The sequence below is a fragment of the Buchnera aphidicola (Brevicoryne brassicae) genome (genome assembly GCF_005082825.1).
GTDB classification, from domain to species: Bacteria; Pseudomonadota; Gammaproteobacteria; order Enterobacterales; family Enterobacteriaceae; genus Buchnera; species Buchnera aphidicola_AK.
Genome location: NZ_CP034882.1, coordinates 339603 through 384263 on the forward strand (window position 1 = coordinate 339603; position 44661 = coordinate 384263).

At 24.8% G+C, this 44661-nt stretch carries 43 protein-coding genes and 2 tRNA genes (1 of these 45 cut by a window edge); 27 read left to right on the forward strand and 18 right to left on the reverse strand.

Going from position 1 to position 44661, the window contains the following annotated elements; genetic code table 11:
• From D9V66_RS01545 to D9V66_RS01565, 5 genes are all read left to right on the forward strand, one after another.
• Positions 1 to 560, forward strand: the final stretch of a protein-coding gene (locus D9V66_RS01545) for a 2-oxoglutarate dehydrogenase E1 component (protein WP_158365695.1). 2161 nt of this gene lie to the left of the window's left edge; the window shows 560 of its 2721 coding nt (coding positions 2162-2721); its start codon lies off the left edge, out of view; it ends in the stop codon at positions 558 to 560.
• Positions 561 to 576: 16 nt separating this feature from the next.
• On the forward strand, positions 577 to 1815 hold the full coding sequence (gene sucB, locus D9V66_RS01550) for a dihydrolipoyllysine-residue succinyltransferase (protein WP_158365696.1): 1239 nt from the start codon (positions 577 to 579) through the stop codon (positions 1813 to 1815).
• Between the two features lie 232 nt (positions 1816 to 2047).
• Complete coding sequence (gene gpmA, locus D9V66_RS01555) at positions 2048 to 2743, forward strand: 2,3-diphosphoglycerate-dependent phosphoglycerate mutase (protein WP_158365697.1); 696 nt, start codon at positions 2048 to 2050, stop codon at positions 2741 to 2743.
• Between the two features lie 207 nt (positions 2744 to 2950).
• Entirely contained in the window at positions 2951 to 3913 is a 963-nt protein-coding gene (pfkA, locus tag D9V66_RS01560) for a 6-phosphofructokinase (RefSeq protein WP_158365698.1), read from the forward strand.
• Positions 3914 to 3998: 85 nt separating this feature from the next.
• Positions 3999 to 4805, forward strand: a complete 807-nt coding sequence (locus tag D9V66_RS01565) for an MIP/aquaporin family protein (protein ID WP_158365699.1) — start codon at positions 3999 to 4001, stop codon at positions 4803 to 4805.
• 11 nt (positions 4806 to 4816) lie between these two features.
• Here the strand turns inward: D9V66_RS01565 and tpiA are convergent, their stop codons facing one another.
• From tpiA to serS, 7 genes are all read right to left on the reverse strand, one after another.
• Entirely contained in the window at positions 4817 to 5578 is a 762-nt protein-coding gene (tpiA, locus tag D9V66_RS01570; RefSeq protein ID WP_158365700.1) for a triose-phosphate isomerase, read from the reverse strand.
• 95 nt (positions 5579 to 5673) lie between these two features.
• Entirely contained in the window at positions 5674 to 5958 is a 285-nt protein-coding gene (ihfB, locus tag D9V66_RS01575) for an integration host factor subunit beta (protein WP_158365701.1), read from the reverse strand.
• A 72-nt stretch (positions 5959 to 6030) separates the two neighbouring features.
• On the reverse strand, positions 6031 to 7707 hold the full coding sequence (rpsA, locus tag D9V66_RS01580; protein WP_158365702.1) for a 30S ribosomal protein S1: 1677 nt from the start codon (positions 7705 to 7707) through the stop codon (positions 6031 to 6033).
• Positions 7708 to 7828: 121 nt separating this feature from the next.
• Entirely contained in the window at positions 7829 to 8479 is a 651-nt protein-coding gene (cmk, locus tag D9V66_RS01585) for a (d)CMP kinase (protein ID WP_158365703.1), read from the reverse strand.
• 45 nt (positions 8480 to 8524) lie between these two features.
• Positions 8525 to 9811, reverse strand: coding sequence for a 3-phosphoshikimate 1-carboxyvinyltransferase (gene aroA / locus D9V66_RS01590; protein WP_158365704.1), 1287 nt, complete (start codon positions 9809 to 9811; stop codon positions 8525 to 8527).
• A 71-nt stretch (positions 9812 to 9882) separates the two neighbouring features.
• Positions 9883 to 10968: a 3-phosphoserine/phosphohydroxythreonine transaminase gene (serC, locus tag D9V66_RS01595; protein WP_158365705.1), complete on the reverse strand. Its 1086-nt coding sequence runs from the start codon at positions 10966 to 10968 to the stop codon at positions 9883 to 9885.
• Between the two features lie 39 nt (positions 10969 to 11007).
• A complete protein-coding gene (gene serS / locus D9V66_RS01600; RefSeq protein ID WP_158365706.1) occupies positions 11008 to 12291 on the reverse strand; it encodes a serine--tRNA ligase in 1284 nt (427 codons plus the stop codon).
• 286 nt (positions 12292 to 12577) lie between these two features.
• Here serS and trxB point away from each other — a divergent pair, with 286 nt between their 5' ends.
• The 3 genes from trxB to aspS all read left to right on the forward strand — a co-directional run bounded on the left by trxB (position 12578) and on the right by aspS (position 15872).
• Entirely contained in the window at positions 12578 to 13537 is a 960-nt protein-coding gene (trxB, locus tag D9V66_RS01605; RefSeq protein WP_158365707.1) for a thioredoxin-disulfide reductase, read from the forward strand.
• Between the two features lie 133 nt (positions 13538 to 13670).
• A complete protein-coding gene (gene infA / locus D9V66_RS01610) occupies positions 13671 to 13889 on the forward strand; it encodes a translation initiation factor IF-1 (RefSeq protein ID WP_158365708.1) in 219 nt (72 codons plus the stop codon).
• A 219-nt stretch (positions 13890 to 14108) separates the two neighbouring features.
• Complete coding sequence (aspS, locus tag D9V66_RS01615; RefSeq protein WP_158365709.1) at positions 14109 to 15872, forward strand: aspartate--tRNA ligase; 1764 nt, start codon at positions 14109 to 14111, stop codon at positions 15870 to 15872.
• Between the two features lie 28 nt (positions 15873 to 15900).
• Here aspS and znuB read toward each other — a convergent pair whose 3' ends face one another.
• Together znuB and znuC are read right to left on the reverse strand one after the other, a co-directional pair.
• Positions 15901 to 16698, reverse strand: coding sequence for a zinc ABC transporter permease subunit ZnuB (gene znuB / locus D9V66_RS01620; RefSeq protein ID WP_158365710.1), 798 nt, complete (start codon positions 16696 to 16698; stop codon positions 15901 to 15903).
• Positions 16699 to 16729: 31 nt separating this feature from the next.
• Entirely contained in the window at positions 16730 to 17452 is a 723-nt protein-coding gene (znuC, locus tag D9V66_RS01625) for a zinc ABC transporter ATP-binding protein ZnuC (protein WP_158365711.1), read from the reverse strand.
• 880 nt (positions 17453 to 18332) lie between these two features.
• On the opposite strand from znuC, the gene mepM reads away from it, so the two are divergent.
• The gene (mepM, locus tag D9V66_RS01630) at positions 18333 to 19577 is read left to right on the forward strand and encodes a murein DD-endopeptidase MepM (protein ID WP_187308373.1); all 1245 of its coding nucleotides are present in this window, start codon (positions 18333 to 18335) and stop codon (positions 19575 to 19577) included.
• 51 nt (positions 19578 to 19628) lie between these two features.
• On the opposite strand, the gene pyk is transcribed toward mepM, so the two are convergent.
• The gene (gene pyk / locus D9V66_RS01635) at positions 19629 to 21071 is read right to left on the reverse strand and encodes a pyruvate kinase (protein ID WP_158365713.1); all 1443 of its coding nucleotides are present in this window, start codon (positions 21069 to 21071) and stop codon (positions 19629 to 19631) included.
• Between the two features lie 282 nt (positions 21072 to 21353).
• On the opposite strand from pyk, the gene zwf reads away from it, so the two are divergent.
• The 5 genes from zwf (at position 21354) to tsaB (ending at position 26791) form a co-directional block, all read left to right on the forward strand.
• Positions 21354 to 22829, forward strand: coding sequence for a glucose-6-phosphate dehydrogenase (gene zwf / locus D9V66_RS01640; RefSeq protein WP_158365714.1), 1476 nt, complete (start codon positions 21354 to 21356; stop codon positions 22827 to 22829).
• A gap of 155 nt (positions 22830 to 22984) precedes the next feature.
• Complete coding sequence (htpX, locus tag D9V66_RS01645; protein ID WP_158365715.1) at positions 22985 to 23866, forward strand: protease HtpX; 882 nt, start codon at positions 22985 to 22987, stop codon at positions 23864 to 23866.
• Between the two features lie 339 nt (positions 23867 to 24205).
• Positions 24206 to 24415, forward strand: coding sequence for a cold shock-like protein CspC (cspC, locus tag D9V66_RS01650; RefSeq protein WP_158338442.1), 210 nt, complete (start codon positions 24206 to 24208; stop codon positions 24413 to 24415).
• A gap of 412 nt (positions 24416 to 24827) precedes the next feature.
• Positions 24828 to 26405 (forward strand): TerC family protein, encoded by a 1578-nt coding sequence (locus D9V66_RS01655; protein WP_158365716.1) that lies wholly within the window; start codon positions 24828 to 24830, stop codon positions 26403 to 26405.
• Positions 26406 to 26452: 47 nt separating this feature from the next.
• The gene (tsaB, locus tag D9V66_RS03235; protein ID WP_261979312.1) at positions 26453 to 26791 is read left to right on the forward strand and encodes a tRNA (adenosine(37)-N6)-threonylcarbamoyltransferase complex dimerization subunit type 1 TsaB; all 339 of its coding nucleotides are present in this window, start codon (positions 26453 to 26455) and stop codon (positions 26789 to 26791) included.
• Between the two features lie 481 nt (positions 26792 to 27272).
• Here tsaB and minE read toward each other — a convergent pair whose 3' ends face one another.
• From minE to minC, 3 genes are read right to left on the reverse strand one after another with little or no spacing between them, the layout of a single operon-like run.
• Positions 27273 to 27524 (reverse strand): cell division topological specificity factor MinE, encoded by a 252-nt coding sequence (gene minE, locus D9V66_RS01665; RefSeq protein WP_158365717.1) that lies wholly within the window; start codon positions 27522 to 27524, stop codon positions 27273 to 27275.
• Positions 27525 to 27526: 2 nt separating this feature from the next.
• Positions 27527 to 28339, reverse strand: a complete 813-nt coding sequence (gene minD, locus D9V66_RS01670) for a septum site-determining protein MinD (RefSeq protein ID WP_158365718.1) — start codon at positions 28337 to 28339, stop codon at positions 27527 to 27529.
• Positions 28340 to 28365: 26 nt separating this feature from the next.
• A complete protein-coding gene (minC, locus tag D9V66_RS01675; RefSeq protein ID WP_158365719.1) occupies positions 28366 to 29088 on the reverse strand; it encodes a septum site-determining protein MinC in 723 nt (240 codons plus the stop codon).
• Positions 29089 to 29268: 180 nt separating this feature from the next.
• Here minC and rsmC point away from each other — a divergent pair, with 180 nt between their 5' ends.
• A complete protein-coding gene (gene rsmC / locus D9V66_RS01680) occupies positions 29269 to 30288 on the forward strand; it encodes a 16S rRNA (guanine(1207)-N(2))-methyltransferase RsmC (RefSeq protein WP_158365720.1) in 1020 nt (339 codons plus the stop codon).
• Between the two features lie 8 nt (positions 30289 to 30296).
• Here rsmC and D9V66_RS01685 read toward each other — a convergent pair.
• Positions 30297 to 30384: transfer RNA gene (locus D9V66_RS01685), tRNA-Leu, on the reverse strand.
• 226 nt (positions 30385 to 30610) lie between these two features.
• Here D9V66_RS01685 and D9V66_RS01690 point away from each other — a divergent pair.
• Positions 30611 to 30695: transfer RNA gene (locus D9V66_RS01690), tRNA-Ser, on the forward strand.
• A 100-nt stretch (positions 30696 to 30795) separates the two neighbouring features.
• On the opposite strand, the gene D9V66_RS01695 is transcribed toward D9V66_RS01690, so the two are convergent.
• Both D9V66_RS01695 and murJ read right to left on the reverse strand, forming a co-directional pair.
• Entirely contained in the window at positions 30796 to 31851 is a 1056-nt protein-coding gene (locus tag D9V66_RS01695; protein ID WP_158365721.1) for an OmpA family protein, read from the reverse strand.
• Between the two features lie 233 nt (positions 31852 to 32084).
• Positions 32085 to 33626, reverse strand: a complete 1542-nt coding sequence (gene murJ / locus D9V66_RS01700; RefSeq protein ID WP_158365722.1) for a murein biosynthesis integral membrane protein MurJ — start codon at positions 33624 to 33626, stop codon at positions 32085 to 32087.
• Positions 33627 to 33688: 62 nt separating this feature from the next.
• On the opposite strand from murJ, the gene pyrC reads away from it, so the two are divergent.
• Positions 33689 to 34738 (forward strand): dihydroorotase, encoded by a 1050-nt coding sequence (gene pyrC / locus D9V66_RS01705; protein WP_158365723.1) that lies wholly within the window; start codon positions 33689 to 33691, stop codon positions 34736 to 34738.
• 34 nt (positions 34739 to 34772) lie between these two features.
• Here pyrC and flgN read toward each other — a convergent pair whose 3' ends face one another.
• Together flgN and flgA are read right to left on the reverse strand one after the other, a co-directional pair.
• Positions 34773 to 35180 carry a flagellar export chaperone FlgN gene (flgN, locus tag D9V66_RS01710; protein WP_158365724.1) on the reverse strand — a complete coding sequence of 136 codons (408 nt, stop codon included), beginning with the start codon at positions 35178 to 35180 and terminating at the stop codon, positions 34773 to 34775.
• 138 nt (positions 35181 to 35318) lie between these two features.
• Positions 35319 to 35972 carry a flagellar basal body P-ring formation chaperone FlgA gene (gene flgA, locus D9V66_RS01715; RefSeq protein ID WP_158365725.1) on the reverse strand — a complete coding sequence of 218 codons (654 nt, stop codon included), beginning with the start codon at positions 35970 to 35972 and terminating at the stop codon, positions 35319 to 35321.
• A 162-nt stretch (positions 35973 to 36134) separates the two neighbouring features.
• Here flgA and flgB point away from each other — a divergent pair, with 162 nt between their 5' ends.
• The 10 genes from flgB to D9V66_RS01765 all read left to right on the forward strand — a co-directional run bounded on the left by flgB (position 36135) and on the right by D9V66_RS01765 (position 44618).
• Positions 36135 to 36542, forward strand: coding sequence for a flagellar basal body rod protein FlgB (gene flgB / locus D9V66_RS01720; RefSeq protein WP_158365726.1), 408 nt, complete (start codon positions 36135 to 36137; stop codon positions 36540 to 36542).
• 8 nt (positions 36543 to 36550) lie between these two features.
• A complete protein-coding gene (gene flgC / locus D9V66_RS01725) occupies positions 36551 to 36961 on the forward strand; it encodes a flagellar basal body rod protein FlgC (protein WP_158365727.1) in 411 nt (136 codons plus the stop codon).
• A gap of 10 nt (positions 36962 to 36971) precedes the next feature.
• A complete protein-coding gene (locus tag D9V66_RS01730; protein WP_158365728.1) occupies positions 36972 to 37655 on the forward strand; it encodes a flagellar hook assembly protein FlgD in 684 nt (227 codons plus the stop codon).
• 39 nt (positions 37656 to 37694) lie between these two features.
• Positions 37695 to 38918, forward strand: a complete 1224-nt coding sequence (locus tag D9V66_RS01735) for a flagellar hook protein FlgE (RefSeq protein WP_158365729.1) — start codon at positions 37695 to 37697, stop codon at positions 38916 to 38918.
• A 25-nt stretch (positions 38919 to 38943) separates the two neighbouring features.
• Positions 38944 to 39702, forward strand: coding sequence for a flagellar basal-body rod protein FlgF (gene flgF, locus D9V66_RS01740; RefSeq protein WP_158365730.1), 759 nt, complete (start codon positions 38944 to 38946; stop codon positions 39700 to 39702).
• A gap of 18 nt (positions 39703 to 39720) precedes the next feature.
• The gene (gene flgG / locus D9V66_RS01745) at positions 39721 to 40503 is read left to right on the forward strand and encodes a flagellar basal-body rod protein FlgG (RefSeq protein WP_158365731.1); all 783 of its coding nucleotides are present in this window, start codon (positions 39721 to 39723) and stop codon (positions 40501 to 40503) included.
• Between the two features lie 86 nt (positions 40504 to 40589).
• Positions 40590 to 41306, forward strand: a complete 717-nt coding sequence (locus D9V66_RS01750; RefSeq protein WP_158365732.1) for a flagellar basal body L-ring protein FlgH — start codon at positions 40590 to 40592, stop codon at positions 41304 to 41306.
• A gap of 217 nt (positions 41307 to 41523) precedes the next feature.
• Positions 41524 to 42639: a flagellar basal body P-ring protein FlgI gene (locus D9V66_RS01755; protein ID WP_158365733.1), complete on the forward strand. Its 1116-nt coding sequence runs from the start codon at positions 41524 to 41526 to the stop codon at positions 42637 to 42639.
• Positions 42639 to 42935 (forward strand): rod-binding protein, encoded by a 297-nt coding sequence (locus D9V66_RS01760; RefSeq protein ID WP_158365734.1) that lies wholly within the window; start codon positions 42639 to 42641, stop codon positions 42933 to 42935. The genes D9V66_RS01755 and D9V66_RS01760 overlap by 1 nt, the downstream gene beginning before the upstream one ends.
• Positions 42936 to 42998: 63 nt before the next feature.
• A complete protein-coding gene (locus D9V66_RS01765; protein ID WP_158365735.1) occupies positions 42999 to 44618 on the forward strand; it encodes a FlgK family flagellar hook-associated protein in 1620 nt (539 codons plus the stop codon).
• Positions 44619 to 44661 lie beyond the last annotated feature (43 nt).

The window sequence follows — 44661 nt, forward strand, 5'->3', positions numbered from 1 at the left end:
GAATATGTTTACCTACTATATCTTCTCAAATTTTTCATCTTTTAAGAGAACAAATATTTAATAATATTTATAAACCATTAATTATATTCACACCAAAATCGCTTTTAAGAAATCCACTAGCTAGCTGCTCTTTAGAGTGTTTAGTTAATGGAAATTTTCAAAAAATTATAAATGAAATAGACAATACTATTAAGAAATCTATACGTCTTGTTTTTTGTTCTGGTAAAATTTATTATGATCTATTAAAAAAACGTCGTGAAGATAATATAACAAATATTGTTTTAATTCGCATTGAACAATTATATCCATTCCCTAAAGATGAAATATTAAAGATACTAAAAAATTATTTTTATATAAAAGATTTCATCTGGTGTCAAGAAGAACCTTATAATCAAGGTTCATGGTTATATGTAAAAAATTATTTAAAAAAATTACTACCATTAGATTCTTCATTAAAATATATTGGTCGTTTATCTTCATCTTCACCTGCGGTTGGTCATATTTCTATTCATAAAAAACAACAAGAAAAAATACTTTATGATGCATTAAATATTAATTAAAATAATAGGATAAAGAATGAAAAAAATAAATATTCTTGTTCCAGATTTACCAGAATCAATTAATGATGCAACAGTTATAAAATGGCATAAAAAAATAGGAGACACAGTTACTTCTGATGATAACATAGTCGATATTGAAACAGATAAGGTTATGCTGGAAATATCATCACCATGTAATGGAATATTAAATTCAATTTTAGAAAAGGAAGGAAATATAGTAAAACCTCAACAAATTCTTGGTCAAATAAAAAACATTAGTGTTATTAAGGATAAAATATCCAATCATTTTTTTCCAGAAAAAAGTAATTTTTTATTAGAAAAAAAAGAAAACTTAACATTAAAAAATGAAAAAACAAAAGTAACTTTTGAAAAAATAAATAAATATGTAACACCGTCTATAAGACGATTAATCAAAATCAATCAAAAAAATGATTTTTCTGATAAATTTATCAAAAAAGATAATAAAATTAATAGTTTAAATAATATAGAAGAAATTAAAGAAACGTTAAATACAAATATTTCTAATCAAAATACTTTTAATAAAGAAGAAAATAAAAAATTTGAAAAAAGAATAAAAATGAGTCGGTTACGACAAAAAATTTCTGAAAGATTATTATATAGTAAAAACAATACAGCAATGTTGACAACTTTTAATGAAGTGAATATGCAACCAATAATACTTTTACGTAAAAAGTATAGTGAAATTTTTGAAAAAGAACATGGTATTCGTATTGGTTATATGTCTTTTTTTGTAAAAGCAGTAGTTCAAGCATTAAAAAAATTTCCAGAAATAAATGCTTCAATAGATGGAAATGATATAATTTATTATAAAAATTTTGATATCAGTATAGCTATTTCTACACCGAGGGGTTTAATAACACCAGTATTAAGAAATGCAGAAATTATGACAATACCAGAAATAGAAAAACAAATAAAAGAATTTTCTATAAAAGGATCTCAAAATAAAATTGATATAAAAGAATTAATCGGGGGTAATTTTACAATTACTAATGGAGGTGTTTTTGGTTCTTTAATGTCTACACCTATTATAAATCCTCCTCAAACAGCTATATTGGGAATGCATGCTATACAAGATCGAGTAATGGTTATTAATGGAGAAATTAAAATTCTTCCAATGATGTATTTAGCTTTATCTTATGATCATCGCTTAATAGATGGTAAAGAATCAGTAAGTTTTTTAGTAACTATAAAAAATACATTGGAAGATTTTAATCGTATTTTAATTGATATTTAGATTGTTATAGTTTTGCACTCTAAAAGTACAGTGGCATAATTATATAAACTGTACTTTTATTACAAATAACATAGTTTTTTTATATAATTTTTCTTAAAAGAAATGATATAATTCGGAATATTTTAACTTTAATTAGATTAATATTATACTATAATCATAGTAATGTTTTTTTTAAAAAAATCAATGTTAAATTTTAAAAATCTGTTTCCAATAGAATAATTTCAGAGAAAAAATGACAATGAATAAAATAGTTTTAATCAGACATGGTCAAAGTGAGTGGAATGAATTAAATAAATTCACTGGATGGCATGATGCAAAATTAAGTCAAAAAGGAAAAAATGAAGCCAAAAAAGCTGCTATGTTATTAAAAAAACATAAATTTTTTTTTAATTTTGCATACACCTCTATGTTAAAAAGAGCAATATATACTTTAAGATATATTTTAGATGAATTAAATCAACCTTGGTTGTCAGTAAAAAAATCTTGGCGTTTGAACGAAAGACATTATGGAGCTTTAGAAGGATTAAATAAAGATGAAGTTATCGAGAAATATGGAGAGAAAAAAGTTATTTTATGGAGAAGAAGTTTTAATATAACTCCTCCTATGATTAACATACAAGATCAACGTTTTCCAGGAAATGATATACGTTATTCCAATTTAAATATAAATGAAATACCATTAGGAGAAAGTTTAGAAATAACTGCAAAAAGAGTAATTCCTTATTGGAAAGAAATTATTTATCCTGAGTTAAAAAAAAATAAAAAAATACTTATTGTAGCTCATGGTAATTCTTTACGAGCTTTAATACAATATTTAAAAAAAATAGATAATAAAGAAATTTTAAATTTAGATATTCCAACTGCAACACCTATTATTTTTGATTTCAACGAAAAACATGTTCCTATTAAATGGTATTATTTAAAATAATATCTATCGAAAATATATATTTTAAAACCCTAAAAAACTTCCGTGCTAATCTTATAATAAATATATTTAAAATTAGATTTACACCATAGAATATAAATATATTTTTTCAATATATTCATATCTAAAAAAACATTTATTTAAAATAATACTATTAAATTAATAAAATATATAAATAATTTTTTATATAAGTTGAAAAAAGAGGTTTTGATGGTTAAAAAAATTGGAGTCTTAACCAGTGGTGGAGATGCTCCAGGCATGAATGCTGCGATCAGAGGAGTTGTAAGAACAGCACTTAGTGAAAAATTAGAAGTTTTTGGAATTTATGATGGGTATTTAGGTTTATATCAAAATCGTATGATAAATTTAGATAGATATAGTGTATCTGATATGATTAACAGAGGTGGAACATTTCTAGGATCAGCTAGATTTTCTAATTTCTGTAAAAAAGAAATACGTTCTGTTGCAGTCAATAATCTTAAAAAAAGAAATATAGATGCTCTTGTTGTAATTGGTGGTGATGGATCTTATATAGGAGCTATGAAATTAACAGAAATGGATATTCCATGCATTAGTATTCCAGGAACTATAGATAATGATGTTGCAGGTACCGATTATACAATAGGATATTTTACGGCTTTACAAACAGTTGTAGAGGCTATAGATCGATTAAGAGACACTTCATCGTCTCATCAGCGTATTTCCATTGTAGAAGTTATGGGTCGATACTGTGGTGATTTAACATTAGCAGCAGCTATTGCTGGAGGCTGTGAATTTATTGTACTACCAGAAATTCATTATACGCAAGAAGAGTTAGTCATTGAAATAGAAGCTGGTATTGCAAAGGGTAAAAAACATGCCATTGTTGCAATAACAGAATATATTTGCGATGTAGAGAAATTAGCTCGATATATTGAAAAAAAAACCAATCGAGAAACTAGAGCAACTATTCTTGGACATATTCAAAGAGGTGGTGCGCCAGTTGTATATGATCGTATTTTGGCATCAAGAATGGGAGCATATGCAGTAGAATTATTAATAAAAGGTTATTCTGGAAAATGTGTTGGAGTGAAAAATGAAAAAATGGTGTTTAATGATATCACAGATGCATTAAAGAATATGAAACGTATCTTTAAAAAAGATTGGTTAATTACTGCTAAAAAGTTATACTAATGTAAAATTAGTGCCGGTACTTCCGGCGCTCCAATTTTTTAATCTTATCTGTTTTTTTAGTTACGATTACACAGGTCTTTTAAAAATGAATTTTTATAGGAAAAAAAATATCATAAAACAATGTTTTGTTGAGTTTTTTGGAACAGGTTTAATAATTTTTTTTGGGACAGGTTGTCTAGCAGCTTCAAAATTAACAAATGTTAATTTTAATCAATTCGAAATAAGTTGTATTTGGGGTTTAGGAGTATCTATATCAATTTATTTTAGTTCTGCAATATCTGGTGCTCACTTAAATCCAGCTATTACTATTTTTTTTTGGTTATCTTCTAAGTTTAATAAAAAAAAGGTACTTCCATATATTATATCTCAAATTCTAGGTGCTTTTTTTTTTACAATGCTAATATACTATCTTTATTATAATTCATTGGTTTCATTTGAGATAAATAATAATATTATAAGAGGTACACAAGAAAGTATTAATTTAGCTTCTATTTTTTGTACTTATCCAAACTATAATAATAGTTTTATTCGGAATTGTATGATAGAAATATTTACAACGGCTCTTTTTGTAATGATTTTATTACAATTTAATAATAAAAAAAATAATTCTTTTTTACATCGTAGTTCTATAGCTCCTATTTTAATAGGAATATTAGTTTTTATGATCAATATATCTATAAGTCCCTTAAATAATATCAGTCTAAATCCAGCTCGAGATTTAGGTCCTAAAATATTTTTAAGTCTTACTGGATGGGGTATTTTGTCTTTTACTGGCGGTAATAACAATTTCTTATATTTTTTAATTCCTACAATAGGTCCTATTTTGGGTGCAAATTTAGGTGGATGGGCACATAAGATATTAATTGATACTTCTTCTTTTAAAATGAAATAAAATGTTTTTCTTTAATCAATAGAACAAGAAATTTTTATGATTTTTAAAAATTCTTTAGCATGCAAAGAGGCACTTCCAATTAGCAAACCATCTATATCTTCTTGTTGAATAAATTCTTTTGTATTTAAAGAACTAACGGAACCACCATATTGAATTATAACATTTTTACTCACCGAGTCATTTTTTTGAATATAATTTCTTATAAATTTATGTATAATTTGTACATATTCTGGATCAGCAGATACACCTGTTCCAATAGCCCAAATAGGTTCATATGCAATTACTGCATTTCTAAATGCTTTTTCTCCTAAAATTTGAAATATACAATTTAATTGTTTTTCAATAACTTTTTGTGTTTTACCATTCTTTTTTTCTTTTTCTGTTTCCCCTATGCATAAAATCGGTATTAAATTTGAATTTTTAATTAAATGAAATTTTTTTGCTACAAAATTATCTGTTTCATTATGTAATATACGTCTTTCAGAATGTCCAATAATAACATATTTTACACCTATATCTTTTAACATTAAAACAGAAACTTCACCAGTAAATGCTCCTTTTAAATTAACATCTACGTTTTGTGCTCCAAGAAAAATATTTATCTTTTTTATAGACTGGTAGGTTCGTTCTAAATATATATTAGGAGGAGCAATAACAATTATGTTTTTATTTAAATTACTCAATAAATTATTCTTTAAAAACTTTAAATAATTAGAAATCATTTCTATATTTCCATTTAATTTCCAATTTGCTACAATTAATTTTTTTTTCATTCTTCAACCTTAATTATTTCTAACTATAGAAACTAAGCTTTTTTTATAAAAAGTTATATTCAGACTTAGTTTCTATCATAAAGTATTAAAATATATTATTTATATATGTTAGCTCTATTACGTAATAGTTTACCTGGTTTAAAATAAGGTATATATTTTTCATTTAATTTCACTATTTCCCCAGTTTTAGGATTTCGACCTAAGCGAGAACGACGATAATGTAAAGAAAAAGTTCCAAAACCTCTAACTTCAATTCTTCGTCCCTTTGCCAGTGATATTATCATGTGTTCTAATATTTCTTTTATAGCACACTTTATAGTCTTATTTGAAATATGAGTTTTTTTTTCAGAAATTCTTTCAAATAATTCTGACTTAGTCATAAATCCTCGATATTTATAAATCTAAAAATTCTTAATTTATTATAAAAATATTATTTTTTATAATACAAATAGTTATTCTGTATTTTTAGCCGCTTTAAAAGCTTCTTTCATTACATTAGAAAATATTTCATCATTTATTTTTTTATTAGACAAATCTGTTGAATCTTTTTTTTCATTTTCATCTAAGATATGAACTACAAGATAAATTATTCTATTTTTACGATCAAAACTAGATAATTTAACTAAAATTTCATCATTAATTTTAAATTTATTCGTTAGTCCTTCGTATTCTAAACGAGATATATCAGAAAATTTTATGATACCTTCTATGTTTTCTGATAATTTTATTGTCATATTTTTTTTATCAAAAGATTTTACTATTCCATTAATAATGGTACCTTTTTTATAGTTTGAAACATATACGTTTAAAGGATCTTCTTCTAATTGTTTAATTCCTAAAGATATACGTTCTCTTTCGGCATCTACCTGAAGAACTACAGCAGAAATTTCATCACCTTTTTTATATTTTTTAACTGCTTCTTCACCAGAACTGCTCCAAGAAATATCAGATAAATGCACTAATCCATCAATACCACCATTTAAACCAATAAAAACACCAAAATCTGTAATAGATTTTATTTTACCGGCAACATGAATTCCTTTTTTATGAGTTTCAGAAAACTCTTTCCATGGATTTATTTTACATTGTTTTAAACCAAGAGAAATACGTCTACGATCTTCATCAATATCTAGTACCATGACCTCAACTTTATCGTTTACAGAAACGACTTTAGATGGATGAATGTTTTTATTAGTCCAATCCATTTCAGACACATGAACTAAACCTTCTACTCCTTCTTGAATTTCTACAAAACAACCATAATCCGTTAAGTTTGTTACACGTCCACTCAACTTAGTTCCTTCTGGATAACGTTTAGAAATTTCTATCCATGGATCTTTACCTAATTGTTTTAATCCCAGTGAAACTCGAGTTCTTTCTCTATCAAATTTTAAAATTTTTACACTAATTTCGTCACCTATATTAACGATTTCACTTGGATGTTTTACTCTTTTCCATGCCATGTCAGTAATATGTAAAAGACCATCTACGCCACCTAAATCTACAAATGCTCCATAATCTGTTAAATTTTTTACAATACCCTTGATATGTATTCCTTCTTGTAAATTTTCTAAAAGCTGATCTCTTTCAGCACTATTTTCTGATTCAATCACTGCTCTACGTGAAACAACAACATTATTACGTTTTTGGTCTAATTTTATTACTTTAAATTCTAATTCTTTTCCTTCAAGATGAATTGTTTCTCGAACAGGACGAACATCTACTAAAGAACCTGGTAAAAATGCACGTATATCGTTTAATTCAACAGTAAAACCACCCTTTACCTTGCCATTGATAATTCCAGTAACTGTTTCTGATTTTTCATGAGCTTGTTCTAATATTAACCATGCTTCATGACGTTTTGCTTTTTCACGAGATAAAAGTGTTTCGCCAAATCCGTCTTCAATAGCATCTAAAGCAACATCAATTTGATCACCTACATTAATATCTAGTAAACCTTGAGAATTTTTAAATTGTTCAATAGGAATTGCAGATTCAGATTTTAATCCAGCATCTACCAAGACTATATCTTTTTCTATCGAAATTATAGTTCCACGAAGAATTGAACCTGGACGAGTTTTAATTTCTTTTAGTGATTCTTCAAATAATTGAGCAAAAGATTCATTCATAATTGATAATTGTTAGGAATTTTTATTTAATGTCCATTTTAACATCATGTTAAAATGAGCTTGTTTTATATATCTTATAATAATCCTTATTAAAGAGTGTAATATTTTAATTAATGTTTTATTATTTTTTTATACTTTTAGTAATATATTTCATAAAATTTGTAATAACTTCTGATAAACTCAAATAAGTAGAATTTAATATTATAGCATTTTTTGGTATGCATAAAGGAGAAATTAAACGATTTTGATCTCGTTCATCACGATTTTTCATTTTAATAAACAATTTTTTAAAATCAATATAACAACGATTTTTTTTTAATTCTAATATTCTTCTATATACACGTACTTCTAAATTAGCATCTAAAAAAAATTTAAGTTTTGCATCAGGAAATACTACTGTACCCATATCACGTCCTTCTGCTATTAAGCCTGGAAATGAACGAAATGACCTCTGTTTTTTTAGTAAAATTTTTCTAACTATGGGGAAAGATGCTAATTGAGAAGAAATTTCACTAATTTTTTCAAAATTTATTAACTTATCATTATATTGTAAATTTTTATTTAATAAAATATCTAAATCTTTAATAAAAGGAATTATATTTTTTTCAAAAATAGAAATTTTTTTATTTAAAATTAAAAAAGCTAGAAATCGATAAATTTTACCAGATTCTAAAACTGACCATTTTAATTTTTTTGCTATTATTTTAGATATAGTACTTTTACCAACACCACTAGGACCATCAATAGTAATTACGGGAATTGTATTTTTCATTATTATATATTTTTTAAAAATATTTATTATAATTTTTTAAGAAAATTAATAATATTTACTTATAGATAAAAAATCTTGAAAATAAGAAGGAAAAGTTTTAGAAGTGCAACCGGGATTGATTATATTTACACCGGTTCCAGATAAACATATCAACGAAAAACACATAGCCATACGATGATCATTATAAGTATTAACATTAGAATATTTAAAACTAATAGGTGGAGTAATAGATAGAAAATCTTTACCTTCTTTAACTATAGCCCCAACTTTTTTTAATTCGATAGTCATTGCAGATAAACGGTCAGTTTCTTTGACTCTCCAATTATATATATTTCTAATAACTGTAGTCCCTTTAGAAAAAAGAGCCACTATCGCAATAGTCATTGCTGCATCAGGAATATGATTCATATCTAGATCTATACCATTTAATTGGTTACGAGTACAACTAATGAAATCGTTACCCCAATTAATAATTGCACCCATTTTTTGAAGAACATTTGCGAAATTTATATCACCTTGCATACTTTTTTTACCAACACCTACAACCTTAACAGAACCACCTTTAATTGCGGAAGCCGCTAAAAAATATGAAGCTGATGAAGCATCTCCTTCAATAAAATAATTTCCTGGTGTTTTATATTGTTGCTGACCTTTTATGTAAAAAATACTGTAAGAATCATGTTTAATGTTGACTGAAAAAGATTTCATTAAGTTAAGTGTAATATCTATATAAGGTTTAGAAACCAAATCACCCTCTATAAAAATAGTAGTATCTTTTAAAGCAAGTGGAGTACTAATTAATAGAGATGTTAAAAATTGACTAGAAATATTTCCTTTTAAAACAAGATTTCCTCCGACAAAACCACCTTTTGTTTCTATTGGAGGATATCCGTTATTTTTTTTATATTCTATAATAGCACCACCTTGTTTTAAAGCATCAACAAGATGTTTTATAGGTCTTTCATGCATTCTTTCCTCTCCACTTAATACAACATTATTTTCATTTAAAGATAATGCAGAAAGAAGTGGACGCATAGCAGTGCCTGCGTTTCCTAAAAACAATTTCATTGGTTTTGATAATTGAAAAGATCGACCAATGCCTTCAATACAACATTTTTTCTTGTCACTAGACAAATTATAATTAATTCCTAACATTTTTAATGCATTTAGCATATATTCAGTATCATGACTATTTAGTAAATTATTTAGATACGTAGTTCCTTTAGACATTGAAGCAATTAGTAAAACTCTATTAGAAATACTTTTTGAACCTGGCAAATAAACAGTTCCATTTACATAAGATATTGGTTTTAAACGAAAAGAATCTTGCATAATGAATATACGCTCTATTAAATTAAAATGAAAATACGAAATATTGTGTTTATGATTAAACCAAAAGTAATTCATCCATATCGATTTTCGAAATATGACATAAATTTTACTAAAGATATAATACCTTCTAATGGCATTGCATTATAAATAGATGCACGAATACCACCTACTATACGATGTCCTCTTAATGCAGTTAAACCTAACGCAGAGGCTTCACTTAAAAAAGTTTCATTTAACTTCGGTTTTAATAAGTGAAAAACAACATTCATTTGTGATCTGTTTTTGTCATCTATATTATTAATATAAAAATTACTAGTATTAATTTTTTTATATAACAAATCTGATTTTTTTTGATTTATTTTTTCAATTTCTTTTAAACCACCTTGTTTTTTTAACCATTTAAAAACTAATCCTGATAAATACCAAGAAAATGTAGGTGGGGTATTAAACATTGAGTTATATTCTGATATTTTTTTATAATCTAAAATAGAAGGTAATTCTTTAGAAGAATATCCTATTAATCTTTCTCTGAGAATAACTATTGTTATACCTGCAGGTCCAATATTTTTTTGAGCACCCGCATAAATAAGATCATAATTTTCAATATTAATTGAACGGGATAAAATATAAGATGAAAAATCTCCAATTATAATTTTATTATTAAAAATTGGTTCTTCATAAATAGACAATCCATCTATTGTTTCATTAGGGCAATAATGAATATATGCCGAATTATCATTAATATTCCATTGAGACATAGGTAAAAGAGAAATTTTTTCATCTACTTTTTTTGTAATATTTATAGAATGAGGAATACAATATTTTCTAGCTTCAATAAGTGCAGAATTTGACCAATAACCACTATTTATATAATCTGCTGTTTTTATATTTCCTAATAAATTCATAGGAACAGCAGAAAATTGTCCTCTAGCACCACCTTGACAAAATAGTACTTTATAAGAATCAGGTATATTTAATAAATCTCTTAAGTCTTTTTCAGCTTCTGAAGCAACTTGCATAAATTCATCGCTACGATGACTAATTTCCATAACAGAAGAACCAGAATTTTTCCAATTCTGAAGTTCTTTTTTAGCTTGAAAAAGAACTTCTTTTGGTATCATAGATGGACCGGCACTAAAATTATAAACTGTATTCATGCTTTCACCAATGATGTTTTTGAGTTTTTTTGTTAATAGTTAGTTTATGAATTCTAATCCTTTCATGTATTTTTTTTGAAGAATTTTAGGGATTTCTATACGACCATCAGATAGCTGATAATTTTCTATTATAGCAGCTAAAGTTCTACCTATTGCTAAACCAGAACCATTTAATGTATGTACAAAAAAATTTTTTTTCTCATGTTTTTTTCGATAACGAGCTTTAATACGACGTGCTTGAAAATCAGTCATATTAGAACAAGAAGAAATTTCTACATATTTTTTTTTAGAAGGAAACCAAACTTCTAAATCATAAGTCTTAGCTGAAGAAAAACTCATATCTCCCGTGCATAAAAGAATTTTTCTATATGGTAAATCTAAAAGTTGTAAAACTTGTTCAGCATGATTAGTCAGTTTTTCTAACATTTCCAAAGATTTTTCTGGTTGAACAATTTGAACTAATTCTACTTTGTCAAATTGATGTAATCTAATTAGTCCTTTTACATCACGTCCGTAGGAAGATGATTCTGATCGGAAACAAGGAGTATGTGCAACTAACATAATAGGTAAATCTGTTTCATCAATTATTTGATTAGAAACTAAATTAGTTAATGGAACTTCTGCTGTAGGAATTAATATGTAACTATTTTTATCAATAAAGTTTATATGAAATAAATCATCACTAAATTTAGGTAATTGACCTGTTCCGTACAAAGCGTCCGGATGAACTAAATAAGGTACATAAGTTTCTATGTAACCATGTTTTAAAGTATGTAAATCTAACATAAATTGACTTAATGCACGATGTAAAAGTGCAATATTACCTTTCATTACAACAAATCTGGATCCTGATATTTTTGCTGAAGATTCCCAGTCTAGTTCATTAAATTTTTTTCCTATTTCTATATGATCTTTAACTGTAAAATTATATTTTCTTTTTTGACCCCAATATTTTATTTTTTTATTGTCCATTGATGTTTTTCCTTCTGGAACATCATCAAGAGGAATATTAGGTATATGAATAGAAAAATTATGAATTTTTTCTTTTAAAGAATTAAGCTTATTTTTAAATATTTTTAAAATTTCGCTTAATTTTATAATTTTATTCTTTAAATTTTCATTTTTTTTATTAGTATTTTTTTGATCTCTAAACATATTTGATAAAATATTATGTTCATTTTGTAATTGTTCAGTTTTAATTTGTAATTCTTTACGTTTATCTTCCATAGAAGATATTGCACAAATATCTAATTTATAGTTTTTTTTTAGTAATTTTTTTGCTACTAATTTTAATTCATTTCGTAGTAAATAAGGATTCAACATAATATATCTTGTTTCTTTTAATATATAAATGAATATTATTGTACAATAAAACGTATAAGATTTTTTGATTTAGTGATAAATATTATTTTTAATTTTTTTAAAAAATTTACTATTGAAAAAACTATGTAAATATTAAAATAATTTATGCATTCTTAAAAATATAGTATAAAAAACCATTTTAAAGCAATAATAACTCATTTTATTATTAGAACATAACATTCTATAATTATTTTTTCAAAAAACAACTAAGATAATTTAAAACAATATTTTTTTAAGGATATGAGATATGGGAAAAATTAAACATGCTAAGGTAATAATATTAGGTTCTGGTCCAGCAGGTTATACAGCAGGTATATACGCTTCAAGAGCAAATCTAAAGCCTATTTTAATTACAGGAATAAATAAAGGTGGTCAATTAATGAACACCAATGAAATTGAAAATTGGCCTGGTGATATTAATACAATTACTGGTGCGGAGTTAATGAATCGTATGTATCAACATGCTATTAAATTTCAAACGGAAATTATTTCTGATCATATACATTCAGTGAATTTTGAAAAAAAACCATTTTACTTAATAGGAGATAATAATCAATATAGTGCAGATTCAATTATTATTGCAACAGGAGCAAATCCTCGTTATTTAGGATTGGAAGCAGAAAAATTTTTTAAAGGGAGAGGTGTTTCAACATGTGCAGTATGTGATGGTTTTTTTTATAAAGGAAAAGAAGTTGCAGTTGTAGGTGGAGGTAATACGGCTATAGAAGAAACATTATACTTATCAAACTTTGTTGAAAAAGTACATTTAATTCATCGTAGAGATAATTTTAGTGCTGAAAAAATTTTACTTAATCGATTAAAAGAAAAAATAAATAATAAGAAAGTAATACTTTATTTAAATTCTACTATAAAAAATATTTTAGGAAATACTTTTGGAGTCAATAGGTTGTTGATTACACAGAAAAATTTAAAGAAAGAAGAAAAAGAACTGAATATAACAATTTCTGGTCTATTTGTTGCAATTGGATATGTTCCTAACACTAATATATTTATTGATAAATTACAAATGGAAAATGGCTATATTAAAGTATTATGTGGATCACATGGAAATTATACTCAAACAAGTATTCCTGGTATTTTTGCTGCAGGAGATGTAATTGATCATGTATATAAACAAGCAATTACATCATCTGCTAGTGGTTGTATGGCTGCATTAGATAGTGAACGTTATCTTAATAGCTCTTAATATTTATGAAATATAATCAATTAAATATAATTACAAAATTAAAACATACTAGTCAAAATGACTAGTATCTGATATTATTAAATAATAAATATTTTATATGTTGTTTTAAAAAACACTATATAACGAGAACAAAATGACCAAAGAAGAAAATATTGAAATGCAAGGAATAGTAATAGACACCTTGCCAAATACTATGTTTCGTGTCGAATTAGAAAACAAACATATTATTACTGCACATATTTCAGGAAAGATGAGAAAAAACTATATTAGAATACTAACAGGAGATAAAGTTACTGTAGAACTAACACCTTATGATTTAACTAAGGGAAGAATTATTTTTAGGAGTCGCTAATTACAGTTTTCCTAGTCCGTTATATTTTATATTATAAATTCTATAAAATTAACAATTAATTTAACACTTTTTACAATAAAAAATCAATTTTTTCTTAAAAAATACAATTCATCCTCTAAAATTTTTCTTATGAAAATTACATCTATTAAAAAATCAACTATCAAAAATAAATTTTTTTTGTTTTTTTATCAATAAAACAAAAAATTTTAAAGAGAATTTATGCGTACTAAATATTGTGGAAAAATTAGAATAATTCATTTAAATGAACTAGTGACATTGTGTGGTTGGGTACATAAAGTACGAAACTTTGGTCAATTTATTTTTATTGATATGAGAGATTATACTGGTCTTGTTCAAATTGTTTTTGAATTACAAAATAATATAATTTTTAAAAAAGCTATGACTTTAAGAAATGAATTTTGCATTCAAACCTCTGGAATAGTACGAAAAAGAGAAGAAAAAAATAAAAACTTTAAAATAGATACTGGAGAAATAGAAATATTAGCAAATGATTTAACTATTTTAAATCCTTCAAAATCACTACCACTAGATTATATAAATCATAATAACAATGATGATTCAAGATTAAAATATAGATATTTAGATTTACGTCGATTCGATATTTTAGAAAATCTTCAAATAAGAAATAAAATAAATTATTTAATAAGAACATTTATGACAAAAAAAAATTTTCTAGATATTGAAACTCCAATCCTTACAAAATCTACACCAGAAGGCGCTAGAGATTATTTAGTTCCAAGCCGCAATCATCATGGAAAGTTTTATGCATTGCCTCAATCTCCTCAATTATTTAAACAATTATTAATGATTTCTGGTATTGATAAATATTATCAGATAGTAAAATGTTTTCGCGATGAAGACTTACGTGCAGATCGACAACCTGAATTTACGCAAATTGATATTGAAATGTCTTTTGTTAATGCTAAACAAATTCGTAGTTTAACAGAAAAACTTATAAAAAATATTTGGTTTAAAATAGGAAATTTTAAATTAAGTAAATTTCCAAAAATGTCTTTTAAGACGTCAATAAAAAAGTATGGAACAGATAAACCTGATTTACGTAATCCAATAGAAATTATTGATGTTTCTAGTGTTTTTAAAAATAAAAAATTTTTGTTTTTTTTCAATTTAAATCCTAAAAAAAATAATAGAATAGCATTATTATGTATTTCTGGAGGTGCAAGTTTAAGTCGTAAATCTATTGATAATTATGCTCAATATGTAAAAAAGTACAATGCAAATAAATTATTTTATATTAAGATAAAAAAATCTTTTGAAGGTAAAGAATTTTATAGTTCAATAAGAAAAATTTTAAATGAAAAAATATTAGAAAAAATTTTAGAAAAAAGCAATGCTAAAAATGGAGATATATTATTTTTAATGGCTGATGAAGAACATATTGTTAATAAATCACTTGGTATGTTACGTTTAAAAATAGGTGATGATCTTAAAATTACTCAAAAAAATAATTGGAAACCTGTTTGGATCATAAATTTTCCTATGTTTAGTAAAGATAAAAATGGAAACTTTTCTTCTCTTCATCATCCATTTACTGCTGTACAAAATAACGATATAAAAAAACTAAAAAATGCGCCCGAAATTGCTATTTCAGATAGTTATGATCTTATCATGAATGGTTATGAAATTGGCGGAGGTTCAGTACGTATTCATGATTCAAAAACGCAAAAAAAAATATTTGATATTATTGGAATAAACAAGTCAATTCAAAACGAAAAGTTTTCTTTTTTAATAGAAGCCCTTGAATATGGTGCACCTCCACATGCAGGAATAGCTTTAGGGTTCGATAGAATAGTTATGCTTTTAACTAATAGTAAAAATATAAGAGATGTTATTGCTTTTCCAAAAACAACATCAGCAACTTGTTTAATGACAAATTCTCCTAGTACATCAAATAATTTAACATTAAAAGAATTAGGAATAAGTATTATAAAAAACATATAATCTAAAATATTCTTAATTTATATTTTCTTTATTTTTGAAAAATTAAATTTTTTATATTACTTAATAAAAACAGAAAAGAAGAACACAATACTATAGATGGACTAGCTGGTGTATTATAAAAAACAGAAAAAAATATTCCCCCTGTAACAGAAATAATACCAACTATTATAGAAATAAAAACCATTTTTTCCGGAGATTCAGAAAAATGTTGTGCAGTTGCTGGTGGAATAATTAATAAAGAAGTAATTAATAATGCACCTACGAATTTAATTGCCATGGCAATAGTTAAAGCTGTCATTAACATTATTGTTAAACGAGCATAAAAAATATTTATTCCATCAATTTGAGCTAATTCTTTATTTATAGTTGCTAATAAAAGAGCATTCCAACGATAAATTAAAAAACTGATTATTACTATACTTCCTATCAACATAATTACTAAATCAGATTTAGCTACAGTTAATAAATCACCGAATAAATAATTTGGAATATTTATTTGAGGATAATTAGTTGATATTAAACTAATGAGAACTATCCCTAAAGATAGAGAAGTATGTGAAATAACACTGAATATAGTTTCTAATGAACAAGGTAGTATTTCTTCTAACCAGGCTAAAAAAATCGCAAGAAAACTTATAAAACAAAAAATAATATAAAAAGAACTAATATTAAAAAGTGCAGATATAGCTAAACCAAGAACAGAAGAATGGGATAAAGTGTCGCCAAAAGAAGACATTCTACGCCAAACTATAAATGAACCTAATGGACCAGTTGTTAATACTAATATAATGCCGGCCAACCATGCTGGAAAAATTAGTTCGAACATAATAATTACTCTTATAATTAAATGTTATTTTTCAAAAATGGTGAATATGATTATGATGATGATGATAAATAGCAAATTCTTTAATATGTTTTATACCGAAAATAGAAATAAATTCTAAATTTTTACAAACAGTTTCTGGTGTCCCAGAGCAACAAATATGATTATTTAAACAAATTACATAATCTGTTTTAGCCATGACAAAATTTAAATCATGAGAAACTATTACAATAGAACATTTTAATTCATATCGAATTTGATTAATCAATTCGTATAAAGCAAACTGTCCCATTACGTCCACCCCTTGTGTAGGTTCATCTAATACAAGTAAATTAGGACGATTTAGCAAAGCTTTAGCCAAAAGAACTCTTTGCATTTCTCCACCTGAAAGAGTCTGCAACTGACGATATCGTAAATCTTTTGCTTTTACTCGTTTTAACATTTTTAATATTTTTATTATACTGTTTTTTTTTGATTTAGATAATTTCATAAATCTTTCTACTGTAATAGGTAGCAAGGTATTAAAATATAATTTTTGAGGAACGTAACCTATAGATAAATTATCTAAACGAATGATAGTACCCGAATCAGGTTTTATTAATCCTAAGATAATACGTACTAAAGTAGATTTTCCAGCTCCATTGGGTCCAATTAAAGTAAGAATACGATTAGGAATTAAGGATAATGATATATTAGAGAGAACTGAACGATTAGAAAAGTTTACACAAATATTATTTAATTTAATAAATTCTAACATATTTTTTGCAATTTTTTTTATAACATTTTTAAATATTATAAAATATATTTTTTAATAATAAAAATAAATATTATGCTAAGTTTGAAAATTTTAGTAATAAGTATATTATACTTTATTTCATTTTCTCTTAATTCTCTTAATAGTTAAATATAATAAATTTATTAGAATTTATTGCATTAACGATTTTAGATAGAACAACTATCATAGAAGTAATTATTCTAAATTTTTCTACAAATAAATATTTACTCTTTAAATCTATTAGTCACTTTAAAACTAAAAAAATTATATTTTTTTAGTTTTAATAAAAAACAATTAAAAAAAACAAAAAGAACAAAAAAACTTTACAAAATAATCAGGAAATTAATAATATATCATACAATGATATATATATCTTTATTACCAATACTATTTTAGAAGACATAATCATCATAAATAATACGTCAATCAAAAATTAAGTCTTAATAAGACAATCTATTTAAAACAAAATAAAATAAGTTTATTTTGATCAATTAAAGATAATAAAAAAACTTTTATATATTAAAAAAAATATTTTGTATTTCAAAAAACTCATCAGTATTTTTTAAAAGATGAAAAATTGAATTCATTAAAGTATTTTAAAACATCCCTTAAAGAAAAATAAGAGTGCGAAATTTATATGAAATTTAAAACAATACTTAAAAAAAATTAAATATATTTTTATAGAACTACAATTTAATAAAGATATAATCAATGTTATAATGAGTAGAATAAATATTTGTAAAAGTGTTCTTCATTCTCTTGGTGTAATAATACGGCTCAGAAAAGATAGCTATATAAATTTTTTTCTATAATCATTTAATCAATATATTCGCTGCTTACAAAAACCTTAAGGAATAAAAAAGTGCAGCAAATTTATAAAGTACTTTTCTTATATTCTCATCTTATTTATAAGATTATTGTCATACTAATTAATAGTACAATAACATGTATACTTTTATCTAGTTGTAATACCTTGCTTCAAAATCAAACAGAATACTTTTTATTACAAAAGAATGAAACCAAACAAAACGATACAAAAAAATTTTCAATAAAAATACATCAAGAAAATTTACAGGATATCAAACAGTATCATCATATAATTCAAAAAAAAGAACAAATTATTTCATTACTTGATAAATCTGGAGTAAATCTAAAAGATATTTTAAAATTAATTAAAAAAGATAAATCAATCTTAAATAATTTAAAAAACGGTCAACATTTATCTTGGAAGGTTAATAAATCAGGTACATTAATAGAATTAATATGGAAAATCTCGAATTTTCAAAAAAAAATATACAGACAACATAAAAGGCAATTTTTATCAAACATTTATTCAAAAAATTTTTTACTATGTAAAACTATATTTATTAAAAAACACTCAACTTTTTTCAGAAGCGCATTACAATCAGGTCTGAATCAATCCGAAATAAATAGTATTATTAAAGCTCTTCAGTGGCAAGTAGATTTTCATAAATTAAATATTGGAAGTAATTTTAATTTAATTTTTTCACATAATCTAATGAACAATAAAAATATATTATTAGGTGTAAAATTAAATAATTCTGGAAAAAAATATTATTCTATACGGGCTTCTAATGGTAACTTTTATGATATTAATGGGTATAATAAAAAAAATTATTTTATCAATTTTGCATTTTTAAACAAATATAGAATTTCTTCTGAGTTTAATTTACATCGACTTAATCCCGTTACACATCGTGTTGCGCGTCATTTAGGAGTAGATTTTGCTATGCCTCAAGGTACACCTGTTTTAGCTACTACTAATGGGAAAATTATACAAGCTTGTTTTAATAAAATAGCCGGATTTTATGTTGTACTGAAAAATAAAAATCATTTTGTCACTAGATATATGCATCTTAAAAAGATTTTAGTTAAAACAGGTGATATTGTAAAAATTGGAGAAAAAATTGCTTTATCAGGTAATACTGGTAGAACTACCGGACCACATTTACATTACGAAATCTGGATTAATAATCATGCAGTAAATCCGATGAAGATAATACTAAAATATTCCGGAACATTAACAGAAAAAGAAAAAAAAGATTATTTAAAAGAATCAAAAGAAATTTTAAAATACTTAAATTAATAAACTATTTAATTTTATTTAAGAATGATATTTATACTATTTTAATGAAAATTATGTAACTTTTAAAATTTTTATAGTATTAGTTTTTCCAATTTTTCTCATAATGTCACCTTGAGTTATAATTACTAAATCACCACTATGTAAAAAACCTTTTTGACATAATAAAATAATAGCTTCATGGGCAGCTTTAAAACCATCATATTCACTATCAAAATATATGGGAGTAACACCTCTGTAAAGACTAGATAAATTCAAAGTTTTTTTATGCTTTGATAAAGCAAAAATAGGTAGTCCAGAAGTAATTCTAGAAGTCATTAATGCAGTTTTTCCTGATTCAGTCATTGTAATAATTGCAGTAATACCTTTTAAATGATTAGCGGCATACATAGCTGACATAGCGATTGCTTCTTCAACATTATCAAATGTAACATTAAGACGATGTCTAGATACATTAATACTAGGTACTTTTTCTGCACCTTTGCAAACTTTTGCCATTTTTACAACAGTTTCTGATGGATATTTACCCGATGCAGTTTCAGCTGAAAGCATGACTGCATCGCTTCCATCTAATACAGCATTAGCTACATCCATCACTTCTGCACGAGTAGGTGATGGATTAATAATCATAGATTCCATCATTTGGGTTGCAGTAATTACTATTCTATTTAATTGTCTAGCTGTTCTAATCAATTTTTTTTGAATTCCAGCTAATTCGGAATCACCAATTTCTACTCCCAAATCTCCTCTAGCTATCATAATTCCGTCTGAAGCTAAAATTATATCTTCTATAGTATTTTGATTCATTACAGCTTCAGCACGTTCTATTTTAGCAATAATTTTAGCATTACTATAAGATTTTTTAGCTAACTTTCTAGCTTTTTGTAAGTCATCACTGCATCTAGGAAATGATATTGCTAAATAATCTACATCAATTTCAGATGCAAGTATTATATCTTTTTTATCTTTTTGAGTCAGAGAATTGGCTGATAAACCACCACCTAATTTATTAATACCTTTATTATTAGAAAGAATTCCTCCTATAATTACCTTTGTAATTACTTCATTTTTATTTGATTGTATAACTTTTAATTGTATTCTCCCGTCATCTAACAATAAAATATCATGTTTTTTTAAATCATTTGGTAATTGTTTATAATCAATACCTACTCTTTCTTGAGTTCCATTATCTTCTTCTAAAAGAGCATCTAATATAAAAAAATCACCAACTTTTAAAAAAATGTTATTTTTTTTAAATCGAGAAATGCGAATTTTAGGACCTTGTAAATCACCAAGCAATGCAATATGACAATTTAAATTCACCATGATTTCTTTTGCTTTTTTCGCTCTTAATTTATGTTCAATTCCTGAACCATGAGAAAAATTTAATCGCAAAACATTTACTCCAGCACAAATTATTTTTTCAAGATTATTATCAATATCTGTAGACGGACCTAAGGTGGCTACAATTTTTGTTCTTCTTAAACGATTTAACATAAGAACACCTTTTTTTTAATTTAAAATTCTTCAAAAAAATTTTATAAATTTATATTTATCTTTATAATGTTATATTTAAAATCGACAATGAATCTAAAATATTTATTTATATTTTTTTAGTTATTTAGTAAAATAGTAAAATCAAAACCATTAAATAACAACATTTTTTCAAATTCAAGATTTTATATATAAATTAAAATTTTTAGTAAAAAAAAAATACTTTTAAAGTATTTACATTAACAATTTTAACTTTAATATATAAATTTTTAATAAGAGAAGGTCATGATTATAGAAATAAATCAAGCTTGCGATTTGGTAATTTTTGGTGCAAAAGGAGATTTGTCAAAACGAAAACTATTACCTGCTTTATATAAATTAGAAAAATCAAATAAAATACATAAAAACACACGAATTATTGGTGCAGGTCGTGCCGATTGGAATATACAAGAATATAGAAAAATAGCAAAAACAGCAATAAAAAATTTTTTAAATGAAGAAATTGATGATATTATTTGGAGAAAATTCAGTACTCGTTTACATTTCTGTAATATTGATGTTTATGAAAAGTTACATTTTTTTAGATTAAAAAAAATACTAGATCAAAAAAAAAACATAATAATTCATTATTGTGCCATGCCTCCTGACACATTAAATTCTATTTTTATAGGATTAAAAAATGCTAGTCTAAATCCTAATTCATCTCGTATAATTTTAGAAAAGCCATTAGGTGTTTGTTTAGAAACATCAAAAAAAATTAATAATCAAATTTCTAAATATTTTTCAGAATCACAAATTTTTAGAATTGATCATTATCTTGGAAAAGAATCAATACTTAACCTTATCGCTTTACGTTTTGCCAACTCATTTTTTTTTCACAATTGGAATAATAAAACAATTGATCATATTCAAATTACTGTATCTGAAGAAGTAGGTATTGAAGGCAGATGGAATTACTTTGATACAACAGGACAAATGAAAGATATGATACAAAATCATATTTTACAAATATTAACTATTATTACAATGGATCAACCAAAAAATATTACATCTGAAAGTATTAAAAAGGAAAAATTAAAGATATTAAGCTCTTTAAAATCTATTAACAAAAGTAATATAAATACACATACTGTTAGAGGGCAATATTCTTCTGGTATTATTAAGGGGAAAAATGTACCTTCTTATACAGAAGAACAAGGTGCGAATAAAAATAGCAAAACCGAAACCTTTGTAGCAATTAAAGTAAACATTGAAAATAAAAAATGGTTTGGTGTTCCATTTTATTTAAGAACAGGTAAACGTTTACAATGTAAATATTCTGAAATAGTAGTTTTTTTTAAAAAAATGCCCATAAATTTATTTAAAACTTCAAATTTACAGGAATTTCAAAATAAATTAATTATACGTTTAGAGCCTAATGAAAATATTAAAGTTGATTTTTTAAATAAAAAGCCAGGATTAGATCAAGAATACAAACTAGAAAATTCTCAATTAGAATACAATTACTTATCTAAAAAGTATCCTAAAATTTTAATTGATGCTTATGAAAGATTACTCTTAGAAAGTATGAGGGGTATACAATCTTTATTTGTCTCTCGTGAGGAAATAGAAGAATCATGGAAATGGATTGATCCAATTATAGATGCATGGAAAAAAACAAAAAATAATGAAATTCAATTATATCAATCTGGAACATGGGGACCAGAAAATTCAAATTTATTACTCTCTCGTGATGAACGTTTTTGGTATGAATTTAATTAAAAAATTATCTATCTTGACTTAATTAAGATAATTATGTTAGCTTGAAAAATAATTTTTTGTATTTTTTTAAAAAAATACAATATATTAATATATTTAAAAATAATAAAATTGTTTTTTTAAATATTTATTTTGCTAATGGAGGAAGATAATATCTTATGATGCGTATTATTCTTTTCTTATTAACTAATTTAGCAGTTATGTTAATATTTAGTCTGATCCTTAGTTTTACAGGTATTCAGTCTGATAGTATTTATGGCTTGCTAGTTATGTCAGGTCTATTTGGTTTTAGTGGTTCTATTATATCATTAATCTTATCCAAATGGATTGCATTACGTTCTGTAAATGGTGAAATTATCACTCATCCTCGTAATGAAATAGAAAACTGGTTGATAGATAAAGTGCGAGAACAATCTATTAAAAAAGGTATTATTATGCCTCAAATAGCTATATATCATGCTCCTGATATTAACGCTTTTGCAACAGGTGCTCGTCGTAATTCAGCTTTAATTGCTATTTCTACAGCTTTATTAGAAAACATGACACGAAATGAAATAGAAGCTGTTATTGCACATGAAATTAGTCATATTTCAAATGGTGATATGATTACTATGACATTAGTACAAGGAGTAGTTAATACTTTCGTAATTTTTATATCTCGAATTTTATCACAAATAATAAATAGTGTAGTATCAAATAATCGAAACGAAAATAACGTAGAAGAAAAAAACTCATTTTTTTATTTTTTAATTTCTACATTATTAGAATTAATTTTTGGTGTACTAGCTAGTATTATCACAATGTGGTTTTCTAGACATAGAGAATTTTATGCTGACGCTAGTTCCGCTAAGTTAGTAGGTCGCGAAAAAATGATTTCTGCCTTAAACCGTTTAAAAACAAGTTACGAACCACAAGAATCTGATAATATGATAGCATTATGTATACATGGAAAAAAATCTAATTCTTTTTTAAAATTATTTGCTTCTCATCCTTCTTTAGAAAAAAGAATAGAAGCATTACGTAATCAAGAATATATGTAATAAAAAGCATTTTTCTCTTAATAGAAAAAACAAACTTCTATTAGGAGAATAAATAATATATCAATAAAATTAAAAATTAAACTTGTTTTTTTATGTGAAAATGTTATATTAAATGATATAATTTTTATTATTACATTATAATTTTTAATTAAATTTTAGGTAAAAAACAAGCTACAATTCTGTTTATGCATAGAATCTTAAAGTTTAAAAAGTTTAGAGTAAAGACGTTGACACAACTTCTCTTGCCCCAATCTTAAATTCATGCCCTATAACAGTAGTGTTTTTTTTCTCTATAAATTAGTATTTAACACTAATAAATATTCGTAAGGAAGTTACAAAATGGCTAAGATTAAAGGTCAAGTTAAGTGGTTCAACGAATCTAAAGGTTTTGGTTTTATCACACCATCAGATGGCAGTAAAGATGTTTTTGTTCATTTTTCTTCAATTCAAGGAAATGGATTTAAAACATTAACTGAAGGACAAAATGTTGAATTTGAAATTCAAGATGGCCAAAAAGGTCCAGCTGCAATAAACGTTTTTTCTATATAAAAAATCAAAACATTTAATTGATAAATTAAAAGCCCTCTGTGAAAAGATCAGAGGACTTTATTGAAAGATTTAATAATAATTTTAATAAAAAATCTTATTTTTTCTATTATCAAAACAACTTTTTATTTTTTAACTTCTAAAAATCTATTAACGTTCAGCATTTTTAATTATTAAAAAAATATATTTAAATAAAATATTAATTTTTAATGACTATGTAAAAATACCCATTTTAAGCATTAATTTGCGGATGTAATCTCTCAAAAAACATATTCAATCATATATGATCTAACTTATTTCAAAATTTTTATCTTCTAAAATATAATCAAAAATAGAGTATATCAAAATTCTATATGATATATTTTAAATAAATTAAACGTCACACTGTCCTATTTTCTTTTATGGAGTTTTTCTGATGGAGTTTTTTTTAGACCCGTCAACTTGGGCAGGCTTATTAACTCTAGTTATTCTAGAAGTAGTATTAGGAATTGATAATTTAATTTTTGTAGCAATTTTATCAGAAAAACTACCTCCAAATCAAAGAGATCAAGCACGTTTAATTGGTTTAGGATTAGCTTTAATGATGCGTTTAGCACTGCTATCATTAATATCTTGGGTTGTAACGCTCAATTCCCCTATTATTGACAATAATTTTTTTTCTTTATCAATACGTGACCTTATTCTTTTATTTGGTGGTTTATTTCTATTATTTAAAACCACAATAGAATTGCATGAACGACTAGAAAGTAATTATCATGAAAGTTCAGAAAATAAAAGTTATGCAGGTTTTTGGGCTGTAGTCATTCAAATAGTTGTATTAGACGCTGTTTTTTCTCTGGATGCAATAATAACAGCAGTTGGTATGGTTAATCAGCTATTAATTATGATGATAGCTGTTATATTAGCAACAATTTTAATGTTGTTCGCATCAAAAATATTAACTAATTTTATTAATCTTCATCAAACAGTAGTAGTACTATGTCTTAGTTTTTTGTTAATGATTGGTTTTAGTTTAGTTACAGAAGCATTGAAATTTTATATACCAAAAGGATATTTATATGCTGCAATAGGTTTTTCTATTTTAATAGAAGTTTTTAATCAAATAGCTCGTCATAATTTTATGAAAAATCAATCTAGAAGACCTATGAGACAAAGAGCAGCTGAAGCTATTTTACGCTTAATGATAGGAGAAAAAAACAAAAAACAAAAAATAAAAGAAACAAAACATAATAATAAAATCCAATCAATTCAATCTTCATCAGAAATGGAAACATTTAAAGATGAAGAAAGATATATGATTAATAGCGTTCTTACTTTAGCAGGAAGATCTATTAGAAGTATTATGACTCCACGAAGTAATATTTCTTGGGTAAATACAGAAAAAAGCACTGATGAAATTCGGAGGCAATTATTAGATACTCCTCATAGTTTGTTTCCAGTATGTAAAGGAGAATTAGATGAAATAATAGGAATTGTTCGTGCTAAAGAATTATTAGTCGCACTTGAAAAAAAAATAGATGTATTTAGTTTTTCAAGTAAAATATTACCTATTATAATACCTGATACATTAGACCCTATAAACCTTCTTGGTGCGCTTCGACGTGCTCAGGGGAGTTTCGTTATCGTTAGCAATGAATTTGGAGTAGTACAAGGATTAATTACACCTCTAGATGTTTTAGAAGCTATAGCAGGAGAATTTCCGGATGCCGATGAAACACCAGATATTATAAAGGAAAATAATAGTTGGTTAGTAAAAGGTGAAACTGACTTACATTCATTACAACAACTGCTTAATACTGAAGAATTAATTAAAGAAAATAATTATGCTTCTTTAGGAGGTTTGTTAATTGCCCAAAAGGGTCAGTTACCTCTTCCAGGAGAAGTAATTTATATTCATCCTTTTCGTTTTCATATTGTTAAGGCAACAGAATATCGAATTGATTTAGTAAGAATTATTAAAAATAATGATGATATTCAAGAACATTTAAAATAACAATTTATATTTTTTTATAAAAAAACCGTATATTTTTTGAGATAAATATGCCTAATACAATTCTAACACTTGACACTTCGATTGATTTTTGTTCAATTGCAATATATAAAAAAAATTCTATTTATTCATTATCAGAACCATGTAAAAAAACACATACTAAAAAAATACTTCCTATGCTTCAAAAGATATTATTCCAAACAAAAACAAAACTAAAAGAACTGAATTACATTGCTTTTTCAAAAGGACCTGGAAATTTTACTGGTCTAAGAATTGCTGCAAGCATAGCACAAAGTTTATCTTTAAGCTTAAATATTCCTATAATTAGTATTTCTACTTTAGCAATTATGGCTGAAAAAGCATGGCGAAAATATAAAAAAAAAAAATAATTGTTTTAATAACTGCAAAAACGACACATGTTTATTGGGGAAAATATACAAGAAATAAACAATCTATTTGGATAGGAGAAAATACTGAAATTCTTCTTGAAAAAAAAATAATTGAAAAAAAAATAAACAATTTAAAAAAAAAATGGACTCTTGTTAGTAATGGACCAATAAATGCTAAATATAAAGATTTTTTAAATATAAATGAAATAAAATATTTTTTTCCTAATGCAAAAGATATTATTCCTTTTGTGTTATTAAATATAAAAAATAAAAAAAATCACTTTACAGAAAGTAAAGTAAATTATTTATATAACTTCTAAAAAATAAATATTTTATCTTTTAAAAAAATCAATACTGAAAATTTTAAATATATTCAGTATTGATTATACTAAATAGACATAAAATATATAAAATATATGTTAAAATATGAATTGTGAATTTTTATTAGTTTTAATTTATTTTAGTATTTTCTTTTGCTAATTTAATCAGGCAAAATTATATTTAACTCTAATATAGAAATGTCTTGATTTTTTTGTTCTAATTGTACAGTTACCATATTAGGTTCAATATGTACATATTTACAAATTACAGATAATATTTCACGCTTTAACTTAGGAAAATAATCTGGTTGATTATTGTATTTTCTTTGTTCTGCAACAATTATTTGTAATCTTTCTTTTGCAATATTAGCAGTATTTTTGTGTCGGGATAAAAAAAAGTCCAACAAAGCCATATCTATCTCCCGAATAAACGTTGGAAAAAACTTTTTCTTTCTTCTTCAATAAAACGAAAACGATGCTTTTCACCTAGTAATCGATTAACAGTATCAAAGTAAGCATTTCCTGCATTTGAATTAATGTCTAATATTATAGATTCGCCTTGATTAGATGCACGTAGAACAGATGGGTCTTCTGGGATCACCCCAATTATGGGTATTTGAAGGATTTCTATAACATCTGTCATGCTTAACATTTCTCCTTTCTTAACACGAGTAGGATTATAGCGTGTCAATAAAAGATGCTCTTTTATGGGAGTTTTGTTTTGTTTAGCTCTTTTTGATTTAGATGAAATAATTCCTAGGATTCGATCAGAATCTCGCACTGAAGAAACTTCTGGATTAGTTGTAATAATAGCTTCATCTGCAAAATATATCGCTAAAATAGCACCAGTTTCAATTCCTGCTGGTGAGTCACAAATAATAAAATCAAATTTCATTCTTATCAGTTCTTCTAAAACTTTTTCAACTCCTATATATGTTAAAGCATCTTTATCTCGAGTTTGTGATGCTGGTAAGATAAATAAATTATTTGTTTTTTTATCTTTAATTAAAGCTTGATTTAATGTTGCATCACCTTGAATAACATTAATGAAATCATATACTACTCTACGTTCGCAACCCATTATCAAATCTAAATTTCTCAATCCTATATCAAAATCTATGACAACAGTTTTTTTACCTTTCTTTGCTAAACCAGTTGCAATTGCTGCGCTTGAAGTAGTTTTACCTACACCTCCCTTCCCTGAAGTTATTACAATAATCCGTGTCATATAAACATATCCTTAAAAAAATATACTTAACCCAGAGGATTTATAGTTAAAAATTTATTTTTTAAGTAAATTTGAGCTGATTTTCCAATAAATTCTGATGGTATTTGATCTGATAACCAATATTCACCAGATATAGAAACTAATTCTGCAAATAATCCCATACAAAATATTTTTCTAGTCGTATCGCCATTAGCACCAGCAAGAACTCTACCTCGAACAATACCATAAATATGAATATTTCCGTCTGCTACTAATTCAGCTCCAGCACTAACATTGTTAATAACTATTAAATCTGCGTGTTTGGCATAAATTTTTTGACCTGAACGTACAGGTATATCTACAATTTGAGTTTTTTCCCTTTTCTTTTCTATATTTTTTTTTTCATTCAGTAAAAAATTGATATCAGAACTATGAATAATATCTATTTTTTGATTTTTGTTTTTTTTAGTTTCTGATAAAACAGGTAATCCTGAATCAATAATACTTTTTTTTAAAGTATTGTCTTTACATCCACTAACACCGATAACAGAAAAACCATGAGAAAGAATAATTTCCTGAATTTTTTTCCAATCTTCTATATTACACAATTCTGAAATATTGACAATAACAGGTGCATTTTTAAAAAAATTCGGACATTCTTGAATTTTTTTATATAAAGATTTATTTATTAAATCTATACTATGATTGTTTAAATACAATACTAATAATGTAAAATTACTACCTTTAATTTCAATAGATTTTTTTTGCATATTTATTGCTCAATAATATTTTACTTATATGCACATAAAAATTTTATACAACAAAACATTTTTTTAATTAAAAACAAATAAAATTTTGTACAAAATGAATTATAATATAAATATTATATGATAACAATTTCTATTTTTTCAGTTTTAAATACCTTTAAAAAAAGAAGGAATAATTTAATTTTGATATTTTCTAAAAACAGTCAACTTATATTACGTAATAGAAAAATATTTAGAACAAAAAGAGTTTTTTTTTCAGGAAATATAAAAGATAATTTACCAATGCATTTATCTACTAATCAAACAAAGATAAACTTTCAAAAATATAATGATTGTATTAATTTTCAAAAAAAAAATAATACTAAAAACATTAATGTTTACAATGAATTATTAGTTTCAGAACAAATGACTCAAAATTGCGATACCATAATTTATTATTGGCCAAAAAGTAAATCTGAAGCAAAGTTTCAATTAATTAATATAATGTCTTGTTTTCCAATTGGAACTAAAATATTTATTGTTGGAGATAATTCTAGTGGAGTAAAAAGTGCACCATTAATATTAAAAAAGTGGCTTGACTTAAAAAAAATAGATAATGCAAAACATTGCATATTAATTTTTGGATTTCTAAAAAAGAAAATAAAATTTACAATAAAAGATTTTTTTAAAACACATATATGGAAAGATTTTTCTATAAAATCTTTACCTGGTGTTTTTGGTTATAAAAAAATTGATGAAGGAAGCAAGTTACTTGCTTCGACTTTTTCAGAAAATATAAATGGAAAAATTTTAGATATTGGCAGTGGAACAGGATTTTTATCTGTATGTTTATTATATTCTTCACCCAAGGCTAATTTAACCTTAACAGATAATAGCGTAACTGCATTAGAATGCAGTAAAGAAACACTTTATACAAATAAATTAAAAGGAGACGTTATAATTAGTGATTTATACTCAAATATTTTTAATAAATTTGATTTAATTATTTCTAATCCACCTTTTCACGAAGATTTAAGTGTTAATTTTGACATAACTAAAAAAATAATATCTTATTCTATAAGATATTTAAGAAAGAAAGGTGAACTTAGATTTGTTACAAATATTTGTTTTAACTATGATTTTTTATTAAATAAAATTTTTAAAACGTATTCTGTAATGAAAAAAAACAATAAATTTAAAGTATATCAAGCTTTTTTAAAATAAAAAAAATTTGGTACCCGGAGCGGGACTTGAACCCGCAAAGCCATAAAAGCCGAGGGATTTTAAGTCCCTTGTGTCTACCAATTTCACCATCCGGGCTTAGAGGCGTATCCCGGAATCGAACCGGGTTGCACGGATTTGCAATCCGCTACATATCCAATCTGTCAACACGCCTGTATTTTTATTATAGAAAAAAAAAACAAAAATTACAAATAAAAAAAAATTTTTTTATTAATTTTAAAAATATAGAACAAAAAATAAAATTATCTTTACAATTAGTTATTTAATGATTTATTATAACTATGAATATGATATTACCTCTCCCGGAGAGATGGCCGAGTGGTTTAAGGCAGCGGTCTTGAAAACCGCCGACGAGAAATTGTCCGAGAGTTCGAATCTCTCTCTCTCCGAAAATCATATTAAAATAAGAAAACTTTAATTAAAATATCCTTTCCTAATTATTCACATTTTATCTTAAAAAATCAAAATATAACCTCAAATCGTATTGCATTATTGAGTATCTGATAAAACTGATATTTCTACACGACGGTCAGGAGCCAAGCAACTAATTAGTAAAGATCGATTTTTAACATCTTTACACACTTGATTAGTCAAAGGGTATAATTCTCCCATACCTTGAACTATTATTTGATCCCTAGAAAAACCGCGTGAAGTTAAATAATTTTTAATACTATAAGCACGATCTTCAGATAGTTTTTTATTATATTCCTCATTACCTATTCTATCTGAATGTCCTGAAAGAATAATTGAAATATTTTTTAACTGCATTTTTTTAATATCATCATCTAACTTATTCAGTTTATCATAAGAAATAGGTTTTAAATCTGTACTATTAAAAGGAAAGTTAATATTTTCGTTTAATACATTATACTGTTTATTTAGCAAATCAGAATCATAAGATGAAAAAAAATCATTTATATGAGATTTTCCAAATTTCCATCCAAAAGAAAAAATTGCATCTCCTAAAGAAGGTTTGACAGATAAATCTATTAAATTTTTAACTTTGTTTTTCCATGTATAATCCAATCTAGTAATAAATTTTTCATTAAAAATATATTCTGCACCTAAAGAAACACTGGGAAATAATGAACTTTCTTTAGTAAACATAGCCTTTAAATTGTCTTTAGAAACAAGATCATCCCAAAAAACTATCCCACCCAATCTGGTGTAAAGATGAAAATTATCTGTTACTGGATATGATAATTTTGTTGTAACCTGAACACTATTAGCCTGCATATATGTTTCATTTTTTTTAAATATTTTATGAGGAAAAAAACCATTGGTATTATTTTCTATTTCCAATCCAAAATATGGATTAAATTCATATCCTAAAAAAAGTCCTATCACTGGAGCGCTTAAATTTTCTTTTAAAAGAAAGTTATCTTCTACTTTTTTAGATTTTTTAATATCATAACTATATTTTAAAGGATTAAAATAAGACCATCCAATTTTTGTCCCTAAATACCATCCATTTTGCTCTTCAGATTGAACAGACGTAACTAAACTTGCTAATAAAAATACGATAGCAAGAGCTCGTTTTTTCATTTGAGTCTCCCTTATTGTTAGAAAAATTAAAAATAATTAAAATTTATATAAGATTTTTATACACATAATACAAAAAGCAATTTTTTTTATAATTATTTAAATCATTAATTTGTTTTATATTAAAATAATTAATATTATACTAGGTTAAAATATTCTATTTATCATATATTATATAATAAATATGATATGAATAATATATTAACAGTTTTAATTATATTATTAATATAATACTATTATATTTCAGACTTGTTATAAGAAAAATTTAATATACGTATCCCTAAAATATTTAACATAAATAAATAGACTATTCCAGAAACAAACAAAACGAAAATTAAGCGCATTATTTTATTAAAAAAAGAACCTATATTCCAAAGAGGCATAAAATTTAATATCAAAAATAAAACTAAAATCATTACTAATGTTGATAAAATTAAATTAAAAATAAAAATTACTTCTCTGAACTTAAAAAAAATCATTTTTCTTTTATATAACTCTGAGTACAATAGTAAAAAATGTATCCAACTGGAAATACTGATTGATAAAGCAAGACCTGCATGTTTAAAATAAAAAATTAAAAATGGATTCATTAATTGTGTTAAACACAATGTGAACAATGAGAATTTCATAGGAATATTTATTTTTTCACAAGAGTAAAAAACAGAAGACAAAATCTTTACCAAGATAAAAGAAATTAAACCACAGGAATAATATTTTAATACTTTTTCAGTCATTAAAACATCAAAATACGTAAATTTTCCATATTGAAAAAGTACTATAATAATTGGTTTTGCAAGAAAAAAAAGTATCAAAGAACTGGGTACTGATAAAACTAAACCAATACGAAAACCCCAATTAACTAACTCTTTATACTCTGATTTTCTATTTTTTTTATAATTTTTTGTAAGAGATGTAAATAAAATGGTATTTAACGATACACCTAATATACCTATTGGAAATTCTATTAATCTATCAGCATAATATATCCAAGATATTGATCCAGAATTAAGTAACGAGCTAAAAATAGTATTAATAATTAAAGAAATTTGATTAGCAGAAGTTCCTAAAATAGAAGGTACTATATTTTTTAAAACTCTTATTAAGCCAATATTTTTCCAATTAAAATTTGGTTTTACTAACATATTTATACGATATAAAAAAGGACACTGATAAAATAATTGTAAAAAACCACCTATAATAACAGCCCATGCTAAAGAAATAATAGAAGGATAAAAAAAAGAACTAAAAAACACAGAAAAAATAATAATACTAATATTTAAAAATATTGGAGATAACGCAGGTATAGCAAAATAATTCCAACTATTCAAAATCGATGAAAAAAATGAAGATAAAGAAACAAATAAAATATAAGGAAACATAATTGTTAATAAATTTTTAGATAATTCTAATTTTCCTGATGAATCTAAAAAACCTGGTGCATTAACTAAAATCAAAAAATGAGAAAAAAACATTCCTAACATTGTCAAACATAATAGAATAAAAATCATAAAACTAAATATAGAAGAAATAAATTCTTGCATATACTTTTTATTTTTATTAGATTTATATTCCATTAATACAGGAATAAATGCTTGAGAAAACGCTCCATCTGAAAAAATACGACGAAATAAGTTAGGAATTTTAAAAGACACAAAAAAAGCATCTGTAAACATAGAAGCGCCAAACGTACTTGCAATTAAAATATCTCGAATAAAACCCAATATACGAGATATTAAAGTTATAAAACTAACTGACATCAAAGATTTTAAAAGATTCATTTTAAACTAACCTATGTACTTTTAAAAAACACCTAAATTATTTTTTAATCATTAAGAAAAAAATGACTGAAACTAAAAAAAGAATAACAATTATAAAACCAGATGATTGTCATGTTCATCTAAGAGATAGTGAAATTTTAAAAAAAGTTATTAAGTATACTGGAAAATTTTATAAAAGAGCTGTAATTATGCCAAATCTTGATGATCCTATTACAAATCTTTCTAAAGCTATTTCTTATCGTGATAGAATTTTAAATTCCATGCACCCAAATTATATATTTCAACCATTAATGACGTGTTATTTGACTCATTCTACAATTCCTAAAGAATTGGAAATTGGGTTTTCTAAAAAAATATTCATAGCCGCTAAATTATATCCTAGTTATTCTACAACTAACTCAAAAGAAGGTGTTAAAAATATTAATTTTATCACTCATATTTTAGAGTGTATGGAAAAAATTGGAATGCCATTACTAATTCATGGTGAAGAAACTGATCAAAATATTGATATCTATGATAGAGAAGCGGTTTTTATTGAAAATACTTTAGAACCCTTACGTAAAAAATTTCCAAAGTTAAAAATAGTATTAGAACATATAACAACTAAAGAATCTGTAGAATATGTTAAAAAACATAATTCTAAATATCTTTCTGCAACTATTACACCACATCATTTAATTTTAAATCGAAATCATATGTTTTCTAAAGGAATACAACCATATTTATATTGTTTACCTATATTAAAAAAGAATTTTCATCAACAAGTATTAAGAGAAGCTATAGCTAGCGGAGATAAGCATTTTTTTTTAGGAAGTGACACAGCACCGCATTTACATAAAAATAAAATTAATTTTTTTGGACATGCTGGTATATTTAATGCACCATCTTCTTTGTTATGTTATGTTACAATTTTTGAAAAAATGAATGCTTTAAAACATTTACAATCTTTTTGTTCAGAAAATGGACCTAAATTTTATAATATACCTGTTAATCAAGAAACAATTACGCTAGTTAAAAAACCATATAAAATATTAAAAAAAATCAGTATTGGAAAAGATATGATCATTCCATTTTTAGCAGGAAAAACTTTAAATTGGTCTCTTGAAACTTAGTTTTTATTAAAGTATTATTTTAGTAGTATTTTTTTTAAATTTTTAAATTTCCATTAATATCATAAATAACTCTTTTTTGATATGATGAAAACAATTCTAAAAAATATTGATTTAAATATAAATTTTTATTTATAAGAATTTTATTTTTAAGATTTAACTTTTTTAATAAAAAACATTTTTTTAAAATAATATGCCAAGAATTTTCTAATTGCTTGTAATTTTTATAAGGCGAAAACATATTGAATTTTTTTTCAAGAGACAATCTATTTTTATTTAAGATAAAAAATTTTTCAAATAAAATTGTTTTTTTCTTAAAAATTAATTCTAATACATCTATATTTGTATTAGGATTTAACAAATTATCATATTCTTGATTTAAAATATTTTCTATTGAAATTAAAATATCTTTTATCGTAAATATTGTATCTATTAAAGTTTTCATGGTCTTATTAATTCATTGAAAAAGTATTGTAAATATAATATAAAAAACATGTAATTATATCAATAAAATCATATTATAAGAATTTCAATTATTTAAAAAATATACTATTCTTTTGTTTAATTTATTTAATTAAAAAAATTACTGTAGAAGAGAAACTATTACTTCACCATTTTTATTAACAACACCAGTAATAATTTTACCATTTTTTGTTTTAACACGTACATTTTCATTTTCAGCTCCATTGCTTAAAGATTTTGCTTGAGAAGAAACTGTAAAGCTTTTTCCATAAATAATGAGAGTAATTTGTTGATTAAATTCCACTAGCCAAGATGGTCTTGTCATACAAGACGTTATTGGTTGTAATGGGAAAATATCACGTAAATTTACTCTATTAACAACATCTTTTTTATTAAGATAAGTATTATTAGGTAATTGATCTAATCTTCCTATTAAAATTTTTAAATCTGATTCCTGTATTTTAGTACCTCGAGGAATTTTTCTATTAGCTACAATGTACTCTCCTTTTTCTTGAAGTTCAATTTTTAAATAGTGATGTTTTTTACCACAAATGACAATAACATCTGTTAAACCTAAATAATGAAAATTATTTAAAATAGAAAAATAAGGTTTTTTACAATATATATTTTTTTTCGGTGGAGTACGTATTATAATATTTACGTTTTCTTTTAAAGAAAACTCTTTTTTAAAGAAATTGTTTAATTGATCAGTTAAAGTGATAGAATTAACTTTAAGAGGTAAAACAAACAAAAAAAAATAAACCAGTATTTTCATTAATATCATTAATATTCCTTATATTTATATTAATGTAGTATAAATTTATATAAAAATTATTTTCTTGATAGAAATAATAAAAGTATAATATAAAAAAATCTTTTATTTTAATATTTATAATTATTACAAAAATTTTTCATACTATATATTTTAGGATAAAAAATGTTTAGCAAAATAAACCAAATATTCGATTTTCACCAAAAATCATTAAATTTATATGCTAAAAGACAAGAGATTTTAGCTTCTAATATTGCTAATGCAGATACACCTGGATATAAATCTGTAGATATTAATTTTACTAATGAACTTAATAAAATAATAAAAAGTAATATTAAAAACAAAAATATTACTCTTAAAAAAACTTCTTCTAAACATTTGAATGGTAAAAATAACAATTTTTTTTCACCTGAAATTATTTCAGTAGTTACAAATCAAAAAAAACCAGATGGTAATACAGTAAATATGGATAGAGAAAGAATTGAATTTTTAAATAATAGTTTAAAATATCAATCAAATTTAGCGTTTATGAAGAATGAAATTAAAAATATAATGCGTATTTTACAAGGATAATATAAATTATGTCTCTTCTAAACATATTTAATATTGCAGGATCAGCAATGACTGCACAATCACAAAAAATAAATGTAATTGCTAGTAATTTAGCTAATATGGATAGTGTAATACATAAAAATGGAAAATTTTACCCTTATGTTGCAAAAAAAGTTATTTTTGAATTAGATTCTTCAAAAAATTCAAAAATTGGAGGAGTTAAAATATCTGGTATAATTGATGATACCAGCCCTATGAATCTTGTATATGATCCAAACAATCCTATGGCTAATCATAAAGGTTATATTTTAACATCAAATGTTAATCCTATAACCGAAACAGTAAATAATATTTCAGCAGCGAGAAGTTATCAAGCAAATATAGAAGTATTAAAAACAGCTAAATTTATGATATCTAAAACATTAACAATCATTGAATAATGGAGAATATATGACTACCATTAATGTGGATTCACATATAGATAATAATTTTATTGAAAAAAATGATAATGATTTACAAAATAAATTTAATCCATTAGATTTACAAAAAAATTTTTTAAGTCTTCTAATTGCACAAATTAAAAATCAAGATCCAACTGATCCAATTAAAAATACAGAGTTAACATCACAATTAGCTCAAATTAATACAGCAAGTGGAATTGAAAGATTAAATAATACTGTAGGACAGTTTTCTAATCAAATCAATCAACATAAAAATATTCAAGTATCTTCACTAATTGGACGTCGTGTAATGATACCTGGCAATCAAATTGTACACACTAAAGACATGGAAACAAGATTTGGTGTAGAATTAATCGGAAATGCCACTTCAATAAAAATAAAAATTACAGATGCTGATGGAAAAGTTTTACATGTAATTGAAAAAAAAGAAGATAGTATTAAACCTGGAATATATAATTTTACATGGAATGGTGAAGATTTAAATAAAAACAGCTTAAAAACTGGAAAATATAACATTCTAATAACAGCTAAAAATCAAGATCAAAACGTTCCTGCACAAGGTTTAAGCGAAGCATTAGTACATAGTATTATTACATCTTCTGGTAATGATCCTATTATAGATTTAGGAGTAGCAGGAAATACAACACTTTCAAAAATTCGTGAAATTCTTTAATAAATTCTATTTTAAAAAAAACTCAAAGGGTAAAAAAATATGGCAACTATAGGAGCAGTAAGTGGTTTGCTTGTTAATAATTATAATATGGATATTATATCTAATAATATTGCTAATGCATCTACTATAGGATATAAAACTAGTACACCTATTTTTTTTGATATTTTTTCTCGTTCTCGTTATTCAATGATTAATCAAGGATCTGGTGTTGGTATTTTAAATGTTATCCAAAATTTTAATAATGGAATGTTAGTTGAAACAGGAAGAGATTTAGATTTAGGTATTGTAGAAGATGGTTTTTTTCGACTGTTAGATCCTCAAGGACACGTCCATTATACCAGAAACGGTCAATTTTTACTTGATGAAAATAAAAATATTATTAACATGCAGGGAATGTATCTGACTGGAACAAATAAATTTTATTCACAAGGTAATTCAGATGATACATCTAATTTAGAACCTATTAATTTAAATAATGCATATATTTGTGATGGACAAGCAACTTCTGAAATAACATTACGTGCAATTTTAAATAGCAGTACAAATTCTATTAAAAATACAGATGATTCTTTTGATGATTTATCTTCATCAGCAAATTATGTTATTGATATTTATAATAAAGAAAAACAAAAAGAAAAATTAAACATTACTTTTCATAAAAAAGATAAAAATACATGGCAAGTAAATGTACAATCAAATAAAAATTCTGATAATCAAAAGATAAAAGATATAGATAATAGTTTTGAGTTAAAATTTAATTCTGATGGTGAAATGTTATCTAATACAAAATTTGAAATTTATTCAAAAAACTCAAAATATGAAAAAATAGTTTTAGATCTAACCGGTACTGTTGAAAAACCAGAGTTTGAGAATTCTTTTGAAAAACCACATCAAAATGGATATTTAACAGGATTTTTAAAAACATTTAACATTCTTCCAAAGGGTGAAATTATTGGAACTTACTCGAATAATCAAACAAAGTCAATAGGTCAAATATTACTTTCAAAATTTGTCAATCCTGAAAAATTACAACATGAAAGTGGTAGTATGTGGTCTGCAACTAGAGAATCAGGTCAAGAAAACGTAGGTATAGCAGGCGACGAAGGATTTGGAGTTATAAGTCAAAGAACTTTAGAAGCATCAAATGTTGATTTAAATAAAGAATTAATAAATATGATTATCGCACAACGTAATTATCAATCTAATGCTCAATCTTTTAAAGCAGAAGACAAAATAATTAGTACTTTAATTAATTTAAAATAATTTATAAAAGAGATCAAAAATTATAATGGAAAATTCAATATATAACTCTATGATTGCTGCTACTCAATTATTAAATAAACAGACTATTATTGCTAATAATTTAGCAAATATTTCTACTACAGGTTTTAAAGAAAAATTTAATTATATTTTACAAAACAATAGTATAAAAAATTTGCATAACACGTATAATAAAATTGCAAAAGAGTATTATAATCTTTCTCCAGGAACTTTGAATTATACAGCAAGAAATTTAGATTTATTTGTTAAAGATAATGGCTGGTTATCAGTTAAAGACATAAATGGTCAAGAAGCATATACAAAAAATGGTCATGTAAAAATAAATTCTGCAAGAAAACTGACTATACAAGATAATGAATTAATAGGATATAACTGTAATATTACAATACCTAATAATATTAATGTAAAAATTCTATCTGATGGAGTAATTACTTCTATAGAACGAAAAAAACATGAGATTTTCGAAAAAAAAATAGGTCAATTAAAATTAGTACGGCTTCCTATAGATGATCTTATACAAAAACAAAATGGATTATTTTACCTTAAAAAAGGTAATGAATTATTTCATAAAAATCATAATTTTATCGATCATGATAATAATGTACGTATACAATCAGGAGTATTAGAAACAAGTAATGTAAATGCTGCAAAGAATATGATAGAAATGATATCAAACGCTAGACAATTTGAAGCGCAAATGAAAATGATATCTACATGTGATAAAAATTATGAGTATGCAAATCAATTAATTAATGTTAATAATTAAAAACATAGGACAAAAATTATGATTCCTTCTTTATGGATTTCTAAAACTGGTCTTGATGCTCAACAAATAAACATGAATGTTATTTCTAATAATTTAGCAAATGTTAGTACTAATGGATTTAAACGTTCTAGAGCAGTTTTTGAAGATTTAATGTATCAAACAATACGACAAGCAGGTACAAATTCATCAATTGATACAAATTTGCCATCAGGATTACAATTAGGTACTGGAGTAAGACCAGTAGCAACCGAAAGAATTCACAGTCAAGGAAATTTATCTAAAACAGATTCATTGAAAGATGTCGCTATTAATGGACCAGGATTTTTTCAAGTACAATTGCCTGATGGAAATCTAGCATATACAAGAGATGGTTCTTTTCAACTAGATCAGAATGGTCAGCTGGTAACTAATAGTGGTTTTCCTATTGTACCTGAGATTAACATACCTCCTAATGCATTAAATATTAATATAGCTAGAGATGGAGTTATTAGTGTTGCAATTCAAGGACAAACACAACCTATGTTTCTTGGTCAGTTGAATTTAATTAATTTTATTAATAATTCTGGATTAGAAAGTTTAGGAGAAAATTTATATCAAGAAACTCAAGCGTCTGGAGCACCAATTGATACTACTCCGGGATTGAATGGTACTGGTTTATTATATCAAGGATATGTTGAAACTTCAAATGTCAATGTTGCTGAAGAATTAGTTAATATGATTCAAACACAAAGAGCATATGAAATCAATAGTAAATCGATTAATACATCAGATCAAATGTTACAAAAATTATCGCAATTATAACGGTATAATTTTATATCATTTTTTATAAATAGGTTTCGATAAAACTTTATATATATTAAACGTCTATCATTAAAGGTGGCTTTTTCGTGATAAAGTTGTTTTTTTGTAAAATTAAATATTACTTAACTGCTATTTTCTTATTATTAATTCAGAGTTGTGCATCTGTTCAACATAGACCTTTAGTAGAAGGTATTACAACTGCTATAGCACCTGATATTTCTCCTAAGACTATAAATGGTTCATTATTTCAGGAGAGAATACCTATAAATTATGGATATCAACCATTGTTTGAAGATCATCGTCCACATAATGTCGGAGATACTATAACTATAGTACTACAAGAAAATATCAGTGCCAGTAATAGTTCTGCCTCTAATGTTACTCGAGACGGAACTACTAACCTAGGAGTTGGAGTAGCACCAGGTCAATTACATCCCATGTTAGGTCTGAATTTAAAAAACACGCAAGTTGGTTTAAACAGTATAGGAAAAAATGATTTTTCTGGCAAAGGAAGTAATTCAGCTAAAAATACATTTAATGGACTTATTACTGTTACTGTTCAAAAAGTTTTTCCAAATGGAAACTTAAAAGTTATAGGAGAAAAACAAGTTGCCATCAATGAAGGTATAGAATATATACGTTTTTCAGGCGTAATAAACCCTAATAATATTAATAAAAATAATTTAGTAGCATCAACTCAAATTGCTGATACTCGTATTGAATATTTAAGTCGTGGACGAATTAATGAAATTCAAAAAATGGGATGGTTACAAAGATTTTTATTAAAAATTTCTCCAATATAAGTATATATAAAATTAAATAAAAAAACATACTAAAAAATTCTATTTTTTTCTAATTTACATCTCATAAAGAACACTATTTGTTCTTTATGAGACACATATTAATTATCAAAAAAAATAAAATAATAAAAATTTTATATAAATACAAAATTTATCCAAAAATAAGATATTTACATATAGTTTAATACTTTTAAAAAAGTACATTCATAAAGGTTTTTTTATGTCTAAAACAATATCATTATTAAAATTTATTATTTTTATTTTCATTAGTTTACCTTTCTCTACTTATGCTGAAAAAATACGTGATTTAACTAGTATTCAAGGAATTCGAGATAATCAACTGATCGGTTATGGTTTAATAGTAGGACTAGATGGTACAGGTGATCAATCAACACAAGCTCCCTTTACTAATCAATCATTAAATAATATGTTATCGCAATTAGGTGTTGCTATTCCTCCAGATATTAATATGCATTTAAAAAATGTAGCAGCAGTAATTGTTACTGCTAATTTACCACCATTTAGTCATACAGGTGAAAAAATAGATGTAAAAGTTTCATCTATGGGAAATTCTAAAAGTCTTAAAGGGGGAACATTGTTAATGACTCCTCTAAAAGGTACTGATAACCAAATTTATGCCATTGCTCAAGGTGCTGTTTTAATATCTGAAAAAGATCATTCCCAAAAAAAAATACATTATATTCGTTCAAATCAAGTTAATTCTGGAATAATTAATCATGGTGCAACAATAGAGCGTGAAGTAAAAACTAATTTTGGTCAAAATAACACAATCAACTTACAATTAAATCAAGAGGATTTTAGTACGGCACAACGTATTAGCGATATGATTAATATAAAGTATCCAGATACAGCCACTCCTATTAATTCTAAAACAGTTCAATTAAGTACTTCTGCTAACAATGATGTACAAGTACACATGCTTTCTAATATTCAAGATATAGATATTTCATTGCCATCTCAAGAAGCTAAAATTGTAGTAAATCCGCGAACTGGTTCTATTGTTATTAATCAAGCAGTACAATTAGGATCATGTGTGATTTCAAGCGGTAATATTTCTATAATCTTAAATCAAACAATTAATAAAAATAAAGATTTTGATTTTTTAAAATCACTTAAAAAAAATGAAAAAAAAGAACAGTTATCAGTAGAGCTACTTAATAAAAATTACATGGATCGTATTTCTTCAAATAAAGCAAATTTGAATAATATAGTTAAATCTTTAAACGTATTAGGTACTAAACCTGATGAATTAATATCTATTTTACAATTAATGAAAAGTGCTGGTTGTCTTAACGCTAAACTGGAAATTATTTAATGAATAATAATTTAAATATTTTAAATCATAGTACACAATTTATTAATGAACTAAAATATCAAGTTCGTAATGATCCAAAAAAACATTTACGACAAACAGCTATCGAAGTAGAAAGTTTATTCATTCAGATACTTCTTAAAAGTATGAGAAATGCTTTATCAGAAGATAACTTATTAGATAGCAATCAAAGTCGTTTATATACGGAAATATATGATCAAAAAATTTCACAGGAAATGAGTAAAAAGGGAATAGGATTGACTGAAATTATATTAAAGCAAATTGATCTAAAAAAATAAAAGATAAAAGATAATTAACATATAGTAAAATATCTAGAAAAAAGAATTAAATAAGGGAAAAATATGAGTTCTATGTTAAATTCCGCCATTGCTGGGATAAATGCAATGAAAATTATGATTGATAAAACTGTTAATAAAATCAAACACCCTAATAAAAATAACCCGGAAAAACGTATTTTTTTAGAAAATACTGTGCAAGATCCTGATTTTAATTCTTCAATAAAAATAAAAGAAATATATGATAATTATAATGATTTTATTACAGAAGAAAAAAGAAAAACTAATTCTCAAGTACAATATGAACAAACTAAAATTGAACAATTATTAAAATTAGAAGATTTATTATGTGAAAAATCAAATATTTTTAATGAACTAATAAATGAACTATATGAACAAGTAAACAAAGATGTTATTTTAAATCAAAAAAATATGATTAGCACCAAAGCCCAAACAATAATTAATGCGATAGAAGATTTTGATAAACGATTAAAATTTTTAGAAAAAGATATAAAAGAATCAGTTATAAAAAATATAAACCAAATTAATTTACTTATTGAAAAAATTCATGATGCTACTATAGATATTCGTTATTTTCCTGTTGAACAACTTCCTAATAGAATTGGAAGTTTCATCGATAAAAGAGATAATCTAGTAGATGAATTAAATGACTTAATTGGAATAAAAGTTGTTAAAGATAATGATAGTTATAAGATTTATTTAAATAATGGAATCTGTATTATAGATAATAATCATAAGCAAAACTTAATACCACTTGTATCTAAATCTGATGATAGATATATTAGTGTAGGATATATTGATGAAAATGAAAAAAAAGTAAAAAAAATAGAAAATATGATTACAAGTTCTTCTTTAGGAGCTCTTCTTAAATTTCGAAGAGAAGAATTGACTAATGCAAGAAACAAGATCGGACAACTAACAGTTAAGTTTGCTGAGAGTATTAACTCTTATCACACATTAGGATATGATGTGTTTAAACATTTTGGTAAACAAGTTTTTAACGTTAGTAATCCAGAAATAATATCTAGTTCAACAAATAATTCATCTCCTATAACATCTGCAAAATGGATTTCTAAAAACAATGCTAATGATACTGATTATGTCATATATTTTAAAAATAATAATTGGATAGTAACAAGATTATCAGATCGTACTATGTTATATCCTAATGTAAAATATCAGGATAATGATAATCTATCAATTACCTTTGACGGAATAGAATTTTTAATACAAGGAAAAAATAATGATGGCGATATTTATATGATAAAACCATATTCTAAAACCCTAGAAGAATTAGAATTGTTAATAGATGAAAATGATGTATTTTCATTAAAAAATGAGACAAATAATCTAAATAGAAATAATTCTTTTTTTATAAACAATGTTAATAGAGAAATTTTATTTGATGATCATCAAGAAACTCTTGATGAATCTTATCAAAAATTTTCTAAATCTATAGCTTATGAATGCAATTCTTTAGAAGAAGAATTGCCATTTAAAAAAAATATGGCAAACATACTTCATGATAAAAAGGTATATATGTCTAATGACATTGAGCGAGATTATCAAAATTTAAATTATCAACAAGAATCTTATCTTGCAAATGTAAAGGTATTACAAATAGCAGAAACTATTTTTGACGAAATAATTGAATGCTATAGCTAAAGAGATTATAAAAAACTATATTAAATTTTATAAAAAATAAAAA

What these genes read in the sequence shown, in the direction of transcription:
- sucB (WP_158365696.1), top strand. Translation starts at nt 577, where the DNA reads ATGAAAAAAATAAATATTCTTGTTCCAGATTTACCAGAATCAATTAAT.
- gpmA (WP_158365697.1), top strand. Translation starts at nt 2,048, where the DNA reads ATGACAATGAATAAAATAGTTTTAATCAGACATGGTCAAAGTGAGTGG.
- pfkA (WP_158365698.1), top strand. Translation starts at nt 2,951, where the DNA reads ATGGTTAAAAAAATTGGAGTCTTAACCAGTGGTGGAGATGCTCCAGGC.
- D9V66_RS01565 (WP_158365699.1), top strand. Translation starts at nt 3,999, where the DNA reads ATGAATTTTTATAGGAAAAAAAATATCATAAAACAATGTTTTGTTGAG.
- tpiA (WP_158365700.1), bottom strand. Translation starts at nt 5,578, where the DNA reads ATGAAAAAAAAATTAATTGTAGCAAATTGGAAATTAAATGGAAATATA.
- ihfB (WP_158365701.1), bottom strand. Translation starts at nt 5,958, where the DNA reads ATGACTAAGTCAGAATTATTTGAAAGAATTTCTGAAAAAAAAACTCAT.
- rpsA (WP_158365702.1), bottom strand. Translation starts at nt 7,707, where the DNA reads ATGAATGAATCTTTTGCTCAATTATTTGAAGAATCACTAAAAGAAATT.
- cmk (WP_158365703.1), bottom strand. Translation starts at nt 8,479, where the DNA reads ATGAAAAATACAATTCCCGTAATTACTATTGATGGTCCTAGTGGTGTT.
- aroA (WP_158365704.1), bottom strand. Translation starts at nt 9,811, where the DNA reads ATGCAAGATTCTTTTCGTTTAAAACCAATATCTTATGTAAATGGAACT.
- serC (WP_158365705.1), bottom strand. Translation starts at nt 10,968, where the DNA reads ATGAATACAGTTTATAATTTTAGTGCCGGTCCATCTATGATACCAAAA.
- serS (WP_158365706.1), bottom strand. Translation starts at nt 12,291, where the DNA reads ATGTTGAATCCTTATTTACTACGAAATGAATTAAAATTAGTAGCAAAA.
- trxB (WP_158365707.1), top strand. Translation starts at nt 12,578, where the DNA reads ATGGGAAAAATTAAACATGCTAAGGTAATAATATTAGGTTCTGGTCCA.
- infA (WP_158365708.1), top strand. Translation starts at nt 13,671, where the DNA reads ATGACCAAAGAAGAAAATATTGAAATGCAAGGAATAGTAATAGACACC.
- aspS (WP_158365709.1), top strand. Translation starts at nt 14,109, where the DNA reads ATGCGTACTAAATATTGTGGAAAAATTAGAATAATTCATTTAAATGAA.
- znuB (WP_158365710.1), bottom strand. Translation starts at nt 16,698, where the DNA reads ATGTTCGAACTAATTTTTCCAGCATGGTTGGCCGGCATTATATTAGTA.
- znuC (WP_158365711.1), bottom strand. Translation starts at nt 17,452, where the DNA reads ATGTTAGAATTTATTAAATTAAATAATATTTGTGTAAACTTTTCTAAT.
- pyk (WP_158365713.1), bottom strand. Translation starts at nt 21,071, where the DNA reads ATGTTAAATCGTTTAAGAAGAACAAAAATTGTAGCCACCTTAGGTCCG.
- zwf (WP_158365714.1), top strand. Translation starts at nt 21,354, where the DNA reads ATGATTATAGAAATAAATCAAGCTTGCGATTTGGTAATTTTTGGTGCA.
- htpX (WP_158365715.1), top strand. Translation starts at nt 22,985, where the DNA reads ATGATGCGTATTATTCTTTTCTTATTAACTAATTTAGCAGTTATGTTA.
- cspC (WP_158338442.1), top strand. Translation starts at nt 24,206, where the DNA reads ATGGCTAAGATTAAAGGTCAAGTTAAGTGGTTCAACGAATCTAAAGGT.
- D9V66_RS01655 (WP_158365716.1), top strand. Translation starts at nt 24,828, where the DNA reads ATGGAGTTTTTTTTAGACCCGTCAACTTGGGCAGGCTTATTAACTCTA.
- tsaB (WP_261979312.1), top strand. Translation starts at nt 26,453, where the DNA reads ATGCCTAATACAATTCTAACACTTGACACTTCGATTGATTTTTGTTCA.
- minE (WP_158365717.1), bottom strand. Translation starts at nt 27,524, where the DNA reads ATGGCTTTGTTGGACTTTTTTTTATCCCGACACAAAAATACTGCTAAT.
- minD (WP_158365718.1), bottom strand. Translation starts at nt 28,339, where the DNA reads ATGACACGGATTATTGTAATAACTTCAGGGAAGGGAGGTGTAGGTAAA.
- minC (WP_158365719.1), bottom strand. Translation starts at nt 29,088, where the DNA reads ATGCAAAAAAAATCTATTGAAATTAAAGGTAGTAATTTTACATTATTA.
- D9V66_RS01695 (WP_158365721.1), bottom strand. Translation starts at nt 31,851, where the DNA reads ATGAAAAAACGAGCTCTTGCTATCGTATTTTTATTAGCAAGTTTAGTT.
- murJ (WP_158365722.1), bottom strand. Translation starts at nt 33,626, where the DNA reads ATGAATCTTTTAAAATCTTTGATGTCAGTTAGTTTTATAACTTTAATA.
- pyrC (WP_158365723.1), top strand. Translation starts at nt 33,689, where the DNA reads ATGACTGAAACTAAAAAAAGAATAACAATTATAAAACCAGATGATTGT.
- flgN (WP_158365724.1), bottom strand. Translation starts at nt 35,180, where the DNA reads ATGAAAACTTTAATAGATACAATATTTACGATAAAAGATATTTTAATT.
- flgA (WP_158365725.1), bottom strand. Translation starts at nt 35,972, where the DNA reads ATGAAAATACTGGTTTATTTTTTTTTGTTTGTTTTACCTCTTAAAGTT.
- flgB (WP_158365726.1), top strand. Translation starts at nt 36,135, where the DNA reads ATGTTTAGCAAAATAAACCAAATATTCGATTTTCACCAAAAATCATTA.
- flgC (WP_158365727.1), top strand. Translation starts at nt 36,551, where the DNA reads ATGTCTCTTCTAAACATATTTAATATTGCAGGATCAGCAATGACTGCA.
- D9V66_RS01730 (WP_158365728.1), top strand. Translation starts at nt 36,972, where the DNA reads ATGACTACCATTAATGTGGATTCACATATAGATAATAATTTTATTGAA.
- D9V66_RS01735 (WP_158365729.1), top strand. Translation starts at nt 37,695, where the DNA reads ATGGCAACTATAGGAGCAGTAAGTGGTTTGCTTGTTAATAATTATAAT.
- flgF (WP_158365730.1), top strand. Translation starts at nt 38,944, where the DNA reads ATGGAAAATTCAATATATAACTCTATGATTGCTGCTACTCAATTATTA.
- flgG (WP_158365731.1), top strand. Translation starts at nt 39,721, where the DNA reads ATGATTCCTTCTTTATGGATTTCTAAAACTGGTCTTGATGCTCAACAA.
- D9V66_RS01755 (WP_158365733.1), top strand. Translation starts at nt 41,524, where the DNA reads ATGTCTAAAACAATATCATTATTAAAATTTATTATTTTTATTTTCATT.
- D9V66_RS01760 (WP_158365734.1), top strand. Translation starts at nt 42,639, where the DNA reads ATGAATAATAATTTAAATATTTTAAATCATAGTACACAATTTATTAAT.
- D9V66_RS01765 (WP_158365735.1), top strand. Translation starts at nt 42,999, where the DNA reads ATGAGTTCTATGTTAAATTCCGCCATTGCTGGGATAAATGCAATGAAA.